Here is a 57,671-nt window from a genome sequence, read left to right on the forward strand (position 1 = left end):
ATTGAGTTACTTATTTTGGTTATTCAACAGGCGTGTCGTCTGACCAATCTTTATTAAAGAAAGACTTTTACCTAACATTTCATCAATTTTTGAAGATATGGAAGTTGCTTTCTTGTACTATTTACGGAATGCCTATTAAGAATCTGGTCCATTAAATTTTGACTCATATCAATCTCTGATGAGCCTTTACCCGTCCCCTAAGGAGAAAACGATCTTAGTCCGTATCGTCTACGTTACCTAAATCAAAATTTATGTAATGTTTCAATATTATAAAAGACTGTTGATATACCTGCCTACATATTGAGAAGATTATTCCAAATTATTACTCTTATAGGAATAAGCTTCTCAGTGTTTGTTATGTTAATTCGTTATTTTCTATACTCTTAACTTTTATCATTTCTTGTTTAATCCAATTCATAACCATTTCTGCCTCCTCTCGAGCAATCACCCCCCTCTCGCTTTTATATTTATAAGTTTCATAAGCCCATACTAATATAATTTTCACAAATTCAACTGTCTCTAATTTACAGATCGGTTCAATTTCATCTTCTTCCTCGTCATAAAATGGATCTTCAATTATTGTATAGTCTCTATAGGATATAACGCTTGATGCATTTCCTCCATGTCTATATTCGGATATATTTCCCCTTAATAAATCAACATAATTATCAATATCATTTCTCAAATCTTTAAATCTCCAAGGTATATCAGATCCTAAGGGATCACTTATCATATTGGCGAATTCCAGTGATTTTTCTTCGTCAAAATCCAATACAACTATATTGAATTCATCCATATATTTCAATTTATATTTATATTTTATCATTATTCAAACAACCTCCAATTCAATATACTGGATAAGCTGAAATTATCTTATCATTTCTTAGAATAAACTCTATTTCCATTCCCGTGCTTGTTTTCCCTATATATTTATTGTTTTTTATAATTAAAATTTTTTCATAATGACTAAATCGATTTAGTAATGCCCATGCAAGCAGAAGGAAAATAAAATAGGAGAAAGAAGACGGAGATAACTATGGAACTGTTTATGAGTATTATCAAGGAGCCATCCATCATTATTGCGATCGTGACGCTTCTCGGCCTCATTTTCCAGAGGAAGAAAGTACCCGAAATCATTACGGGAACGACCCTTTCTTTTATGGGCTTCACCATGATCAAAGTCGGCGGAGGGATATTAGGAGGAGTTCTCACCAACTTCAGCCAAATTTTTTCTTTTGCTTTCGACCTCAAAGGTGTCGTACCAAGCAATGAAGCCATCATGTCACTGACTATTGATCAGATCGGTGCGGATGCTGCGCTCATTTTGCTTTTTTCCATGATCCTCAACATTGTGCTTGCACGTCTAACCAGGTTCAAATACATTTACCTTTCCCTTCACTTAATTCTGTTCATGAGCTTTGCCGCAACAGCTGTTATGAAAGGTCTCGGTTTCAGTTCGTTGATCACGATTATCGTCGGTTTTTTGGCAATCGGGAGCTATATGGCCATTTTCCCCTACCTGCTTCGGAACGCCAGCAAAAATATTATCAAGTCAGATGAATATACGATTGCCCATGCTTCCATGACCTCATACATTATCGGGACCTATCTCGGGAAAATATTCGGCAACCGTGAATATGATACTGAAAATGTAAAAATAAACGACCGTATCAACTTTTTGCGGGATTCCAATGTGGCGACTACCTTGACGATGCTTGTACTTTTGCTGGTGTCCGGACTGATAGCTGGTCCCGCCTATGTCAGCAAATTGTCTGGAGGAAAGGAATATATCGTCTTCATCCTTGAACAGGCAGCTATTTTTGCAGCTGGTTTGTATATTGCAAAAGCAGGTGTTAAGCTATTCACCACAGAAATTGTACCCGCTTTCAAAGGGTTTTCCCAAGTGTTCGCTCCTGGAGCAATCCCTGGAGTGGATGTGCTGGTTCTTTTCGACAAGTCACCTAATTCCGCTTTGGTAGGCTTCTTGGTCAGCTTCTTCACGGGGGTGGCCTGCGTCTTCCTCTTCCCACTTATTGGATTGCCTGTTATTGTCCCAGGGATTATGGCCTGCTTCCTGGCTGGAGGTGCAGCAGCCATATTCGGCAATTCCAGCGGTGGCTTCAGAGGTGCCGTCATTTCCAGCTGTCTCAATGGATTCCTGCTCTGTCTGCTGCCTGCTCTTACCTTGCCGCTCTTTTCCTTTCTGGGAGTAGAAGGGGTGACATTCGCCGATCCTGACTTCACTTCCCTTTCTATTTTATTATGGGCTATATTTCGTTGGTTTTAACTAAATCGGTTTATTAGCGTTTATTAAAACAAAATTTATGAGGAGGAATGCTTCATGTTTTTTAAAGATGAACATATTCAATTAGATGCGGTGGATGCCAATACGACTCGGAAAGTGCTGGCACACAGCGATCAGATTATGTATACCAAAGTGATTTTTGCTAAAGCCCAAGAAGGGGAAATCCCGCTTCACAAGCATGTCCATGAACAGGTCACTTATGTATTGAAGGGCAGTTTTCAGTTCATGATTGATGACGGGAAAACAAAAGATGTACAAATCGTCAAAGAGGGCGACAGCATCCATTTTCCATCCGATGTTCTCCATGGCTGCATCCCACTGGAGGATGATGGCATGCTGCTGGATGCTTTTACACCAGCCCGTGAAGATTTCCTGTGAAGAATTCAACTGCTATCGTAGCTCAATTTTGTGATGACATTGATTTGTTTCAATATTAAGTTAAAATTGTCGTTATACGATATCAAGGAGGCGGTTCAATTGGTAACCATGAACAAACGGACAGTTTTTAGAAGGATAGCGCCTACTCGTCCTTAAACTGCGTGTTTCCTTCTTAACGAGGTAACTACAACCAACATGCAAAAGTATAAAATCACTAAAATGAATGACTTTTCAAGTCATCAAATGGCTCAAATTCGACTGTTAGAACAACAATGTAAGGAATTCGACGGGGCCAGCTTGAGAGTAGGCTTGGAAAGCCTTAAGGAAAACGGTGGAGATCAGGCTCTTCTGTGCCAAATCAACAACCAATTCATTGGCTTTCTCAGTTGGTATACCTCGGATGGAATTGAAGCCAATATGAACGGTATGGTTCATCCAGACTATCGCCGCCGAGGTGTATTCAGCCACTTAATGGAAAGTGCTGCAGCAGAGCTGCAATTGCTGGGGATCCAAACTTGCCGTTTTAGGGTTCCATCCAATTCTAAGCCTGGTATTGATTGCATAAGACATTGGGGTGGAAGCTTTAGTACATCTGAGTTCTCCATGAATTTAACTCGGCTTCAAGCTGCTACGTTACACTACTCTGGCTTAATATTGCGGTTAGAGGAAGCTGGGGATTTTGAATTTATGGTTACATGTTCATCCCAAGCCTTCGGTGATTCAGAATCCTGGACAAGGAATTATTTTGCACATACAAATGAACCTGAACGCGTTACTTATATCGCTGTAGATGGCTTGGCGCCGATTGGAATGGTCAGGGTTAATCATGTTCATACAGGCCTGGCCGTCATTCATGATTTCTGTGTACTCCCAGCCTACCAAGGCAAAGGATATGGCCGTGAAATTCTGGCTTGTGTAGTTAATCTCTTGCTTAACAAGCAATGTACTCAGATACGGCTGGGGGTAGTCACTCAAAACAGACGTGCTTAAAATCTCTATCAGTCGATAGGGTTTGAGGTTTCTGCCGAGTCTCATTATTACGTGACCACTCTTAATCAGATGTAGTAAGCGTCGAGGCGCTACCGAAGCTCTGGGATAGCGATATTTGAATAATCAAAAATAAAAAGGTAACCGGATGATTCGGCTGCCTTTTCCCGCTAAAGACCAGAATAGTATAGTGAAAAGTGGATAATAAATGGACAAAAGTAGAGACTAAAAGGGACAACCCACGGGAATACCACAACATAAGAAGGAGACATTATGACGGAGAAAAAAGAAATAAAAGATACAGGGTGGAACTTCGACAACAGTTATTCTCGTCTGCCGGAATCATTATTTACAAGACTCAACCCAACTCCTGTTCGTTCACCGAAGCTGATCATGCTTAATCATCCGTTGGCAGCATCACTGGGGTTGAACGGTGCGGCGCTACAACGGAATGATGGTGTAGAAGTGCTGGCTGGCAACCAGGCTCCCGAAGGTGCTGCGCCTCTTGCTCAAGCTTATGCAGGACATCAATTTGGACATTTTAACATGTTAGGAGACGGTCGTGCTCTGCTGCTTGGCGAACAGATTACTCCCTTGGGGGAGCGGGTTGATATCCAGCTCAAGGGCTCAGGCAGAACGCCATACTCTCGCCGTGGCGATGGCCGGGCGGCACTTGGGCCGATGCTTCGTGAATACATCATGAGTGAAGCGATGCATGGGCTAGGTATTGCTACCACCCGCAGCTTGGCCGTAACTACAACAGGGGAGTCGATCATCCGGGAAACGGAGCAGCCCGGTGCTATTCTGACTCGTGTAGCTGCCAGTCATCTTCGTGTCGGCACCTTTCAATACGTGGCAGCATGGGACACTACCCAGAATCTCCGGATCTTGGCTGATTACACATTGGAAAGACATTATCCGGAAGTTGCTGCTGCGAACAACCGCTACCTGTCCCTGCTCCAGGGAGTGATCAAGCGCCAGGCCGAGCTAATTGCCAAATGGCAGCTCGTTGGTTTTATTCACGGGGTAATGAACACCGACAATATGACCCTTAGCGGAGAAACCATTGATTATGGTCCTTGCGCCTTCATGGATGCCTATGACCCTGAGACGGTATTCAGTTCCATTGACATTCAGGGCCGTTACGCTTATGTCAATCAGCCGCGTATTGCTGCATGGAATCTCGCAAGATTTGCTGAGACCCTGTTGCCGTTGCTGCATGAAAACACGGAGCAGGCTATCAAACTGGCCGAGGATGCGATTGCAGATTTTTCAGAGTTGTTTCACCGTCATTGGCTTGCCGGAATGAGAGCGAAGTTGGGAATCTTAAACGAAGAGCCGCAGGATGAATCGCTCATTCAAGACCTGCTTGGTATAATGCAAAAGCATCGTGCGGATTACACTAATACGTTCCGTGCTTTAACTTTGGACGAGCTGGAGGATACGGTCCTGTTCGGCACTGCGGATTTTACCCAGTGGCATGAGCAATGGCAGGCGAGGCTGGGCAGACAGCAGGAATCGCAAGCCACCTGGCGTCAACTAATGCGCAGCAGCAATCCTGCCATAATTCCGCGCAATCACCGGGTAGAAGAAGCACTGGAGGCTGCGGTGGAACGAGAAGACTACCAGGTGATGGAGCAGCTTCTGGAAGTTCTTTCGAACCCTTACGCTTATTCTGACGAACAGGCTATTTACTCTACATTGCCTGAGAAATCCAACTGCTCATACCGAACCTTTTGCGGTACCTGATATGATGTCAGCCATTTGAAGATAACCTATTCATGCGCTGGTGGAGAAGATAGCTATTCTCTCACCAGCGCATTTTTGCATTATCCTGAAAAGTGGTGAATTGCAGCTATTAATCAAGTTCCTGACCGTCATTTTCGATTTGAATATGCCCGCAATACAGACACTGATGAGTACAGTTCTGCGTAAGCGCGGGCTGGCCTTCGATTTTCATGTCACTTTTCCCGCTCAGCCAAGGCATCGTGAGGACAGGAATGCACGGGGCTTTTTTCACCCCATAAATATCGACCATCTGACTGGCTTGAACAGCAGGATTGAGTGGACTGGAGCAATTTCCAAAAGTTTTGATGTTAACCCCTGGCACGTAATCTCCAATATTCATCTGTGCTTTATTTTTGATATACACCCCGTGGCTAAAAGGGCGCTTTAATCGGGTAGGCTGTGTACCGTAGCTACAGCTTAAAACTGCACCTGCGACGACGTAGCTTTTTTTCGCGCCTGTTCCAGGCTGCACATTCGCTTCTCCCATCTGAATTATTCCTCCTTTGCTGCCATCTCTAATTTTTGCACCCGAATACCTGTAAATGGACGGCGCAGCAGACTTTCTGCCACAGCGAGATCAATATAGATATAAGCTTCCATTAAACCGGCAATCCGAAATATAGAGGGCTTGATTTTTTCGTGTCTAAGCACCAAATGCTTTAGGGTATGGTCGGGATACCACTCGGTTCTTGAGGAAAGACAATCTACCACAGGGGGGCGCAGTACCCAATACACATCTGCCTGGCTTGCTGAAAATCAGTAAGTATAGCTGCCTTCCATTCCAGTCCCGGCATATGTTTCTCCAACAGTGCTTTCATCGAATCTGACACCAGGGGCAAAGGAAACTCCAGAAAATCCGGATATACGGTTCGTGAATCTGTATGTACAGCTAAAAACAGGGGAGTGTCCTCCGCCTGAGTTCTGCGATCCGAAAGGATATCCTCTACCTGCAACGGAGACAGGGAAGCAGGCTCTACCCGATGCTTGACACGTTCATCCACCATAAGTCGAAAATATCTCATTGCATCCAGCCTCCTTTACCCACCGTATCTGTCACCTCTGTAGCCGTGGGATGAGCAGGGGAGGCAGGGAGCATTTCTTCAGCAGCAAGGCCAATAGCTTCGTGAAGCTGTTGTTCCGTAAAGCTTACCCTGCTGACCTTTGCTCCAGTAAAATCAGCTTTTGCTAAACAAGCACCTGTAAACGAAGCGCCAGTCATATCGGCTCCCACAAAGCAGGCGTCTGTCAGATCTGCTCCGATAAATGAAGCTCCTTGCAGTGAGCTATCCTTGAAAACTGCCCCCTGAAGCTGAGCATGTTGAAAGCTGGCTCCCTGTAAGCTCGCTCTTGTAAAATTTACTCCATCCCATCCTAATGGCTCCCAATCCAGCCAAGCATCTGAACCATCATATCCATGATTCCCTGAAACGGCGTCCAGTACAGCCTCTTGCAGGGAGCAATCGCTAAAATCGGCTCCATAAAGCAGGCTGTATGAAAAGTCGGTTCCTTCCAGCTGAGCCTCTTGCCACACGGTTCCTGCGAGAATGCAGCTATGCAGTCGACTATGCTTCATCCTGATCTGGCGAAAGGCTGTATAGCGAAAATCCAAGGAGCTGTAATCTCCACCAGATAGATCAACTTGGGTCAAAGATTGGTAGCTATAGGACGATTCCTCTTTTTCCTCCAGCCAAGACTTTATGACGTTCGCATCCATTGATCCTCGATCTTCCCGGTACACGGACACACTGTGATCCATATACTCTCCAACACGAATCTCGAATGCTTCTTCACGATCCAGCGTCTGAAACTCTGGTAAAGCAACGGCTTGCTTCATAGCCTGTCGTATGAGACTAACGATCATCGTATGAAGATATCCCGCTGCTTCCAGCATGAACTGTTCTAATTCAAGCTCGGCAAGAGGTAGCTGCCGCTTCAAGGCTTCGGTCAAAAGTTGTTCACGTAAATGAGTCCAATAGGAAAAGACCCAACCTGCATCATACTCCAACGAAATGGGTACAGCATCAAGCATCCATAAGGCATCCGTAGCCTCGACCAGATAAACAGGCTTTTGCTCAAGCCATGTGGTACGCAGCATGGAATAGGTGATGTAACCGAGGCTGCCTTTAAGACCTTCTAGCTGCTTTTGTCGAACCAACTGACAAAAGGTACAAAAATGTTCCACTATATGCTGTAGTCGTTGCCCTTGTGTAGCTCTACATTTCAATGCCCATTCTTGGCGAATGAAAGACCATGCCTGAAGAAGAATCGCTTGTTGCTGGTCTAACGTATCTGTTTGCTTTTCCATTTTTAATCATCCTTAATTCGACTTCACTTCGCTGCCCTTCATGTCCGCCGAACCGCTTAATTCAATATGACTGCCGTTGCAATCCATACGGAGCTGACTACCTGCGGACAGGCTCATCGTTTTACCCGCAGACAGGCTGAGATTGCCTCCTGCTGCAATATTCACTTGCTTGCTGCTCGTGATATGAATGCCTTCTTTATCATCCAGCTTGATATAAATAGCGCCGTCCTTGCCTGTAACGACCAGTTCATCCGGCCCCAGCCGAATTTCCTTGCCGTGTGGGGTTCGCCATATTTTCATTTGTGGATTGGAAAAATGGTTATGTGTACTCTTGCGATCTGCCCGTCTCACCGCACTGCCTGCCACGCCGTCCTCTTCCCGACTGCCTGGGAAATAAAGGGAAACCGAGTCGCCTTTTTCAGGCATAACGTACCAGCCAGTGTGACCACCGCCACTGTACACGGTTGAATAGTTGAACCAATGCGCTTTGCTCGCATCCTGCTGTTCATCACAATCCAGATGGATACGTACCTGATCCTGACGGACGTCCAGTACAACACCGCTTAACGAGGCACCTGCCAGCATATCCTGGTAGTAACTTTTTTGCCGAAATCCCTGATAGGAACCCAGCACATATTGATGCCGCAGCAGTCCTTGACTCATTGCGGTATAGGCCTCCATCACATACAAGTTATGCCCCTGAAAATTTAACTGAGCGCCTAAGTCTAGCACCTCATCCGTTTCTACCTCATAAAAAATAAAATCATTCTCACTCAGCTTGGCCTGCTCATTCTCCTGAAAATAACGAAAAGGCAGCAGCTGCTTGCGCACCGTATAACGGGTATGATCCAGCACCGCCTGCGCGGGGCTCTCTTCAATACCAAAATAAAACTTGGGACTGTCAAAACGGGCTACAGGCATCAGACTCGTATGATAGCGTGAGGCTATGCGTCTCAAGAATGCCCAGTCTGTCTCCTGATACTGAATGGCAATCCGTCCGATGGCTTCTCCGCCAGTAGCTCCGTCAATGACATCCAACCCTTCATAATCCTTACCTATGTGCTCCAGCATTTGAGGAATCGTCATTTTCGTATATTGAAAAGAACGGGTGCGCTGCTTAATGTCCATCCGGTAGGTATGGGAAATAGCTTCCACCTCCAGATAGTACACACCCCGCACGACTTTTACCTCGACCGAGAGGGCAATCCCGCTGAATAGCGGCTTGCTGGCGCCGGGTTCATCTCGTTGGCTCACCTCAATCACCGTGTTTTTTTCTGTAGCTTCCACATAGCTGTCCTGCAAGTCCTCAGGTATCACACCCGTAAAATAAAGTCGGGTATGCTCGTTCAATTTTTTCGTTAAGGTAAGCTGCTCCAGATCAATTTGGTCATAAGGGTGAATTTGAATTTGATCGTATCCCAGGCTCACTATGATATCATTCCTTTCTCATTTGCAGGATAGGGGGAGGGCGTAAGGATACAAAGGGATTGGCCCCAATATTCCGCTACAGGTAACCACGCTTCGAGTTCTGCTTCCAGACAGCTAAAGGAGCCTATTACAACTCGTCCCTTTTGGATGAAAAGCAGCAATTCGTTGTATAGGTTACCGTCTATCCCCGCTGCTACAAAACGAATCCGTCCGATTGAAAGCCCGGAATGATTGACGATCATGTCCGTCCCTAACCAGTTGCGAATGGGTTGTACAGATCGTAAAACATCTGCCATTTGCTCCACGAATTCGGAAAGCTCATCCGCTTCTAAAAACGAATCCGTAGGATTAAAACTGATATTAATCGTTCCTTCTGCTGAGGTATAAATATCCTTTGGACGATGCTCCGAAGGGTATTTAATTACAGCCTGCTCCATTGGCATAGGACTAAAGGATTTGGGAATATAGAAGCCGATTTCTCCATCTAGTATCGTGCTTGGCTCCAACGCGAGGTGTTCATTTTGAATATGAAAGAGCTTATTTTCTTCAGATATGAAACCATTCTGCTCTGATTCCTGAGCTTGAGCTGGAATGGATTTTAAATCATCGTTATTAGCTGTCGTCTGATCCATCATTTTAGCTTTGAGGCTAAGAATATGCTCGTCTAGATAGTTCACAGAAAGTCCCCTTTTAGGAAAAATGTACAGCCGTACTTAAAACCCAGCATATGTATTTATCGGTTAAAAGAGAGATTTAGTTTACAAAATGGCCCATTACATCATCCCTTTTTGCTGTAATAATTCTTTAGTAGCACTCCATAGTTGGCGTTGCATGTTGATATCCCCACCAGGATATGCCGGTATTATTGACTTTCCAGTACCAACATTAAAATATCCACCTGTCACTCCTTGATATTGTGATTCTGTAGCTAAACGGACAATAATGTCCGCTCCTTTTCGCGGATCTCCGATATGCAAAGCCTTCAATATTTTTGCAAGTATCGAAGAAAATCCTAACTCACGGCCAAGGCCGGTAACGTTAAACCCTGGATTAAGTGCGTTAACAGTGACTCCAGCTCCATCCAACTGACGACCAAGCTCTTCCGTAAACATAATATTAAGTAGTTTAGTTTTTCCGTAAATCCTAGATGAGCCTGTTGCAGTAAAGGCGGATGTATCTGTTAAATCGTCTGGCAATTTTAGTTCACCATGGTTACGGGATGCTTCAGAAGCAACATTGACGATCCTTGCATTTTTTGAATCCATTAATGGCTGGAGTAAGGTGTGTGTTAACAGCCACGGCGCAAGATAGTTTACGGCTATCATTTCTGCAAATCCCTCGCAGGTTATTCGCTGTTCAAATCCATGTAATCCTGCATTGTTTACTAATATATCAATATTTGGATAATTGGCTTTAATTTCATTTCCAATACGTTTGACATCTTTCATAAGAGACAGGTCTCCGAAAAAGAAGTTTACTTTTGCATTTGGTGCAAGGTCTTTTAGAATATTTTTAGTTATTTCTGCTCGTTGTTCATTTCTGGATGTTAATACCAGATGTGCTCCGCTTTTGGCTAATTCAATTGCTGCCAATTGTCCAAGACCGCTCGTAGCACCAGTAATTACAATAATCGGATATGTCGACATATAAATCCTCCTTAAAATTCTTATAATATTTACATTCATATTTCACATGTCTATGCTCTATAGTCATCCCTGCTCTTGACATCTAGCAAAACTATAAATATGATTGACATATATCAAGTATATGTTTTTTATTTGATATATGTCAATCATATTTAAACCAATCAATAATGAGGTGAAAGCCCAATGGAAAATAAAATTCATGATCAAAATTCTGCAAGAGTGCAATTAGAACTGAATCTTGGTGAGCAGCTCAATGTACTTATAAGTGCATCACATGCACTTAATGTAAGAACTGCAGCACTTTTCGATCCAGCCTTACAACCTGCAGCTTTTCTGATTGTACGTTGTCTCCTTTCATATGGTCCGGCAAGCGCTACATTTTTGGCGGAATCCACCGCCATGGATCGAAGCTCTGTTACTCGGCTTGTCACTCAGCTTAAGCGCATGAATTATGTGAAAAGTGAAACTCATCCTGAGGATCGCCGGGGAGTGTTGATTTCCCTGACAGCGTCTGGGCGTGAAAAAGCTCTGGACGCTTTAAAAGAAAAAGAAAATGAATTTTATAAACGCATTTCAACATGGGAGGATTGCAAGCTTGAAGCGTTTATTGGGATGCTTAAGTGTTTTAACGGGCAAGATTGCCAGGATTAATGAGATTCGACATAAAGCATCGTATGAAGAATATAGGAGGCATTCAAATTTTTGCCCATTGGGATGATTTTAACGTCTCGTCATCGTGATATTTATCATTGAAAATTACGTGCGCTTCGTTACATTTTCCTGATTTAATGCATTAAATTAAATTGACCAATGTTCAGAAAAAAAGAATCTCCTTCCTTTCCATTTCATCCCTAAATATGTCTACTAATTAGCAGTTGTATTTAGTCGTTTTTTGTCATACAATTCACCTAATGCTACGGACTCGGTCTTAGAAACAGTAAGGTTTGGACGGTAAGTAGGACGTGGTCTCTTTGTTAATTTACGAATCGTTGAACTATTTTGTAGTCGTTCGAGCAGGACTGCGTCAGTCCAAAAAATTAATAATGTTTTGCGGACAGTTTTCCGGGTCATTAACGTCTGATGATAAACATTTACGAAGGGGAGCGTTCTATTGGAATCGAAACAATTAACGAGAGGGCTAAAGCCACGGCACGTTGAGCTGATTGCGCTTGGAGGAACAATTGGCGTTGGCCTGTTTATGGGATCGGCAAGTACGATAAAATGGGCGGGTCCCTCTGTGCTGCTGGCGTATCTCTTAGCTGGGATTATTATGTTTTTTATCATGCGGATCATGGGGGAAATGCTGATTCTCGAGCCGGTGACGGGTTCATTTGCTACTTTTGCTCATAAATATATCAGCCCTTTGGCCGGTTTTTTGACCGCTTGGAGCTATTGGTTCTTATGGGTTACGGTTGGAATGGCAGAGGTAACGGCGATTGGAGTGTACGTGGGGTATTGGTTTCCGGGCATTCCGCAATGGCTACCAGCCTTGGCAGGTGTAGTTATTATCGCGTTAGCCAATTTGGCGGCTGTAAAGTTTTATGGGGAATTTGAGTTTTGGTTTGCCATGATTAAGATCGTTGCCATTATCTTTATGCTGATTGTTGGCACGGGCCTGATCTTCTTCGGCTTTGGTAATGGTGGACAACCGATTGGTCTCTCCAATCTATTCTCCCATGGCGGTTTTTTTGCAGGCGGATTAAAAGGCTTTCTATTCGCACTATGCATTGTAACGGCGGCTTATCAAGGTATAGAGATGGTGGGCATTACGGCGGGTGAAGCCGAAAATCCGAAAATGACACTGCGAAAAGCCATTAAAAACATTATCTGGCGTATTCTGATTTTTTACGTGGGTGCGATTTTTGTCATTGTTACGATTTACCCTTGGAACCAGATTGGCGAGATCGGCAGTCCTTTTGTCCTGACCTTTGCCAAAGTAGGGATTATAGCGGCTGCTGGCATCATTAACTTTGTTGTTCTTACAGCAGCGATGTCAGGTTGCAACAGTGGTATTTATAGTGCGGGAAGAATGCTATATACATTGGCTAAAAACGGACAAGCCCCTAAGTTTTTCGGGAAAGTTTCCCAAAGCGGAGTACCTAGAAATAGCATTATTACGACGATTTCCTTGCTGCTGATCGGAGTGCTTTTTAATTACTTATTACCTGATTCCAAACTGTTTCTGTACATCTACAGCGCCAGTGTTCTTCCAGGCATGGTACCGTGGTTTGCATTGGCGATCAGCCAATTTAAATTCAGGAAGAAGTGGAAAAACGAAATGAAGGATCACACCTTCAAGTCTCGTTTTTTCCCAATCAGCAATTACATCACCATTATCTTCTTATTGCTAGTGATCGTCGGGATGTGGTTCAATCCAGACACACGCTTGTCATTGATTGTAGGGGCATCATTTATGGCGCTCGTCATTGTTGGATATTTTGTCTTTGGTATCGGAAAGCGGCAGAGAATTGAAGAATTAGAGGGAAACGAATAGGTTGCTAAACTAGATGGTGAAATATGTAAAACTTGCCGAGCGCAATTCAGGATATCCTGATTTCGCTCGGTTTTTCTTTTACAAGGGAGGCTATGGAAAGGTTGTTACTTAGGTATAGAATTGTGTGGTTATCCTGTTCGCACTAAAAGTGTAAATATAAATACAAGTGAAAAGGGAAACTGAGAAGTTGATTATTGCCATACCCTTACGATTAGCCTTAAACTCTGAAATTCCAGAAAACAGAAACATAAACCCTAGAAAAAATTGTGATATTTTATATGAGTCCCTATAGGTGTCTGGATATGCGAGTGATAAAGAGGACGAGATCATAACAACTGCAGCAAATATTAAAGTGAAGATTCGGTAGATATCCATTTTCTTGAACATAGATATGTTCACCCTTCCTTTATAATGCCTAGTGTATTATATATTCTAAAGGTCAGTTCGTGGGACTTCAAATGAACATAAACACAAGTAAGCGAATGTAGGTAAAGATCTTTCTTTTTGCTTTTGCATTTAGAGGGTGTAAGAGATAAGGAATAGTACCAAAGCTTGCTGATTCAGACTGCCATACTAACAGCATGAGGTGACCCCAAGCAGCAAAGTGAAGGTGAAGGTGAAGCTACGCAAGAGATGAGACAAATAATCTTATGGGTTTGTTGAACATTATGGTATCTACACAAATGTACTCATAAGTTATATTTCCAAGTATTCATGTTTGAATTTTATTTTCTTCTAATATTTAACTGTTAATGGAAATGCTGAAAAGCTATAATGCTAATAATGATTTGAGTGCACTTGAGAAAAGAGGTTGAGGATATGATGTTGAAAAAGTGGCCATTAGTACTGATGATAGGTATTCTCATGGTGGCATCTGTGGGCTGGAACGTTGGAGTATCTTATGCAGCTACTGAGGTCAAGACCTATAGATTGACTGCAGTACCTGGAAGAGTCGAATATATGGATCAGGAAAGGTTTTTTGCCGCTTTAAGCCAAATCCCAAATGTATATGGAGATTTCACCGGCTATAAAACGGGAAAAACAACTGGAGTTGTAACCAAAAGTATAACGGATGATGTATACAAATTTACAGTTACTGATTTTATTCGCGATCAGGAGCCTGAGGTTGTAGAGTATATAAACCCCAGAGGCGGAATTCCTCATAGATGGAATGGAACTAGTGATATTCAAATTTTTATGAGAGGGTCAGAAGCCACTTCTTTGTCTGAGCTGTTTTATGAGGGGACACCAAGTGAAGGACGCTTTCATTTTAATGCTGACGATATTTATTTAGTTACATTCTGGTCCAGTACCGTGAGACCTATCAGTGGCATGTCTGCTGAAGCGTTAATTGAGGAAGGACCTCACACGTTTACAAATCGGGAGCTTGTAGGTCAAGTAACCAGCGAAGATCCTGCAGCTTATCCGCAAGATGGAATTTCAGAGGGTTATTATTATGTTTATAAGGGTAGTAGCAATACAGATTAATAGATGATCGAATCAAAATAAATATACTTCATACAAAAGAAGAGATAACATTTTGTGCGCCCTATGCCTGAGCGCAATACATCATGTTATCTCTTATTTTAATGTATTCGTAGTTGAAGTAGCAGTCCTACTTTTTTTGTTGGCTTTATTCAATCCTAGGGCTGTTATACCGATATTCAAGAATATATACAGTTTGGTGTTAATAGAAATGAAAATCCGTCTGAAAGCAAAAGAAATAATTTTCAAAAACGAAACAGAAGTGCAAGGCAAAAGTGACTGAGTGCTGTCGAGGAGGTGTAAGGATATAAAGTAATGAAATGTGAAAAAAAGTTAATACGAATTAGGCATTACATGGCTGGTTTACTGGCTGCCTGGTTGTTCTGTATACATACTGTGCCTGTTTTTGCAGACAGGGCTTTTAACGATATTGAACATTCCTACGCAGCTGATGCAATTGAGGCTATGGCTGCTCAAGGTTATGTTACTGGTTATCAGGATGGTAGCTTTCGACCTATGCATTTTATTTCGCGGCAGGAATGGGCTAGCATATTCGCTAAATCCTTAAAACGAACATCGAATGGCAAAGTCGCTACTTCTTTTCGTGATGTGTCTCCCTGGGCTCTTCCTTATGTGCAGACCTTGCAGGCAGAGAACATTACCAAAGGAATTAGTGACCAGTTATTTGGTGCAAAGCACAATATGACTCGTCAGGATATGACAGTTTGGTATGCCAGGTATTTCGGTATTTCTGAAGATACCCGCTCTTCCGGTAAATCCAGTTTTGTGGATCAGTCTGAGATAGCAGACTATGCACAAGCGAGCGTATGGCTGATGGAACGGTTGGAGCTGATCGAGGGGGACACGAATCATTATTTCCATCCCAAGGAGTCTGTGAGTCGGCAGGATGCTACATTGGTTGCTTATCGAATATGGCTGGGCGGTGATGGTCTGAGAGAACGGGCTAAGCGTTTGTTGGAGTCATTAGGAAATGGAGCTGTAACGACGAATCAGCCAACCAGTCCACCGAAATTGAAGAAGACCGTGGTCGACCTGGCGCCGGAAATTAGTCACCAGCGTGCGAACCCGGAGATCGAAGAGCCCGAAAGCCATAGTCCAAGACCCGATCCACCAGTATCTCCGGGAACACCAACAGAACCGAAGCCGGAACCGCCGGTTATACAACCAGAGCCTGGTCCCAACTCGCCAGTGACACCGCCGGTTATACAACCAGAGCCTGGTCCCAACCCGCCAGTGACACCGCCGGTTATACAACCAGAGCCTGCTCCTAACCCGCCAGTGACACCGCCAATTATACGACCAGGGCCTAGTCCCAGACCGCCAGTGAAACCACCAGTGACACCGCCGGTGCTTCCACCAGATCATTCGGCGGATTTTGTAGCGGATGAGGTAGTCATCAAGGCGCCGGAGTTGGTAAATCAACCGGATACGTATCCTTCTTATCAGCTGTCCTTTGATCTCTACAAGGAAGGGCACTTGGTGAGTATTCCCAATGCCAGCGTCACAAGTGTCACCTACACTTTTAGTGATGCATTAGGTGTTTTCGATGAATATGGGAAAATCGCACATTCCGAAAATATTCCTGCTGCTGATGGTTATATTCCGGTAGAGATTGAAGTCACAATTGCTAAACCCTATCATGTACTTAAAGCACAGACCAAGCTGATCGTGAAAGGGAAGACTCCTCCAGTAGAGGACCCAAGTGTAATCAGGTCCGTATACTTGGCGACGTATACCATTTCACAGGCCACTACTTTAGACCCTGCAACCTGGAGCATGCCCTATGTATTTCAGAATGCAAAGGGAGAGGTCATAGCTCCAGGCCTGTTGCCGTCAGATTTGAAACTTCGAATAGAGGATCCCAAGGGGATATTTGACGAGGATGGACATATTGCGAATCTGCATCTGATTCCTGCAGTGAACTCTGTCATTCCATTCAAGATTGAGGTTGAGTCACCATCTCAGGGAGTTCACTTCATATCCGATGCCGAGTTAACTGTAGTACCGGGAGAACGCAAAAAGCAATATTTTGCTATCTCAATGATGCTACAGGGAAAAGATGCGGGCAGTACGACCACAGTGGAGCAAATTGAGCAGGCACGCCAAATGCTGATGGATCACTTTGGCCCTAACATAAAAGTGACCTGGGCTATGGAAAATAGATTTATCTTTGTGGAAACGAATCGCCCGCAGCTTAAAAAGGTTTTGGAATATGTGGATCAGTATGGTGATGAAGTGGGGATTTTGGACGGGTATCCGAATAACCTGTATGGGCTTCCTGAATGGGAAGCACGGATGAACGAGTGGTTGTATATGTATCGTTATAATGCACTCAATGAGCTGCACCAATCCGGTTCGTTGGGATCACCTTCGGTGTTTGAAAGCATGGATACAGACCAATATCGGAAATATCTTCCTAAATCATTGACCGGCTTTACGGTAAATCCTGAGCAGGCCCAATGGCTTAAAGATCATTTTAAAATCACTTCAGCTATGGGTTGGTCGGCTACACAGTATAATGTTAACAACATGTATGGTGAGGGTTCACCTTTGATGCCTTACTGGTCCAATAAGGATAATCCGATTGTTCCCGCGCAGGGGAATACAGATAATAGCGGTATCGTGTTTATGAACTCGATTACGATTGATCCGATTGGATCACGCTATACAAAAAATTCCTCACGCTGGACTCTCCATCCAGGTGACCCATATGTGACTGATACGGATGCGGCACCACAACTGTATATAGCACAGCAATATTTAGATAACCCGTATCAACGTTTAAATACGGTAAACTACATGTCCATTATTTTGGACATCAACTGGCTTGCCAAAAACCATAACATGTCTCAAATATGGGATAGCTTTGTGAATCACTTCCCTGTTGACCGTGAGGTAGAGATTGTGGGAGTGGACGGGCTGAAACAGATTTATGAATCGTTAGCTGGATCGAATAACGATCATGCAGAATTTACGCTCATGTTTAGAGGCTCCGGCTTCAAGACGGCTATGGACTCCAATAATTCACCAGCCAATCTGCGCTACCTATGGACCGAAAACGCCTCACAGCGGATCATTTTATCCAAAGAGGATGGGGATGCGGCATGGTCCATTATTGATTTTACCGACTATACCCGCACTCCGGTTCCAAAGATGCCCTACAACCTGGATAAGAACACGGATGTAAGTTATGTTACCGGAAGGAACTTCAAGCTGAATCCTACGGCTCCGTTAACAGCAGAGGAAATTCAGCGCGTAAAGGATCGTTTGAAGCAGATTTACTTCGCGGAGGAAGTGAGCTATCAGTAAGCGTTTGGAATGATCGCTTTTAGGATTTGAGGTATATGTAAAAGAACCGAGAGCATATGGCTTTCGGTTCTTTTTTGACTTCTTGCTTATGAAATACTCAATAATATTTCCATGGTCGACCATATGAGGCTGACCTGGTTATACCCATTCAATAACTTGATCTACAGGTCGCCGGGTTTTTCCGCGTGGCTCATTCAGGCGGTATCCAAAAGCTACCATGCAGGAAATACCGAAATGCTCGGCATCCATGATGCCTTCTTCAGAGAGGATACGTTCGATTTCCTGTTTATTAAAGCCTTCGATTGGACAGGAGTCAATCCCGATTTGTGCTGCGGCTGTCATCATATTCCCCAATGCGATGTAGGTTTGTCGGCAGGCCCACTCGAACATTGCTCTTTCATTTTCTTCCAGTTCAAAATCTGATCTCAGGAAGGCGTCATATACCTTCTCTTTGCCTTGCATAACTTCAGCAGGTAATTGCTGTACGTTTTCCATCATATCCTTGATGTAATCGGATGAGGCTACCATATCTTTAGGCAATCTGGAGAGAATGAGTACAAAATGGCTTGCTGTTGGCAACTGTTTTTGGGCTCCCCAAGAGTAAGGCAGCAGCTTCTCGCGCATAGCTTGACTTTGGACAACAACGAACTTCCAGGGTTCAAAGCCAAATGAACTCGGGGATAAACGCCCTGTTTCAAGAATAAAATCGAAGTCGGAATCGCTAATTTTTTTATGACGATCAAATTCCTTGGTTGCATGTCTGAACTCATATGCGGATAAGATTTGATGTTTGGTGGTTGTTAAGGTTTCCATTGTTTTTACACTCCTTATGGATATGGATATGGATTGGAATTGACGCTTACCGAGTGACATGCTTAATATTAGTATATACATGATTGTTTTTGAAGTACGCACATTAATGTGCTGTAGTATAAAAAATGATACCAAGGGGAGAAACACCTATGCGCAATCGGAAGGGCGGCTTTGGGGCATGTCCCGCTGGAAATGATCAGGCTTGTCCTGTAGAGTACACGCTGGACGTGATTGGGGGCAAATGGAAAGGAGTTATTTTATATCATCTGATGTATGGAACAAAGCGGTTTAGTGATTTTCGGCGTATTTGCCCGGGAATTACACAGCGTATGCTGACACTTCAATTACGTGAACTGGAAGAGGACAGTGTAGTTCATCGGGAGGTTTACCAACAGGTTCCGCCCAAAGTCGAATACTCCCTAACTGAATTTGGAAGAACGCTTATCCCGATTATTAACCTGATGAAGGATTGGGGAGAAGAATATAAAGCCAAGCAACGTCCAACAGACAATCTCCTTCAACATCCGAGCCCCAATTTGTAGCACGCTGAGACAGACCTCACCACAAAAGACTTGCCATACATCTGGCAGGTCTTTTCCCTTTTATTAATGTCAAAGCTGCTCTATTTCAGTTGGGCAATGTTATCAATTGTAGTTGACAGCAGGAAGGCCAGCCTGATATATTTCTTGCGATATTGATAATCATTATCATTATTGAGATAAGGGGATTTCCATAATACATAGGGGGCTAATATGTTGAAGAAAAAATCGTTTTTTATGCTGACTGCTTTGATGCTTGTATTGTCTGTATTCATTAGCGCTTGCACTGGAGGCAGTAATATTGACGAAAAGGCAACCTTCGGCCTGTATGAGCTGACAGACAAGAATGCACTTTGGATATTTGGAGATAATGCAGGCCGGGGTGGACAAGCTGTCTATAATGCGCTCAAGCTGAACATGCCGAAGAAAACGGCGAGCTCCAAGGAACAAACCATACAGCTTTCGATGGAGGTACTTCCGCAATATGATGCAGATTATATATTCCTGACGACCTATGATCCGGAGAAAAAGGGGGCTGCACTTAAGCAGCTGAAATCGTCTGCCGTGTGGGGGAATCTGCCTGCGGTGAAGAATAATAGGGTGTTCTTTAACGATTTTGATACCTATTATCGCTATGATCCGATCGCTATTACCGGACAGATTGATATGATCGTGGATATGCTGGTTGAAAGAGAGAAGGAGAATAAAGCTAAAAATAAGTAAACGATCTACCTGCATTCGTAAACACTTCACTACATGGCAGTAGCCGTGGATGGGGTGTTTTTTTGCTTGCAATCGGTTACATCATAAGATATACTCATTTTCAAAGCTTCCGAAACGTTTTGGAAGGCCGGCTAAGGAGCAGAATTATGACGACAATTAAAGATATCGCGCGTGTTGCCGGGGTCTCTGTCACCACCGTCTCCAGAGCTCTTAATGGGTACGATGATGTCAATGAAGCGACTCGCCGCAAAATTATGCAGGTGGCCAAGGATTTAAATTACAGCCCCAATATTCTGGCGAGAGGACTTGTCATGAATAAGTCCAAAACGATTGGACTGCTGGTATCCGGATTGAATCGGCAAAGTGCCAAGGACCATTTTACGTTTGAGGTTTTATCAGGAATTAACGAATGTGTGTCGGAAAAAGACTACGATCTGGTCCTGTTCAGTACCAACTCGACGAAGCAAAGAGAAAAAACGTACTCTCAACTGTGTCGGGAACGAAGAGTGGACGGGGTCATTTTATCGGGGATTAAGACGAATGATCCATATCTTCAGGAGGTGGTGGACAGCGATATTCCCTGCATACTGATCGATATTCCCATCCTGACCGATACAGTAGGCTATGTAACGACGGACAATGTGCTTGGCGCGAAAAAAGCAGTGGATCATCTGATTCGGCTTGGTCACCGTCATATTGGTATGATCAATGGTCATAATCTGGCTTTTGTCAGTGAGAGACGCCTGGAGGGATATAAGGAATCCCTGAACTCTGCAGGGTTAGCGTTCAATCCAGACTGGGTCGTCAATGGAGATTATAATGAAGACACCGCCAGAGAGGAAGCTGTTAAGCTGTTGACGCTTTATCCTGAAATTACGGCGATATTTTGCGCGAGTGATCTAATGGCATTGGGAGTTTTAAAAGCAGCGAAGCAGCTTGACCGAAACCTGCCTGAACAGTTGTCAGTTGCTGGATATGATGACATTCAGCTTGCGTCTTATGCAAGCCCGCCCTTGACAACCGTATCGCAGGATAAATTTCAGCTTGGCTATCAGGCAGCCACTATGCTGATTCAAATGCTGGAAGGCAGTGGACAGCCACATGCCCTGATCCTGGAGACACAGCTGATTGAAAGAGAATCGGCAATGAAACGCTAAAAACACAAAACCACAATATGTGGTTTTTCAATTACACTTTTTCCGAAACGTTTCGGATACAGGGAGGTTCTTATGGAATACAGAGTAATTAAAGAAAATGATCTGTTTTTATTAACCGATACGAAAGGGAATATTCCGGAGGATCACCCCTATGGATTGGGTTTGTACACGAAGGATACCCGTTTTCTTAGCAGGTTGGATCTGAAAATTAACGGGCAGGAACCCGTTTTGCTCTCCTCGGATGCAGCAGAAAATTACATGGCCACCATTTTGCTGACCAATGTGCAAACGGAAATCGACGGCAAGCTGGAGTTGTGGCGTGAATCGGTTGAAGTGAAAAGGACTCGTTATATTTATGACGGTGTGCTGTATGAGCGCATCCAGCTGACAAATTATTACCCGAAGCAGATTGCGTTTGAGCTGAGTGTACACATGGATGCCGATTTCGCAGATATGTTCGTTGTTCGTGGTTTTCAGACCGGTGAGCTGGGAAAAGGAACCGGAACGGAGGCTGCTGATCGGTCTCTAAGCTTTAGTTACCTGGGAGCCGATCAAGTCCGCCGAGCTACTTCTGTCACATGGGATCGGCAGGAACAATCCGTTCATGAAAACGGAGATGTTTTTTTCCGGGTCTCATTGAACCATGGGGAATCGGAAAATATCACGTTTACAGTGCAGCCTCAAATTGGTGAAGCATGCGTAACGGAGCCGATAAAGCCGGAGGATGCGCTAGAGCAGCTCAAGCACATCTATAAGGTATGGGACCAGCAAACGGCTAAAGTGCAGACAGATCATGAGCTGCTGCAACGGCTTGTAGATCGGGGCTTGAAGGATATGAAAGTGCTGCTGACGGATTTGGGCTATGGATCGTTTCCGGTCGCAGGACTTCCCTGGTTTGGAGTCCCTTTTGGCAGAGACAGTCTTATCGCATCCCTGCAAATGCTTCCCTTTAATGCGCAGATTGCCAAAGATACAATCCGAACGATGGCAGCATGGCAAGGGAAGGCCGTTGATCCTTGGCGTGACGAACAGCCAGGGAAAATTATGCACGAAATCAGATACGGTGAGCTGGCGAATACGAAGCAGATTCCGTTTACTCCTTACTATGGCACTGTTGATGCAACCCCGCTATTCCTGATGCTGATTGTAGAGTACGTCAGATGGACAGGGGATTTGGCTTTGGTACAGGAGCTGGAACCCAATATTATCGGGGCGCTGGAGTGGATCGACCGCTACGGAGACCGGGACGATGATTTATTTGTGGAGTATCATCAGGAATCAAGCAAAGGCATAGCCAATCAGGGCTGGAAGGATTCCGGTGATTCCATTGTTCACCGCAACGGAGAGTATGCCAACACACCGATTGCTTTAAGCGAGGTGCAGGGCTACGTCTTTCAGGCCAAAACGGGCATTGCTGACTTGTATGAGGCTCTTGGTCGCAATGAGGAATCCACAAGGCTCAGAGACGAGGCTCGGCGCCTGAAAAGCAAATTTGATGAGGCTTTTTGGATGGATGAGCATCAATATTATGCCATCGCTTTGGATGGAAGCAAGCATCAGGTGGGCACCATCACTTCCAACCCCGGACACTTGCTGTTATCGGGAATGCTGGACGAATCCAGAGCGGAAGCGGTAGCTGACATGCTGATATCACATAAAATGTTCTCCGGTTTCGGGATTCGGACGATGGGAGCAGGAGAAGCCGGGTACAATCCGATGAGCTACCATGATGGAAGCATTTGGCCGCACGATAACAGTATGATTATCCTTGGACTCAGCAAAACCGGTCGTCAGCAGCACGCGAATCAGGTGATGAAAGGGCTGGTTGATTCTGCCGGGCATTTTGAATATGAACGATTACCTGAGTTGTTCTGCGGTTATGACAGCTCAATCGGGAAGGCCGTCCCTTATCCGGTGGCTTGTTCTCCACAGGCATGGGCGGCGGGAACGCCTCTGGTATTTATCCAGTCCCTGCTTGGATTATTTCCGGACGGAGTTGGAAAGGAAATCCATCTCTCGCCTGTCTTGCTTGACGGGATGAATGAGCTGACGGTTTCCAATATAGCCATCGGCAGCGGAATACTGTCCATCCGTGTAGAAAGAAGTGGAGAGAGTGATATTTCCTGGTCCGTGTTGGAGAATACGACGGGATATAGAGTTATTGCTGACTAAGCCAACAGAACGGAAGGGGAAAACGAGGATGAAAGCGATCAGATGGTTCATAATTGTGGCGGTGTTGACCGCCTTGATTGCCAGTCTGCTGACTGGCTGTGGCAGCGGGCAGAACCAGGATACAGGCGATAAGGTCGAGATCACTTTTGCAGGCTGGGGCTCTACTCCGGAAGAGACCAGGCTGCTAGATCAAGTGCTGGCTGATTTTGAGCAAAGCCATCCGAATATCAAGGTAAAACGCGAAGTGATCGCTGATCAGTATATGGATGTGATCAAGACACGTCTAATTGGCGGCAAGGGCCCAGATGTATTTTATTTGGACGCTATTGAAGCACCGGGTCTGATTGAAACGGGAGCTTTAGAACCGCTTAATGCCTATGTTTCCCCTGATTTTGATGTGGAGGATTTTGAAAAACCACTGATACATGCATTCCAAAAAGATGAAAAGATATATGGTTTTCCAAAGGGGTATTCCACGCTTGCACTTTTTTACAACAAAAAAATGCTTAAAGAAGCGGGTGTGGAGGTTCCAAAAACATGGGATGAGCTGCGGGCAGCCTCTCGGAAATTAACGAAGGGCAATAAAGTGTATGGTTTCGGGCAAAACCCGGAACTGGCACGAACCTTTTTTATTGCTCAGTCGGCAGGTGGACAGGTGGTTAAGCAAGGCAGAGCCAACTTCACTGCACCCCAAGTGTTGAATGCCCTTCAGCCTTATGTGGATCAGCATTTGATCGACAAAACGGCAGCGCAGCCCAGCGATGTTGGTGCCAGTTGGACCGGTGTAGATGTTCGGTCAAGGAAAAGCGGCTATGGTGCTGGAAGGGAACTGGTCGATTCCATTTTTGAAAAATACATTCCCCAATATTGATTTCGGAACGGCGGAGGTGCCGACGATTCATAATAAAAAAGGAACGATGGCTTTTACGGTGGGGTATGTGATGAATGCCGCTTCACCCCAAAAACAAGCTTCTTGGGAGCTGATATCCTATTTGACTGGCAAGCAGGGGATGAAAACCTGGACGAGTAAAGGCTTCGAGCTTCCGACTCGCCAATCCGTCGCCAAGGAATTGGGGTACGATAAAGATCCGATACTCGGCCCACTTGTTGCAGGCGCCCCTTATGCGACTGTTTGGTCGGCAGGCCCTACACTTCCAACCATATTTAATAACTTCAACAATCAATTTGTAAGCGCTTATATCGGTGAGAGACCGTTAAAGGAGGCGTTTCAGGAGGCACAAGATCAAGCCAATGGGGAAATTCAATTCCAGCTCTATGATTAAAACAGTGACGGAGGGTTCAACATGAAGCGGAGTCTTTCCAGACGGAAATTTAAAGAAGCGGCTCAAGGGTATTTGTTTTTGCTGCCGACCTTGTTCGTACTGCTTTTTTCATTATTGGTCCGATTTTCTATGCCATCTATCTTGCATTTCATAAAGTTCAACTGCTTGGCGTTGCCAGTTCAGAGTTCGCTGGTCTGCGAAATTTCACCCGTATCACGGTTGATAATCGCGCCCATATAGCCATCTGGAATACATTAAAATATGTTGTTGTGGTTGTTCCGATTCAAACGATTCTGGCGATGGTTCTGGCCGCTGTTCTCAATGCGGGCTTGAAAGGACAAAAAATATTCCGGGTCATTTATTTTCTTCCCACGCTTACGTCATCTGCTGTGCTTACCCTTATTTTTATGTGGATGTTCAATCAAAACGGGCTAATTAATGAGCTGTTGAGTGCAGTCGGTTTGCCAATATATAACTGGCTGGGTGATCCGAGAGTGGCCCTGCATTCTATTATGGGAATGAATATTTGGTCGACGGCTCCCTTTTTTATGGTTATTTACTTGGCCGCGCTGCAGGATATTCCAAACTCCTTATATGAGGCTGCCGAGCTGGATGGGGCGAACGCCTTCCAGAAATTTTGGAGCGTTACGATGCCCAGCTTGAGACCTGTGACCTCTTTTGTCGTCATTATGGGATTAATCGGAACATTTCAACTGTTCGACCAATCCTATATTTTCTCGGCGGGATCAGGAGGTCCGAACAACTCGACGCTTACGGTCGTATTGCTGGTGTATCAATATGCCTTTAAAAACCTGGGCACGATGGGGTACGCCGCTGCGCTGGCGATGACATTGGCGGTGATTATTTTAATCGCAACGCTAATCCAGCGCAGGTTTTCCAAGGAAGAGTCTTTGAACTAGGGAGGGAGCATCATGGACCGTCGAATAGGCATCGGGGAAATTCTATTGTATTTGATTCTTATCGGTTACGCGGCTGTTACGATAGTTCCATTTTTATGGGCGTTGTCATCGTCATTCAAGCCGCTGGAAGAAATCGTGAACGGAAAAATCAGCTTTATTCCCAAGGTATTTACCTTCGACAACTACAATATGATATTTACTCAGCAACCTTTATTTGGTCGATGGCTGTTGAACAGCCTGGGGATTGGAATTGTCACTACGGCGCTCAATCTGCTGTTTAATTCTATGGCAGGCTATGCACTTGCCCGGTTGGATTTTCCGGGGAAAAAGCTGCTGTTCGTCATTATCCTGGGTGTACTGATGATCCCGGCCCAGGTTACGATGATTCCGAATTTCCTGATTTTGAAAGGCTTTGGCTGGCTGGATACGTATCAGGGGATGATCATTCCCTCTATGCTCAGCGCGACATATATTTTTATGATGCGCCAGTTTTTTATCAGCTTTCCGAAAGAACTGGAAGAGGCAGCTGAGATTGATGGCTTAGGACGGTTTGGTGCTTTTTTTCGCATCGTTCTTCCGTTGGCCCGTCCGGCACTGGCAGCACAGATTATTTTTGTGTTCATGGCGTCGTGGAATGATTTTATGAAACCGTTGATTGTGATGTCCAGCCCGGAAATGTTTACGTTGCCGCTTGGATTAAATACGTTCAAGGGGCAATATATCAGCTATTGGAATTACATTATGGCGGCTTCCATGATATGTACGCTACCGATCCTCGTTATTTATGCATTCTTTAATCGTTACTTTATCAAGGGAATCACGTTTACGGGCGGTAAATAACGAAAAGAGGGATATCGTACCCATACAGGGCAGATATCCCTTTTTTGATGATCCAAGAGGCTATCGAGATCTACGTAAAAGAACGAGTAGGATCAATAAAGGGGGCGGTCCTACAGGTTAATGTTCTTATTTTGTCGTGGTGACGGTCGTGATGGTTATAGTACCTTCCTTTTGTATCCAATCTACCTTGGCCCCTAACGTCTCGCTGATTAATCGCAGAGGAAGATAGGCAATACCGTTCACCGTGAAAGGAGGGATGGTAAGCTCGACAGGTCTACCGTTCACTGTTGTTTGGCTGGTTTTGAGATTCAATTGTAGAGAGACAGGATTAGCTCCAGTCTTGGACTGAATAATGTTCGCTACTTTATTGTTGGAGTCAAAGGTGACTTCGGCCCCCAGCTTGTCAAAAACAGAACGGAGAGGAATAAACGCCTGCCCGTTTCTAGTAATCACACCGTTACTCAGGGGAACAGGTATACCGTTAAGACGGACGAGAATCGGCTTTTGTACAGGAACTGGCGTACTATAAAGAAACTCATAATCCCCTATACCAAGCTGTGCATGCTTGTTGACCCCCCAGCCCCACAGGGTGCCGTCCGTTTTTTGCATGATTACATGTCTTGGGCCTGCTTTGATGCTTTGAATATGTTGAGCCAGTAATGTAAAGTGGGCATTCGGCAATAATTTTTCTCCGTCCAAGGACGCTGCATAAACATTTCCCTCTGTGGTCAGTGCAAGAATGGAACGCTCAACGATGAAGGCGTCTTTAACATTCTTTACACCCGTCAACAGTACAGGAGTATTTTCGTTATGATAGGTTGTAGCATCCGAGGAGCCTGTGACTGTAGCACCCCAGAACCACAGCCGGCCTTGCCGATCCATCGCAAGATAGGTACGACCATTGGATTTAATCGCCTGGATTCCTGTTAGGGATTGAATCTGCGCAGCAGATATAGTATCGGATAAGGTGGCATTTGTATCAAATTCCTTGGGCCATGTCCATACGGTACCGTCTTTTTTTAAGGCTATATTTTTCGCGATTGCCGTAATATCCTTTAAGGAGGAAACAGGTTTAAAACCCTGCAAGCCTTTTGTGTTTTTCCACACACTGCCGTCCTTTTTCAAGAAGATCCAGCCTTCCTCATATTCCGGTCTTTCTTCATAATAGCTGTCTATATCTGCAACCCCGTCGACGCCGGATAGAGGTTGAAAAGGACCCAAGATGTCGTCATTGTTGAGTCGATCAGCGAAATATATGCTGCCTTCGGTGCTCAGGGCAAGCACATGATTTAAACCACTTACAGCTGCGAGGTTCTGTAGTCCTTCCAGAGGAATGAATTTCACGGATTCAGAAATGTTGTCTCTGGGTACATACCAAGCGGAATGATCTTGTAAGGTAAATACCAGGTCGCCTTCGTTGATGATATTAGAAAATGTTTTTACAACGTCCGGCTTATCTTCTACGCGAGTAGGAACAGATTGATTATAGCCCCACAACCATAAGCTTCCATCGGATTGAATCAGACTCCCGGAATCATAAGAACGAATACGGGAAGTAGACTCCTTTTCGGCCGCCCATGCATTAGAGCTGAATAATAATAACGCGATCATACTGAGTAATAGAGTCCGTCTTTTCATTCGCCTTTCCTCATTTCTTCATAAATGATATAAGATAAAAATAATTTCTTGGGAAATATACCCGTATCAATAGACGTTGAATATTTAGAAAGGTTTTCCACAAATTGATAAATTCCAATAAAATAGCCTCCAAACCCACGATTATAAACGGGTTTGGAGGCTATTTTTTGAGCATGGGAGCAGGGATAACTTGGGACGGTTCTTCCAATGGATTAGCCCGTTATTCGGCTGCGCACGATCATTAGGGTTTGTTCTTTGATTTGTGCAATTTCACGCATGAGTGCAGCTGTTTTGGCTTCATAGGATTGTTTGACATCCAAGTCCTTTAGTGAGGCAAGGTTAATGTCAACGGTAAGCAGGGCGGATTGAGCAGCAGCTTCAAACAGGATTGCACCTATGCCAAGATCAGAAATGACATTTTTATTGGACGCCTCCACAATACGGTAGGCATGAGACAATCCATCCCGGCTTACTTCCAGCAAGCGCATGGGTACCTCAATGGCAGCGATCACTGCGGTCTGTAGAGAATGGGTACGATAACGCTTCTCTTCGTCTGTTTCTTTGGGTAGCTTTAGCGCCGTCATGTACTGTTCAAAGGAGCGGATGTCTGCAGCCATCAGTTCCTCACAGCGTGAAGTCAGGTTTTCCATGCTACGAATCACTTCAGTGATTGGCTCGTGGATGTGTGCGAATTTTTCTCCTTGTGAAAGGTTGGCGGTCATGGAGGTCATAGCGGCCCCCAGTGCCGCAGCCAATGCGGATATACTTCCTCCGCCGGGTGTAGGAGCTGCGCTTCCAGCCTCTTTCAGAAAATGTCCGATGGAATCCTTCCACGACAGTTCACTCATGAATAAACCACCTCTCGGGAGTATTGTTGCAGATCAATCGCTTTGAGCAGATTTTTATACAAGATTGCCGTCGTTAATGTACCGACACCGCCGGGCACGGGAGAAATCGCATGCACCTTTTCCCCAACGTCTAAAGCGGCATCCCCCACTATTTTCCCCTCCAGCGTCTCATTAATTCCCGCATCTACCAAAATAAGACCGGGATGCACCATATCCTGAGTAATGACATCAGGGCATCCGACTGCGACGAAGGCAATGTCTGCATGACTCAAATGCTCTGCAATATCGCGTGTGCCCGCATGACAGGCCGTGACGGTAGCATTTTCTCTTTGCAGCATGTGAAAAAGGGGGAGTCCCACAGTCTGGCCGATGCCGACAAGCGTGACATTTTTGCCTGCCAAGGTGTGACCGTAATGCTTGAGCAGTTCAATACAGGCTTGAGGTGTAGCAGGATACAGTCCAGCCTCGCCTGTGACAGTAGCCAGCTTATTGCCCGGGGTAATTCCATCAATATCCTTGTACGGGGCGATGGACTGTTTAATGACGGATGCGGATAGATGCCGGGGAAGGGGCAATTCCAGCATAATGCCGTGTACATGAGAAGCTTCATTCAGGCTGTCGATCAGGTGAAGGAGCTCGGCTTCTCTAACATGGCGGTCAAAGGTATGAAGATGAAAGGAGATGCCCAGCTTCTCCGCTATTTTTTGCTTGGTTCGGGCGTAGTAGGCAGAGGCGGGATCACCTTCTACCAATAGGGTTGCCAGATGGGGACGATGTCCTTGCTGTTTTAACTGTTCCACCTGGGAACGAATCGTCGCATACACTTGCTCGGCTGCTTCTTTGGATTTCATAATAATAGCCATAGCTCAAGCCTCCTCTGAATTTATCGCGCTAATGATGGAATCAACAGGGTGTCAGGGTCTTGTAAACGCAAAAAAGTATTTGCACAAGGTCGTCAAGACAGACGAATCCTCTGCAAATACTTCTCCCAGGCGAACGGCACGCTTTTGTTTGTATGCTCCCTCGTGGTTTATTCCACTGACTTCGCCAGTCACATACAGCGTTATTTACTTTATATATTAACAAATATTCTCCCGGAAATAAACCCGTGAACCATTGGCAAATAGCTGTACTGATTTAATGATATGACAAATGTCATACTCTCGAACTGACGTTTATGACTACAGCGGTGAGAGGCTGTTCCTTATACTGAGGTTAGATCTACATGCACGTCTGACGAGATCAAGGTACAGGCGTCATTTTAAAGGAGGATCAACATTAAGTATGGCACAACTTCCATTAGCACAATTGAAAAAAAATATGGCTCCTTACGAAAAAATAAACACCAAATCCAGCGTTCTGCAGCTTATTAACACTTTGGGCCCGCTGATCTTGCTATGGTATGCGGCTTATCTCAGTCTGTCGGTATCCTATTGGCTGACGCTTCCGATTGCCGTTATTGCCTCGGGGTTTGTGGTAAGGACATTCATTATTTTTCATGATTGTGGTCATCAGTCCTTCTTCAAAAGTCGCAAGCTGAATGACATTGTAGGAACGATTACAGGTATCATTACGCTCTGTCCGTATCATCAATGGAAAAATAGTCATGCCGTCCACCATGCAACCAGCAGTAATCTCGACAAAAGAGGTACAGGTGATATGTGGGTACTTACGGTAGAAGAGTACGCACAGGCTTCTATATGGACACGGCTGGCTTATCGCATATACCGGAATCCTTGGGTTATGTTCGGATTAGGTCCGATCTATACTTTTTTGCTTACCTATCGGTTTAACGTCAAAACAGCGAAGCGCAAGGAAAAAATAAACACTTATGTTACAAATATATCTATCGTTGCCTTATATGCATTGTTGTGTTGGGCTATCGGCTGGCAGTCGTTTCTTCTGATACAGGTGCCTATCTTTTTTGTTTCAGGCATGCTGGGAATCTGGCTGTTTTATGTGCAGCATCAGTTTGAGGATTCATATTTTGAGCATGATGAAGAGTGGAGCTATATCAATGCAGCTGTAGAGGGCAGCTCTTACTACAAGCTTCCTAAAGTATTGCAATGGATTACGGGGAATATCGGTTTTCATCATGTCCATCACTTGAGTCCAAAAGTGCCGAATTATAATCTGGAGAAGGCACATGAAGCGACACCATTGCTGCAAAAAGCAACCACCATCACTATGAGCAGCAGTCTGCAATCTTTGAAGTTCCGGCTTTGGGATGAAAGCACAAAAACCTTTTTGACCTTTAAACAAGTGAAGCCGCTGCTGGGCAAACGTGTTACCGTTACCAAACCCATTCCTGCACCTGTTGTGAGCACAGAAAGAAAATGAATTGTACGCATTTCGATATGATAAGATAAGGGATAAAAGCAAGGTGAAGGAGAGAAGGGTGAGCAGGATGCAAAAATGGTATCAGATTTTCCAAAAAAATACGGGACTTAGCCCTTATGTGTGGGTTGTCTTTTATATCCTGCCCTTTTATTACTTCAGCTCCTCCTCGACAAGTCATATTATCCTGGGCACGGCGATTATTTTAGTGTTTTTTGCTTGTTATGTACTGGCTTTTGTCTCGAAAGGCTGGCTCATATACTTCTGGACCAGTGTACAGATTGTTATATCAATTACCATGACGCTGCTGTTCAGCTATATGTATTTTTCCATATTTATTGCTTATCTGATCGGTAATATTAAAAGTAAAGCCGCATTCACAACACTGTATATTCTCCTGATGGTTATTACCATTGGACTGATCAATTATGGTTTTGTTTCTGAAAATCCTGTTTTTATTAAACAGATTCCTTTTATTTTGCTCAATCTGATTGGTGTGATTCTCCTTCCGATCACGAATTTTAATCGTAACAAAAGTGATCGGCTTCAGGTACAATTAGAGGATGCCAATAAGAAAATATCGGAACTGATTAAGCTGGAGGAGCGCCAGAGAATTGCACGTGATCTGCACGATACCTTGGGTCAGAAGCTGTCACTCATCGGGCTGAAAAGCGATTTGGCGGGCAAACTGATGGATCAGCACCCGGAGCGGGCTCGTGTTGAAATTAACGATGTTCGGCTTACGGCGAGAAGCGCGTTAAAAGAAGTACGGGAAATGGTGACTCAAATGCGCGGCATGCGATTAGAGGATGAGTTACTGCGCATTCGGCAGATTTTAAAGGCTGCCCATATTGAATTGACCCTGGAGGGCGACCCGAAGCTGAAGCATACGTCGTTAATGAACGAAAATGTGCTTAGTATGTGCATGAAGGAGGCGGTAACCAATGTGGTTAAGCACAGTGGAGCTACCGCTTGTTCTATCACCATTGAGCCGTCTCGGAAGGAATTGACCCTTCGGATTCAGGATAACGGGACAGGCGTTATAGGGGAAAATGCAGTTTTTCGAGGTCATGGCCTGCGAGGAATAAAGGAAAGACTCGAATTTGTGAACGGATGTATGGAGCTGCATTCAGATCAGGGAACAACTCTGGTCATTAAAGTGCCGAATATCACTGAAAGGCCGAACGAGGAGGTGGGGCCATGATACGAATTGTCATTGCAGAAGACCAGCGTATGCTGCTGGGCGCTCTTGCTTCGCTGCTGGACTTGGAAGAGGATATGAAAGTAGTTGGAAAAGCGAGTAATGGAGAAGAGGCTGTAGAGCTGGTCAAGCTGCATCAGCCGGATATATGCATCATGGACATCGAAATGCCGATAAAGAGTGGACTGGACGCGGCTGATGAACTCAAGGGCTTGAACTGCAAAGTGATGATTTTGACCACATTTGCTCGCCCCGGGTATTTTGAACGGGCCATCAAGGCAGGTACCCACGGCTATTTGCTCAAGGATAGTCCCAGTGAAGAGCTGGCTTCCTCCATTCGCAGCATTTTAGCAGGTCGTCGCATTTATGCCCCGGAACTGGTCGATGATGCTTATGCCGAGGTCAACCCGCTGACTGAGCGTGAGAAGACTGTATTGGCGCTCATTGCTGACGGGAAGAACACAAAGGAGATTGCTGGTGAACTGTATTTAACGACAGGGACGGTACGTAATTACATCTCAGTCATTCTCGATAAGCTGGGTGTCAGCAATCGAATTGAGGCGATTAGACGTTTTAATGAAAAAGGCTGGTTTAAATGAGTGACCAGCAGAAATATCTAAGCAGAAACAGAGACGGCTATGAAGCAAGATATGGCAGCTCTGTTTTTTTGTTTTATCCATAGATTTGATATGCGGTTAGCACACTTCCTTGTGATACAATAGGATAGTTGTCCACAGGATGGACTGGAGTACAAGGAGGAATGGAACGCATGAAACATGCCCCTTTTATAGCTGTTGAAGGGCCTATCGGAGCAGGTAAAACGACGTTGGCTTCGATGCTTTCAACCGAGCTGCATATACCGATTATTAAAGAAATTGTCGAGGAAAATCCGTTTCTCGATAAATTTTATCAGAATATAGATGAATGGAGCTTTCAACTGGAAATGTTCTTTCTCTGCAACCGGTACAAGCAACTGGAGGACACCGGTCTGCAATATCTGGAGAAAGCTCAGCCTGTTATTTCTGACTATCATATCTACAAGAATCTGATTTTTGCTGAACGTACGCTTAAAGGTATAAAGCGAGACAAATACCGTCAAATCTATCATCTGCTGACAGATGACATGCCTAAGCCGGACATCATTATCTATATTAGAGCCGACTTGGATACTTTGCTGGGCAGGATTCGTAAGCGGGCCCGCTCCTTTGAACAGGAGATGGACCCTGCCTATCTGGAGCAATTAATTACGGATTATGATAAAGGCATTCAGTTTCTTGCTGAGCAGTCCCCTTCGCCCCGTATATTGACCATAGATGGGAATGAGATTGATTTTGTAGAAAACCAGGCACAGTTCGAACAAATTGTTTCCGATATAAAGGAGCTTATTCAATGAGTAATTACAATATCCCCGCGAATGCCCTGATTACGGTAGCGGGCACGGTAGGTGTGGGGAAATCCACGCTAACGGCTGCTTTGGCTGAACGCCTGGGCTTTAAAACCTCTTTGGAGCAGGTTGATCATAATCCGTATCTGGAAAAGTTTTATCATGATTTTGAAAGATGGAGCTTCCATCTGCAAATTTATTTTCTCGCTGAGCGCTTCAAAGAGCAAAAAAATATTTTCTTATCCGGTGGAGGCTTTGTGCAGGATCGTTCCATTTATGAGGACACAGGCATTTTTGCGAAAATGCATGCCGACCAGGGAACAATGAGCCCTACGGATTATGAAACTTACACTAGCTTGTTTGAGGCGATGGTAATGACACCGTTTTTCCCGCACCCTGATGTGCTGATCTACCTGGAAGGCAGCCTGCCATCCATACTGAGTCGGATTGAGGAACGCGGTCGCGAGATGGAGATCCGGACCGAGAGAGCCTATTGGGAGCAAATGCATCGCCGATATTCCAATTGGATTAACGAGTTTGATGCCTGCCCTGTCCTGCGTCTGAACATTGATGAATATGATGTACATGACCCGGCTTCCATGGATGCCATTTTGACAGAAGTAGGCAAGGTCATTTCCAAAAAATAAAGGTATAAAACCAGCAAAAAACATACAAAGACTGTGGTACAATCAGAAATAAATGGATCTGATAACTACAGTCTTTTTTGTCGAATAAAAGTTGTTGAAGAACAAGATAACCCTACGATATAGTGGACAAGCCTAGGCTAGAATGCGAGAATGGATACATATATTCAAATGAGAATGACTCACGGGAAGGATGGGATATAGTGATGCGTTTTGGTATTGTTGGAACCAACTGGATAACCGAGAGGTTTATTCAAGCCGGGGTAGAGACGGACGAATTTTCCCTGACCGCGGTGTATTCACGATCGGAGGATAAGGGCAAAGCTTTTGCTGCCAAATATAACAGCCAACCAGAGGTTTTTACAGACCTGGCCCAAATGGCTGCAAGCGATCAGGTGGATGCCGTCTATATTGCCAGTCCCAATTCCTTGCATGCGGAGCAGGCGATTTTGTGTATGAATCACGGAAAGCATGTGCTCTGTGAGAAGCCGTTTGCTTCGAATTCAACGGAGGTTCGGAGCATGATCGAAGCCGCACGCAACAACAATGTTCTGTTGATGGAGGCTGTTAAATCCACGCTTATGCCCAACTTTAAAATCATAAAGGAGCATATGTATAAAATAGGCCGGGTTCGGCGTTATTTTGCAAGCTATTGTCAATACTCCTCACGCTTTGATGCTTTTAAGCAAGGCAAGGTGTTGAATGCCTTCAATCCGGCTTTTTCCAATGGTTCCTTGATGGATTTGGGTGTGTATTGCTTATATCCCATGGTGGTATTATTCGGCAAACCGGAGGAGGTTCGTGCAGTTGGTGTACTCTTGTCCTCTGGTGTCGATGGTGAGGGTAGTATTGCGATGCGGTATCCTGATATGGATGCGGTCGTTATGTATTCCAAAATTTCCGATTCCTATCTGCCTGCTGAAATTCAAGGTGAGAACGGAACGATGGTGATCGACAAAATCAGTCAGCCCTATGAGGTGAAAATCCATTATCGGGACGGTACCATTGAGGATTTGACGAAAGCTCAGACACATGAGCCGATGTATTATGAAATTCAGGAGTTTATTGATCTGATCAAAATGGGAGAGCGCAACAGTTCCATTAACTCCTTGGAATGTTCACTTGCAGTCGCTGAGGTGATGGAGGATGCAAGACAACAGATCGGACTTCATTATGAAGCGGATTTGAAAAATACGTCTACACATTAGTCTATTGAATTTTTGCATTTAAAAAGGATATCCTGCGGCCTCGTTGGCTGTGAGGATATCCTTTTCACTTTTTTACAGGGATGTCCGCCGATGTGCCTGTAAAACTTACGACCTGCTCAGAGATTGGTAAAACGTTCGCAAATTGTTCCTTAAAATCGCACTTGATCCAGAGTAAGCCAACAAACCGGGTCCAATCATCTGCATGCTTATTCAGAATGCGCTATACTATGAATTATTGTATATGTTCGATTTGAAACTGTAATCTGGGAGTGAGATAGATATGGAAAAAATAGTAAAGGTGAAAGATGTACTGATCGGGGAAGGAGCACCTAAAATCTGTGTTCCAATGGTGGGAGAAACGCTGGAGCAACTGAAGGAAGAGGCTGCTTATTTACGCACACTAGATCTCGATATCGTAGAGTGGAGAGTCGATTTTTTTGAGCATGTGGAGGACTTGGAGCAAGTAAAGGCTGCCTTGAAGGAAATTCGGACCATGTTAGGGAATATTCCACTCGTCTTTACATTTCGCAGTGCTCGGGAAGGCGGGGAAAAAGAGATCAGTGCGGCGAGTTATGTAGAGTTGAACCGCACGGTGGTCGAGACGGGACAAGTAGATATCATTGATGTCGAGCTTTTTAACGAGGAAGCCGATGTGAAGACACTGGTGGAAGCTGCGCATCAGCATAAAGTGTATGTGATTATATCCAACCATGATTTCCAGAAGACGCCACCGAAGGAGGAAATCGTATCCCGGTTGCGAAAGGCGCAGGAATTGGGTGGCGATCTGCCTAAAATAGCGGTTATGCCTACCAATACAGCCGATGTGCTGACCTTGCTGGATGCAACGCGTACGATGGCGGAGGAGCATGCGGATCGGCCTATCATTACAATGTCGATGGCGGGGAAAGGTGTCGTGAGCCGTCTGACCGGAGAACTGTTTGGTTCGGCTCTGACCTTTGGGGCGGCCAAGAAAGCTTCTGCGCCGGGGCAGATTCCTGTCACCGAATTGAGAGAGATTTTGACGGTACTACATCACCACTCTTAAATGATGCATGGCATTACAGTCTATAAGCTGTCATCCACAGTAAACAAAAAAGGAAGGCCCTCACGCAATGCATGGTTGGGTCTTCCTTTTTTTTGTAGTTCTTAATTCTAATTCAATCCCCGAGTAGGCTGATACAGCTCCCAACCCAGATTCAGAGTTTGGATAATATAGTCTGCGACTTCTTCCGCATCCAGCTGATCTGTATCAATCTTGGAGTGATTTACCGCATAAATATTCTGTCTGGAACGGAAAAGATCTTCAATTTCGGCCAACGTCTTGTTTTGCAAATTTGGGCGGGTGTCAATCAGCATCTTAAGCCGATCTTTCCAGGAATTCCAATTCAAATCCAGGAAGAAAACAATAGATGAAGCCAAGCAAGCCTGCTTCACCTCTTCCTGTAAAAATGCACCCCCACCCACGGAAATGATTTTCAGACGGGTATTGCGGCATAACTTCAGAATATGCTCTTTTTCAATTTCGCGGAACCGTTGTTCCCCGTATGTTTTGAAAATCTCTGTCGTTGGCATGTTGTACTCTTGTTCAATTTCCTGGTCAATATCCACGAAATCCCGGTACAGCTTGCGCGCAAGATGGGAACCTATCGTTGTTTTGCCTACGCCCATAAAGCCAATGAGCACAATATTTTGTTCTCTTAATGGAATCTCTCTATTGTTTTGCACCATAACCACTCTTTTCTCACCAGTAATGTTGAGATGTAACGCTTCAAAGCACTAAATACATTATACGTTCATCAAACGCCGCATTCAATAGCATAGATCATATCAGAAGCGAGGCACAAGCTCATAATGTAATGCTCACGGGACTATTTCCAACGTAACGTGGGAGGATGTAGGTGAAGATGCCTTGACGCTTAAAGAACCAGGCACGGTAAACATTACGGGCGGCGGAGCGTACCACGCCTATGACAAAGTGTTCCAAATCAATGCGGAAGGCACGATTAACATTAAAAACTTTAGAGCCGATGATATTGGAAAGCTGGTTCGTCAACTGGGAGGCTCTAAATTCAGAGTAAATATGACCGTGGATAACTCGGATATTTCCAACGTAAAGGATTCGATCCTGAGATCAGACGGTCCTAATAGCAAAGCTAAAATTACGAATACTCGCTATCACAATGTGCCACAATTGTTCAAAGGCTTTGCTTCCGGTAATACGAGCGAGTCCGGGAATACTAAATATTAATTGGAGTGTAGTATAGGATAGGAGTACGGATATGAAAAGGGGCTGTCCAACAGGTCGAGTGGATCTGATTGGATAGCCCTTTTGGGTACGTCAATTTACACGAAGGAGATCTGGACTTCGTTTGGAACGAGGACTGTGATATGATCGTGCTATTACATTTTATACAAAAAAAGTTGGGTAGCCATGAATTGTTTTCATCCATATGTGAATGTTGACGGTACTTTGAATGATACGCTGGCACGGAATCGTGAAATTTTATATACAGGTACGAATGGTCGACATGTAGAACGTTTTTACGTATCGCCTTCTGAAAGTTATGTGTTCAAGCCGCTAACCAATGATGAGCAGGAAGGGCGGGAGAAATGGGTATATGAGCATGTGCTTGCTTCGTTGCCACCCATCTATCCCCAACTGCTGGCCTGGTCTAATGCAGGCACGGATGGCAGAGGGGAATGGATGATCCTCGAGGACCTTGGTTCGCTGCACCATTTACATGAAGAAAAAACGATGTTGCGAGCTGTTGGACTTGTCGCGTGGTGGCATGCTTTGCCGACAGATCGTTTTACTGGCATTCCGCTGCGCGGTCCGAAACCACTCATTAAGGAGATGGCTTCTGAACTGTACGAGCGTAAGCCTGAGGTGCTGAAGCTTTGCAGTTCATTGGGATTCTCCAAGCAACAGGTGCAGGGTATTTATGTACGGCTGGAGCACCAGTCTTTTTCGCAGCAGCTTGTACTGTCGCATGGTGATCTTCATCCGGGGAACTATGCGCTAAGCGGGGAACGGCTTATAGTGCTGGACTGGGAGCATGCTCATCTGAACATACCGCTGTGGGATGTGTACCATCTGATCGACATGTCCCATCCGTTGTTCCCACGTCGTATGACGTCCGATTTGCGTATCCGTATGCTGGACACGTATCTGGAGCAGCTGGAGCTGTTGGGGATAAGAGTGGATCGAGCGATATTTTTACTGGAATATGGCATGTTTGCTGTGGTATTTTCGCTGTGGATGCTGCTGCTAATTCAAAGTGATTTACAGAGGCTTGGAACGAGCCAGCATAGAAACGGCGACAAATGGTCAAAAGAGCAATTAGAGGCTCAACGGGGAGAAACGTTAGCCTGCTTGAACGAATGTGCAGCGATGATGGAATGGGGACAAAGAAAGTGGGGAGCTAGATGAAAAAAGTCGGTTTGGTCATGAGAAAAATACAATTTGCTGAAGCGCAGGGTCCTCGCATTTTTGCAGAACGTCTGAAGCAGATTGGGCTGGAATTGGGAGTGGATATTGTATTTGTATCCCCGGAGCGCCATGTGAGCAGCCATGACTGGCTGCCGGGGTATGAGCACGAAAAGGGTGATCTGGTCAATTATGATATCGTTCTGGACCAGCTCCATGAGCAGCAGATTGAGCACGTGATTTATACGGTATCCGGTTTTACATATCTGAACATGTTTTTTAAAAAGAGTGTGCTTTTTCCACACAGTTTTCCTGATCCGGCGCTTACAGGCTATGAGATGATGAAGCCTTTTTATCAGATCGTCGATAAGGCTATTGTGCAGACCCCTTTTCTCAAGCAAGAGATGGCATCCAGGTTTGGCGTAACCGATGTGACGGTCATCCCGATTGGCTTTAATGAGCGGCTGGTGGAAAAGCACTTCGACCCTGCGCAGGTTGTGGAGAACCGGGTGATGTGGATTGGTAGAGATGAGGAGAATCGACGTCCTGATCTGGTACTGGAGTATGCGCGGCATAATCCCGACAAGGATGTCTACATGGTGTTTGGCGGTGAGCGCTACAAGGAAAGCATGAAGAAATATGACATCCCTGACAATGTGAAGCTTCAATTTGCGTTGACGCAGGATGAGGTGTTTGCGCTGATGAACACGGCGAAGGTATATTGGAGCTGCTCCAAATTCGACACGTTCGCGATGCCGCTGACCGAAGCGCTGGCCATGGGAAAAATCGTCGTCAAGCCGGAGCATCCTTGCTATGGACATATCAGCTCCACACATTCATTTTCAGGAAATGAGAAAAACTGGTTCGAGCTGGTCAATATGGCTGCCGCCTCACCTCGCCGGGTTTCGATGGAGAATCAGGCATACGCCATGGAACAGTTTTCAAGTAAGGTGATGAAGCAGGGATATCGGGATTTCTTTGACCGTTGGTTAAGCTGAACGGCGAGGCAAAATACTGTGGTTTCAACACGCGTCTGAGCGTCCGGAATTAAAACACAAATAACCCGCAAGGTGGTCACTTTTTTTCAAAATGTCCATTTTGCGGGTTACAATTCACTGACTTATGATTTGGACTTTACTGGCATCGGGGTTCCTTTTTTAAATCGAACCGGTCTTCTCGGAATTCTGCGAATGCCGGATTCCCCGGATTTGGAAGGTAACGCCGTACGAGTTGTCTTTGATGTCGGTTGACTTTTTCTTGTACTGGTGACGAACTCGAGAGTGAAATTAACTACAGATTCATCAATGGGGAGTCTACGCAGCCCCACTCGTCTGGATGATCCGCTGCTATAGCTCCAACACCAGTGAAAATCACGGCTAGTACTTCTCGGAAGGCGTGTATAGTACGTACCTGGCCACGTATTTCCGGAGTTATCTTCAGCATAATAATAGAATGTGGTTCCCCCTACGGACCCGCTCCATACTTCCCTCGTATCACCAGGCGCTATCCGATACCAGCCGATTTTAGAATAACTGATGGGGTGACAGTCGGAACTAGGATAAGCATAGGCAGCATAGATAGTGTTACTTGTGTTGTTAGTAAAATAAAGGCTCATCATACGCACTTCTTTCCTCATAAATTGGTATTGCACTGTCATACTATGAGGAATTTAGAAGAAGGGACTGGACAATATCCTCTAATCTGTGAAAAATAAACCATTCGTTTACGTCCAACTTGCTATTTTTAGAGATACGCCGCCATTTATTGCTGCGGTCCAATTGGTAGCTGTACACTGTCCAACAAACTGAACGATTCTATGATTGTGTCTCTGTTGCTGCTTTAGTATGAGCCGTCTTGCGATCCATCATGTAGCTGACCAGCATCAGTAGCAGGCCGCCGACGGTGATCAGAGATGCCACCCATGGGATAGCAGCCACCCCCATTTGATTAATAACGACTCCACCGATAAAAGCACCACCTGCGTTACCCAGATTCAATGCGGAATGGCTGGAGGTGGAGGAGAGCAAAGGAGCTTCATAGGCCAGGTTCATGATGCGAACCTGAATCCCCGGCATGATGCCGAACGCGGCAATCCCCCATATAAAGACAGTGATGACCGCCAGTACCTTGCTTTGAAGCGTAAACGTCAGAATAGCCAGAATAATGGCCAGTACAGCATAGTTTGCAATCAAGGACGGCAGCAACTTCCAATCTGCGAGCTTGCCGCCAACGATGTTGCCGATGGTTACACCGAGTCCGAACAGGACGAGAATCCACGTAATGCTGTGCTCGGCAAAGCCACTAATGTCGGTAAGCAGAGGCGTGATGTACGTAAAGACAGAGAACAGGCTCCCACAGCCGATAGCCCCTGTGAGCAGCATTAGCAGCACCTTTGGATTAAACAGACTTCGGACTTCCTGTTTGAGACTGGAAGGCTTGTCCTGCTGAATAACCGGGATATAACGAATGATGCCCAAAAGAGAAATGAGGCCGATCACGACAATGGCTCCAAACGAGGCTCGCCAGCCGAGCTGCTGCCCAATAAAGGTACCAAACGGCACACCGATAATGTTCGCTACGGTCAATCCGGTCAGTACCATAGAAATGGCACCAGCCCGCTTGTCAGGACGAACCAGTCTGGCGGCGATCAAGGAACCGGCGCCCAAAAAGGTTCCGTGTGATAACGCGGTAGCCATGCGGGCCACAATGAGAAGCTCGTAGTTGGGGGCAACGACGGAGAACAGATTGCCTAAAATAAATATGGCCATTAGCAGGCAAAGCAGTTTTTTTTGCGGCACCTTGTGAGTTAATACGGTAAGCACAGGTGCGCCAATGGCTACGCCCAGCGCGTAACTGGTAATAAGCTGTCCGGCTTGTGGAATCGTAACATGAAGATCATGGGCTACATTGGGCAGAAGTCCCATAATGACAAATTCGGTCATCCCGATGGCGAAGGCGCCAAGTGTCAGCCATAGCAAGGAAGGGGGAAAGCGATTAGCTGTCATATGTTCTTGACTACTCATAAGTTTCTTGTATCCTCCTGAAAAAATAGTAATGCGAGTATATCATTACAGTCGATATCTGGCGACCCATTTTGCAAGAATTTTACACACTAAATAGATAAGATTTATATAGTTTACAAAGGCGGCGGGTAGGAAGCAGCTAATTATGTTATTTTGTTAGTAGGGAACACTCAAGGAGGGAACAACGATGACACTTAAAGTGGTACATCATATTACTGATTTAATTGGAGATACACCTTGTGTAAGGTTGCAACGGCTCACAGGGCCGCAGGATGCAGAGGTGTATGTAAAGCTGGAATATTTTAATCCAAGCGGCAGTGTCAAGGATCGGGCGGCAGGCAACCTGATTGCCGAGGCTGAAAAGGCGGGGCATCTACAGCCGGGAGGCACCATTATTGAGCCAACCAGCGGCAATACGGGTATCGGACTTGCGATGAATGCAGCTGCGCGAGGCTACCGTGCGATTCTGGTGATGCCGTCGAATATGACGAGGGAACGAATCAATATTTTAAAAGCATACGGGGCTGAGGTTGTGCTGACCCCGGCAGAGGAACGAATGCCCGGCGCGATCCGCAAGGCGCTCGAATTGGGGGCTGAAATTGAGGGAAGCTTTATCCCGCATCAATTTGAAAATGAGGCTAACCCGGATATTCATCGTACAACGACGGCACTTGAAATTTTGGAGCAGACGGAAGGAAGGCTGGATGTGTTCGTCGCCTCTTCGGGAACGGGCGGTACGATTACGGGAACGGGTGAGGTGCTGCGCCAGCATTTGCCGGATCTGCGGGTTGTCGTGGTAGAGCCGAAGGGTTCGCCAGTGCTGTCCGGGGGAAAACCCGGTCCACATAAGCTGGTTGGCACCAGTCCGGGATTTATTCCTGACGTACTGAATACGAAGGTTTATGATGAAATCGTACAGGTTTCCGATGAGGATGCGATTGCAATGACCCGGGCGATTGCTGCCGAGGAAGGGATTCTCGTGGGGCCCTCCAGTGGAGCTACGATTTGGACGGCCATACAGGAAGCCCGGCGCTTGGGAGCGGGCAAACGGGTGCTTTGTATTGCGCCAGACACTGGAGAGCGTTATTTGAGCATGGGGATATTCGGATAAAAAGGCTTCATGACGCAAATATTTTTTGGGGGTTGAAGGAGGAGCATTATGAAGATTATGCCTTTACAGAAACGTGGAATTTCTGATAGTCGTCTGGTGCTTGGTTGTATGCCTTTTGGTGGAGAATGGAGTCATGCCCCGTATACGCAGGAGCATATCATCGAAGCTGAAAGAGCCATAGAAGCGGCACGTTCCATCGGAATTACAATGTTCGATCATGCGGACATTTACCGTATGGGGAAAGCGGAAGAAATTTTCGGCCGGATTTTAAAGAGACAACCCGGTTTGCGTGAACAAATCGTAATTCAGTCCAAATGCGGGATTTTCCTGCCGGATGGTGCACTCCCGGGTCGCTTTGACTTCTCATATGCTCATATTATGGAGTCCGTGGATGGCATCTTGAAGCGTTTGGGAACTGAGTACTTGGACATTCTGCTGCTGCACCGCCCCGATCCGCTGGTAGAACCGGAGGAAGTAGCAGAGGCGTTCGGCAAGCTCAAGGCGTCCGGCAAAGTCCGGCATTTTGGCGTTTCCAATATGAATGTAAGCCAGATTCGTTTTTTGGAGCGCAGCCTGACGGAGCCATTGGTCGTTAATCAGTTGGAGATGAGCCTGGCACATCTGCATTTTGTAGATCAGACCGTGCATGTGAATCAGCAGGCGGGGACGAATGTACATTTTGGCGAAGGCTTGCTGGAATATTGCCAAACAGAGGATATTCAGCTTCAAGCGTGGGGACCGCTGGCACAGGGACGTTTTAGCGGAGGACCTTTGGACGGAGAGCCTGAGCATGTTCGCAAGACGGCAGAGCTGGTGCATAAGCTGGCTACTGAAAAGGAAACGACATGTGAAGCTATCGTCCTGGGCTGGCTTATGAAGCATCCGGCACGGATTCAGCCCGTTATTGGCAGCGCCAATCCTGAACGAATCAGGGCGTGTCAGGATGCGGAACGTCAGAGCGAGCTAATGACCCGTGAGGAATGGTATGAATTGTACGTCAGCGCACGCGGACAAGCCTTGCCGTAACTCGTAAAAAGGCCCTTCCTTTGTCTAATAAACGGACGAGGAAGGGTCTTTTTACGTGTGGATACATCCTGTATTTTCTCAATAGAGCTATTCCTCTTCGTACCGTGCGAGGGCCTTGGTGATTGTTTCTTTCATACGGGAAATCAGTCGGTCGCCCTGAACGACCTTGACACGTTTGCCGAGGAAACGGATTTTGGATAGCACGTATTCACATTCATCAGCCTGAAAAGTGAGCGTAATACGATAGGTATCTATTTCCTGAACATATTCAACCTCTTTTTCAAAACAGGAAAAAGCATATAAAATACGGGACATTTCCGCGTTGTATATAGGAATAATTTCAATGATGCCCTGTTCCTTGCGTGACTCCAGAATACCGAGTATACGCTGGGTGAATTTCTCCGCCTCTTCAGGGGAAAGCTCCTCTGTGGTGACGGTTACGATATTGGACAGCTTGGTGGACATCAGCGCCCGGTGTCGTCGGTTATACCATAGCAGGCTCCATTCCTTCTTGACCATGGAAAACTCCAGCTTATATGGGAAACCGGGCATTCGCTCATGCATACACCCGTTACGCAGTCGGTAGCTCATACTGATGCCTGAACCGGACCGCAGGAGGGGACGCAATACACGCAGGAGCGGATGGTAGACGGAGGTAGCCGAGCTGCCTGCCTTTTCCTTCAAGCTCCCATCGGCCTCCAGCAGTTCATCGTCTGCCAGCATTAACCGAAGCTTATCCAGCATCGAAGGGGTGAAAGCCTCTACCGCCGCCGCGTCTGCCAGCATGGATTGTAGCCAGACCCTTTCCTGCGAGGTGGTGGCAAAAGCACCCGATTCATCCAGTCGTGAGACGATCTGATAGTTAAATATTTTCTCAAACAGGCTCATAATAGGCTTGCAGCTCCTTCCATTCCTGCCTGAATTCCTTGCGCAGCCGCTCTGGCTCCAATACTTCACAGCTTGATCCGAAGCTGCGAATCCATGGTTTAATCTCGGTAATACCGTTTACTATAATTTCATAGATAAAGGATTCGCTTTCTTCCTCCGTAATCGTACCCCATTGTCCCTGTAACAGCACACGTTCCCGAATAAAATTGCGCTTCGCACCCTCAGGATTAAAAAAGCGCACCCGGACCTTCACAGCGCGTCCAGTATCCACAAGCCAGCTATACCGCATTTTTTCTTCCAACATCGCCAGCAGGTCGGCAAAATACTGCTCAGGCACGGGCTTCCCCTCCACCAGTTGCGTCATGCCTTCCAAGCGGAACTTCATGATTCCTTTGCCGCCCACGTGCCCCAGCACGTACCAGCGCCCATATTGGTGATCATAGATGACCTGCAGGGGCAGGATCGTATGCCTCCGACCTTCCGTCTCCTTTTCAAACAGCGGATTGGTATTCTGTGACCCGTACATGCTGCGTTTGGTCGTCGAAAAATATAAAAAGCTCACATAGCGCCGTTGCCGAATGGCATGCAAGAGCGGGTGAATATGGGCCTCGTCCAGAATGCGTGAGTAGTAGTGATACTTGTATAAAAAAGGTTCCGCCATATCTCGATCTCCGTCTTGACGGCGCATCGCTTTTTTCAAATGATCTCGCAACAGGTATCCCTGCACAGAGGGAAGCTGAGTGTTGGCCATAATGTCTACAAAGTCATATAAGTCCAGTAATTCCTCATCCGTCAGCCCTGTGAGCAGATCATTGCGGACAGCATAGCGGTAAGGTCTGCCACCTGGCTCCTTGCGAACTACGCCGACTTCGACCAGGTATTTCAGGTCCGAGCGGATGGTTTTTTCATCCGGCAGCGTACTGTCGGGAGCCAGTCCGTCACAGCAGGCATCCAGCAGCTCCATGGTGGTCAGGGGCTGTGATTGTAGTGCTGTCAGCAGTAAAGCCAAACGGACGCTTTCCGATTCCTTGAGCGATTTGGCTCGAAACAGAAATAACAGTAATGGATCAGCGGATTCATAATAATTAAAGCGCAGCATCTCATTAAAGTCATGTCCCTGCTCTGCCGGTAGCTGCTGCTGCACGGATTGGACGATTTCCTTGAGCCGCCGGATCGTCTTATCGAAGGTATGTATCGAAATGCCCAGTCTGTCTGCAAATTGCTGCCGATTGTAAGCACCGCTTGTTAATGTCAGCAGGCGCAGAAATTGAATTTCTTTATCAAAGCTCTCTTTCGCCATGGTGAATTCCCCATTTCTGTTGCCGTTCTGCGAAAACAAGTATCCCTTTATTTTAACAGGGAAGGGAAGCAGGAAAAAGGAAATTTATTCATCCTTGTAATACTTTCACCATGTTCACGACTTTCAAAATCAAGGATCATAGGGATACAAGGTAACCATGATGAGCAAGAAGCAACACATAACAGAAAGGTGATGCAGCATGTTTGGAAGAATCAAAAACAAGGCGTAATATCCATGGATTATGAGCATGCTGCCCCTGCTGATTTGCCGGGCTTGGGACCAGAGTATAAAGCGCATCAATGCCTGGGTATGCTGTTGCAAATATTGTTTTCTTACGAAGGAGTAGGCGAACAGCTCGTTGCAACGGGACTTTGGAGTCCAGTGATCTCCTCCAATCGGTATGCAGCGCTTCATGTACTCAAGGTATGGGATACGTTAAAATATATGGGGGGATAAGCATGAGCGATATGAAACGGAAGCACGATTTAATCAAGCCGGACATGCGCGCAACGATTTTGCGTGAGCTGCGAGCCTTGGAGCAGAAGGAGCAGGTGCGTATTGTATATGCCTGTGAGTCAGGCAGTCGGGCATGGGGATTTCCTTCACAGGACAGTGACTATGATGTGCGTTTTATCTATGTAAGGCCGATGGAATGGTATTTGTCCATTTTTGACAAACGGGATGTGATTGAGCGTCCGATCAGTGATTTGCTGGATATGAACGGCTGGGATTTGAAAAAGGCGCTTAGTTTGTTTCGCAAGTCCAATCCGCCCTTGCTGGAATGGCTGCAATCCCCGATTCCCTACCTGGAGCAATATTCGGTGGCTGATCAGATTCGTGCTATATCGCCGCTAACCTTCTCTTCCAAGTCCTGTATGTATCACTATCTGAATATGGCACGGGGGAACTACCGGGATTATTTGCAGGGAGAACAGGTGAGGATCAAAAAGTATTTTTATGTACTGCGCCCGCTGCTGGCTTGCGGCTGGATTGAACGGTATAACAGCATGCCTCCGCTGGAATTTGAAACGCTGCTGGAGGCATTAATTCCCTCAGATACAGAGCTTTATCAGGTCATTGGGCATTTGCTGGAGCGTAAAAAGGCGGGCGAGGAACTTGATATTGAGCCACAGCTTTTGGTGTTGAATGATTTTATACAGCAGCAAATTGCTTATTTTGAACAGACAGCACCTTTGCTCCGGCATATGGAGGGGGAGCGTGATCAGCAGCTGGATGATTTGTTCCGCGCTGCGGTAAAGGAAGTATGGGAAGCATAAGCGGGGGAGGAAGGGGAGTAGGCAGCACAGGATAGGAATGGTCGCTTTCGACCCTCCACAGCGGCAGAAACGTGACTCCATAATACCTGTCCTGCATATTCAAACGCTTCTGCTGCTATCTCGTCTTTATTAACAAAACTCCGGTATATTCCTCCCTTGGTTAACCCCGTTTCAGCCGGTATTGACATGGGGTTGCAGATCGTTGCTTGGGAATGTGGGGATGATTATGCGAAGCTGGTTCAGCTCGCAACAGAATATGATCCGCAACCTCCCTTCAACTGCGGTTCCCTGCTAAAGGCTCCTTCTGATATTATTGAGAAAACAAAGCTGCTTTTTGCCACATCCATTTGAGGAGGTATGTAAGCTGAGCAAAAAAAGGTTTCAAGGTTCCCCAATAAGATACATATACCCGGCCATACTGATTTTTATCATGATATATATTATTTACACGCTGATTGGCAATTTGGTTATGGATTCGCAATCCACAGCTTTTCTCAGTCATAAAACAGACCTGAGGGATTCCTTTAGGCTGCCAGTTTGGTTAAGTGTCATGTATGTGCATGTGGTCTTTGCTTGCTTGGCGATGCTGACCGGAGCCATAAATTTCTCTGGAAGAATATTAACAAATAACCGTAAGCTCCACCGATTCAATGGATATGTCTATGTCATTTCTGTATTCATCGTGACACTTTCGTCAGGTTATATGGCACCTCACTCTACGGGAGGAAAAATCGTAAGTATAGCCTTTAATATGGTGAATTTATTTTGGCCTGCGATGACGATTATCGCATTAATTCAAGTTGGAAGAAAACAGTTCAACAAGCACCGAAAATGGATGATACGAAGCTATTTATTCTGCTTCACCAATTTGTTCATTCATTTGATTACTTTTGTGTGCAATAACGGTTTAGGTATGATTTATGTAACCAGTTATACAATCGGAGTTTATGGAGCGATTGTGCTGAATTTTATTATAGCTGAATACATCATTCGGTTTATTTTTAGGAAGACAGTAAACATTCAGTAAGCATTTGTCGATCGACAGATCCAAAAAAGGGTTCAGGTTATTCCTTCAAAATAAGATTGTCAAAGTGATAGATGTGGTGTACATTAAAGTGAATTAAAAAGCATTGTCGGGAGCTTGAGAAAGTCAGGCTGAGAGGGTGGCCCCTGCCGCCGACCGTGAAATCTGATCTGGGTAATGCCAGCGTAGAGAAACTTAGAGCACTATACAAATAACAGGAATAATCGCGTGTATTGTGCGGCTTGTCGTTGAATTCAATTCATATCATATAACAACTAAGTAGCTGCGGATCTGTAAAATGCTGCAGACGAGCAGGGAGCATTTTGTTCTGCCCCTGACTTTGGCTTGGTTGCAGTGCAGCAGCTCAGGCTACAGTTATATGAGACATATCGACAAGTGTTGTTTTGTATGGTGATCACCTTATGACTGCGCATAAAGCTTGCCTGGAGATTCAGCTCCGGACAGGCTTTTTTTTATGGCCAAGAGGCCTATTTTAAGGGGAAAGAGGAGTATATCATCAATGAATACTAATGTAAGAGCGTCAAAAGGGTTAAAGCTGACAGATATTTTGGTCACGATTGTAATCTCTGTTGTGTTCGGGCTGGTCTATAAAATATGGGGGCCTGCCTATGATTTGATGAAGCCATTCGGTCTGCACGCCGAGCAGCTGATGTATGGCATGTGGTTTATGGCAGGCACGTTCGCTTATCTCATCATTCGCAAGCCGGGGGTTGCGATTTTGGCAGAAGTAGCCGCGGCAACAGTCAGTGCTTTTCTGGGAAGCGAATGGGGAATGTCCACCTTGTACTATGGTCTGCTGCAAGGCTTGGGTGCGGAGCTGTTCTTCGCGGTTTTTCTGTATAGGAACGCCAATCTGTGGGTCACTTCACTGGCTGCTGTCGGAGCGTCCGTCGCCTCTCTGATTTTGGATTTCAGCTACGGGTATGTTGATCAGCTTTCGACCTGGAACTACATTTTGTATATTGGATTCCGTATGGTAGGCAGTATCGTAATTGCCGGGGTGTTCGCATTTTATCTGGCTAAGGCGCTGGAAGTAACCGGGGTCACACGAACCTTGAGACCTGCAACGCAGCAGGATTACAAGGGGCTGGATTAATGTGTCGGGCAGCCGAGGATGTGGTGGCGTCGGTCACCCGTCTTCGATTGAAATTTCCCGGTGAACAGGAACTGCTTTTTCATAATATGTCTTTATCCGTTCGTAAAGGGGAAAAGCTGTTGCTGCTTGGACCAAGCGGATGCGGCAAATCAACGCTGCTCCAGGTGCTGAGCGGCCTGATTCCGCGTACGATTGAAGTACCTATGAAATGCGATGCTGCCGTAATTCCGGCTCGTTCCGGTATCGTATTTCAAGATCCAGATACGCAGTTTTGCATGTCATATGCAGACGAGGAACTGGCTTTTGTGCTGGAAAATAATCAGGTTCCGCGGGAGCAAATGCCGTCCCGTATTCGCAGACTGCTAACGCAGGTCGGACTTTCGACGGATGATGTGCACATGCCCATTGGCAGTATGTCACAGGGGATGAAGCAGCGTCTGGCCATAGCGTCTGTGCTGGCGATGGAGCCGGAGGTGCTTTTTCTGGATGAACCTACGGCCTTGCTGGACGAAGAAGGTACCGCACAGGTGTGGGATACGATTCGCCACATTTCGGAAAACCAGACGCTGGTGATCGTAGAGCATAAAGTGAATGAAATTGTCCATGATGTGGATCGGATTGTAGTGCTTTCCGCTCAAGGGGAGATCATTGCGGACGGGGATGCGGAGGAAGTATTTCATGTACATCGGCAGGCATTGTCTGAGTACGGCGTATGGTATCCGGGGGTATGGGATGAAGCGTCCTCGCCACGTTGGAGAGAGCAACTAACACAGCAAAAGGGGGCGGGAAGTGTCGACAGACCGTCGATCTTGGCGGCTGAATCTGCTCTACTGGAGCTGGAAGATTTCTGTGGCCTGCGCGGATCAAGTCCAGTCATTGATGTAGAGCAGGCACAGGTGAATCCGGGCGACTGGATTGGCGTGGTCGGTGAAAACGGAGCGGGTAAAAGCTCGGTGCTGCTCTCCATGATGCGCTTGCTTCACACCCGGGGACGTTATCGTGTGGACGGCGTAGAGGCTGGCGGTACGGAGGAGCTGGCAGAGCGTATTGCGTTCGTGTTTCAAAATCCCGAGCTGCAATTCGTAGCGCACACTGTACGGAAGGAACTGGAGTATTCGTTACCCCAAAGCTTGTTTACAGCCGAACAGCGCGGTGAGCGAGTGGATCGACTGCTCGTACAGTTCGGACTGGAACGACTGGACGAACGCCATCCGTATCAGCTTTCGCTCGGACAAAAGAGGCGGCTGAGCATTGCCACGGCTATGATCCGTGAGCCAGCCGTGCTGCTGCTGGATGAACCGACCTTTGGGCAGGATGCGCGTAATACCTTTGTTATCCTGGACATGCTGGAGGAACTTAGAGTGGCAGGCACAGCTATCGTGATGGTGACACATGACCCGGAAATCGTTCGTCGGTACTGCACAGGTACATGGCGGGTGCAGAAGGGAGAGCTACGACATGAACCTGTCTTTTCCCCATCATGAAACCTGGCTGCATCGTGTTAATCCGGGGCTAAAGCTCGTGATGTTTTTCTTGTTATTCATAGTCGTTATTGTCATTCATAATCCAAACGCCATGTTTAATGTAGCGTGTGCTATGTTGCTGCTGCTTGTCTGGTCTGGGCACCCGTGGAAGCGACTGCTGCTGTATGGCTCTCCTTTTATATTGGTGTTTATTTCGACCTCCACAGGTATGATGCTGTTCGGTAAAGGGGTGACGACCTGGTGGACGTGGGGCTTGATCCACATTACGCGGGAAAGCTTTTATCGGGGCATGCATCTGGGCTTTCGTGCATTGAGCATGGCAGCAGCAGGGCTGCTATTTGGTTTGACGACTCGCCCGGTGAATCTTTTTTATTCGCTGATGCAGCAATGGAGGCTTCCTCCGAAGTATGCGTACAGCTTTTTGGCAGCCATGCGAATGATGCCGATTATGCTGGAAGAGTTCCAGACATTGAGACATGCCCATCGTATTCGAGGTTCAGAGCAGCATGTGTCCAAATGGAATATGTATGCCATGCTTCGCAGATATGCGATCCCGCTGCTGGCTCAAAGCATCCGGCGAGCGCAGCGAATCGCTATCGCCATGGAGGCCAAGGGCTTTGTTAATGAAACCAGGCGCACGTATTATTATGTGATCCGCTATTCGGCTGTAGATATTGTGTTTATTTGTTATTTTGTGGTGATGCTTACGCTGGCTTGGGAGCTTGGTATCCGCTTTCCTTACGTAGGAGTGTGGGATGTGCGCTAATTTGCTGCCAAAAGGCTTTGCCCGGTTTCTGCTCTTTGTTATATTAATGCAATGGGATTTGACGGCTCGTACAGACCTGACTGGGCTGACGGACTTATTATATTTTCCCTGAGAAAAGGAACATCAGGAGGCCAGTTTCATGATTACGCTGCATCAGGTAAGCAAGCATTATACCACCTCCAGCGGCCAATTTGATGCGGTTCAATTCGATCATTGCTGGATGTTCCCAAGGGCGTGATTGAAGCCGCTACTTCTATGGGAGCGTCTACTCTCCAGCTAATTTTCAAATTTCTGTACGTGGAAGCCCGTTCCGGGCTTGTACTGGGTTTGACCACATCGACCATCAGCTTCATCTCCTACTCCACAGTGATGGGCATTGTGGGCGGCGGCGGAGTAGGCGATTTTGCCATCCGCTACGGCTACCAGCGGTTCGAAACAGGCTTGATGGCGTTCACCATCGTTGTCATGATCATTTTCGTACAAACGATCCAGTTCACCGGAAGCACCATATCCCGCCGAATCGACAAGCGGTAGCAGAGAAGTACGCTGAGGATGAAAGGTTTTAGCACACATTTGCCCGCAGAAGGCAATAAATTATTTCACTACACTTGCACCACCCACTATGGAAAGTAAAAATGACTTTACAGTACCTCAAAAGCGGAGCGAAGGATTTGAATCTGAAGAAGCGTTAGCGTTCGCCTTTGAAATGGGATTCTAACCTATAAATCACTTTATTAATCAGAGAGAATCCCGGTTCAACAGCGATCCTAAGATCAAATCATTCGCGAAGCGGCTCCCTCTGTAACTCACTTTTTATCTTCCCAATCACAATTTACTTGGAGGTTCCACATCGAATAGTCGCAAAAACAACATGAAAATAAATCTTAAATTACTTACACTATTTGCTGTTGTTATGCTATTGGTTGCTGGATGCGGTGGTCAAAAGCAGGCAGCGCAAGAGACACAATCTAAAGAAGCGACTTCCCAAAAAGAAGTGACCTTGAAAGTAGCGACACTGATCCCGCCGATGACCGATGTGCTGGATATCGTAAAACCGCTGCTTAAACAGGACGGAGTCAATCTGGAAATCGTCGTGCTGTCGGACAACATCCAGCCGAACAACGCTTTGGCAAGTCACGAAGTGGATGCGAACTTCTTCTAGCACGCCCCTTATATGCAACAATATAATGAAAGCAACAAGGCCGATCTGGTAGCGGTAAAGCCGATTTACAACGCCATTTACGGTGCCTACTCTAAAAAATACAAGAACATTAAAGACCTGCCTGAAGGTGCGACCATTGCAATTGCCAATGATCCCGCTAATACCGGACGCTCTTTGGTCATGATGGAGCAAAATGGCCTGATCAAGCTTAAAGAAGGTGTTGGCTATAATGCTACACAGGCTGATATTATTGAGAACAAGAAAAAGTTTGTGTTTAAAGAAGTGGATCTGTTGATGCTGGCGCGGTCACTGGATGATGTGGACATGGCTGCCATGTATCCTGCCTATGCCAAGCCGCTGGGTCTGACGCCGAAGAAGGACGCGCTGATTACGGAAAAGGATGATGCCCACTTTGCCATTAATCTGGTAGCGCGCAAGAGTAATGCGAATTCCGACGCGATTCAAAAGCTGGCAAAACGTATGACCGGACCGGAGGTTCGCAAATTTTTTGAGGATCATTACAAGGACAGCGTTGTTCCAGCTTTTTAAAAAATAAGTGCTTTGAAACATCGTTTTATGATAAATATGACCTGTAAAAGGTAATGAAGTCTGTGACGAGCAGATGAAATTCCTTGTGCAGGTCTTTTTCTTTTCTACCCTTTATATGGATATTTTTTGGCGAAAACAGGGTATAAAGTCTTAGTTTTTAAGGTTTTAGGGTACGACACTGCTATAAATTTTGGTCATTAAGGGCGATGGAGTAATGCTTGTGAGCATATTAAAATAAATATACGAACAAACATTCGTTTTAGGTTTGGTTAACATTTTTTTGTAGCGGTCAAAAAATTCAGCTGACAACGGATCAAAAGTGGAAGTAAGAAGGAAGGGGAACGTTATGAAGCTGGTTGTAACTGTAAAAAGTTTGGGAAAACGCAAGCCAGCACTCGCACGGCAAGAAATGGAGCTGAGTCCTGTACCGCAAAACTTACGAGAGCTGATTGCGGCAACGGTTGCCCTGAATGTCCGAAGACTGCGGGAAAAACAGGATAGCGTCGCGCTGATTCCTTTCCTCACAGGGGAGGAAATTCAGATGCAAGGAGAGACAGGCAAGGTCGGATTCGGTTCCATTTATAATGATGCAATACCTGATATTCAGAATGCTGTAGACACAGCGATGCAGGCTTTTGCAGATGGTTTATACAGAGTTTTTGTACGTGACGAGGAAGCTACTGAACCTGATGCTCCTTTGTTGCTGGAGGATGGAGACGAGATTGTATTTATACGTTTTACAATGCTGGCCGGAGGCCTATGGTAGAGGGGGAAATGAAATATGCATCAGGAGAAAAATGAGCAGGAATATTTCACCATACTGAAGGAGCGCGCGGCGCAACTGGATGGACAACAACAGGAGTTGGCGCAGTATGTTATAGAAATGGGACAGCTTCCTTACATACACGAGGACGAGGTGCCTTTTAACGAATGTCAGCGAATATTGAAAGCACAGGCTGTAGCAAGCGGAGAATCGCTGTTCAAGCCTCTGGCAGAGGTACTGTGTCGGTTGGTTGGACACACGACAGGTGATGTGTTCGCACATATAACGGAGCACGTGACGGAATATCCGTACAGTACAGGGTATGAGCGTAAACCGTTTCGCACCTCGGATATTACGGCTCATACTTCGCGGATTTATAAAAGAATGGTGCAGTTGATCCGCATGGACTGGATCGGTTTCTCCATTATGGATTATTTAACGAAAAAGGATTATGAACAAGGCAGGGATTACCGGATTCAGGAGGCGATTAGTGATTGGATAGCCTATGAGCTGGATAGCGGTAATTCACAGGTGCTTGAGGCGTTAAAAGGTATTATTTATGGCGATAATCAGGCGGCATTACTTACGCGCGGCATGATTAAAGGACTGCTCTTGAGCCATCAGGAGGAGCATTATCACATGATTGGTGAGCTCCTGACAGCGGCCAAGCTTCAAGAGGGACTGCGACAAAGCATTGTAGAGCAAATGGATGAAGGAACCCGGGAGGCTCTTATATACCTGTTGAAGTTGATTATAGACCAAGACTTCATTCGTTACAGCTCGGTGGTGCGGGCGCTCGCGGTATGGACAGGTATGGGGCTGGAATCTGCCAATCAGCGGGTAGTTCGCCAACTGATTGAGCAGGCGTATGAGGCATTGACCCATAGTGAGCGGCGCCAAGAGTGGTTGACCAGTCCAAATGCCAATGAAGTCTACATGAGTCTGTGGGCTACGGCAGTGCATGAGGAACGTGACTTGTATGGGCAAGTGCGGCAACTCATGGAGCAGGGAGCCCCTTATCAGAAAATCATAGCACTTTATGTGCTGTCTAATAGTGAGAACAAGGATGTACGTCTCGGAGTTGCCAGAGAATATTTGGACCAGACGGACCCGGAGCTTCAATATTGGATACTGAAGAACTATACAAGTCATTATTTTTATGAATGGGTAGAAGGCGGGACAGTCGCGGATCGGATCGTTAAAGTAGCGCATACTCCTTTGCTGGATAGCAAAGAGGAGCGGCACAAGGATTTTGAGCGACTGCATGCCCTGTTTGTACATATGAAAAAGGGAGAGTCCACCGGGCCCTCCAAGGTGCTGGATTTTGTAAACGTTTATCATCGCTCGGATGCTCCAATTCAAAAAATGCTGTATCTCGCCGGGTATGATATGGATGCAGACTGGATTGGGAAAATCATAGCCCTGAAGGATCAGATTAGCCCTAACCTGCGTGGCGAGCTGCTAAATCATTTTGTGCAAAAACCTGATGACAAGGTGCAACGTGATTTTATTTTTTCCTGCTTGTCTGACAAAAGCATGAGCATTCGTGAGTTCGCTGTTGCCAAGGCACGCAAGCTGACGCTGTCGGAAGCAGAAATGCAGCAGATGGAGGCTTTATTAAAGCTAAAGACAGGCTCTCTACGGCAAAGTGTCATCGGTGTGCTGCTCTCACAGCCGCAGGAGCCTTTGGCTGGCTCGCTGGAACGGCTGCTCAAAGCCAAGGCGGAGCTGCAACGATTGGGTGGATTGGAAATATTGACGAAAATATATGCAGACCCTGAGCATGCAGAACAATATGAAAGCCTGCGGGCTTTGGCGGATATCATTCAGCAACCGACAGCTAAAGAGGAGCAGTTGCTATCCAAGCTGGGGCAGGAGGACGCTTATACAGGAGCAAACGGCTTTGGTCTGTACGATCCGAATGCCGGGGAGGCTTGGCTGGAGGAGAAAGCTGATTTGGGCAATTTCCGATTGGCCGATATTTTTGTTTGTTCATTGGAGAAGCTCAAGCAATTCTTGAGTGGACTGGATGAGCTTGTCCACCGTCATCGTGATGTAGAATATACTGCGGAATACTATTCGGGCTACAAAGAGACGCTGCTCATTGGGACAAACCTTCGTCCTCTACGGCTGGTTCAGGTCGATGAAGAAGTAGATTCCAGGCTGTCTTTATATCCTCTTTATGAGGAATGGAACCGTTATTTGCAGGAGAGTGGCATTGGAGCGCGCGAACTACTGGAGCTTGTGTTTTATGACCGATTGGAGCCAATGGATCAAACGCTGGATCGCTACTACCGTTATTTCTCCAATATGGACTATTCAGAACGAAGCAAGCACAAGCTGCTGGAAGGGTGGCGTAAAGACTTGGCCGAGCAAATGTATCCTTTGGACCGGATTAACGAGGTTCAGAAGTGGATGGCGGAGCTGACCTATTCCAGTCAAGTAAGCACACTGATCAATGCTTATTTCCCGGATACATCCGGTGAGGAAACATTTGACGTAATTGACCTTGCCTTAAATGCATTGATGCAGGCCATGCCCCAGGACAGACCTGCTGAGGACATGGGAATGCTTCATCTATTAGCCAGCCCGTGGGTGGCACTGGAGAAGGGACGGATCCATGATGGTAAGTCCTTTAAGCGATTTTTCCATACCTTTGTGAACTATTCAAAACTGCCAGGATCAGAACATCGTTATTATTCGCCGCTGGATCTGGCGGATTATTTCAAGGCATATGGAGACGGATTGATTGGTGTAGGGGAAGTATATCGGGAACTGTTGGCTGGCAGTAGTAGCCGCGGTCATATGGGTTCCTTAACAAACGCACGTAATACTTGGATTACCGGCTCGCCAGAATTTATAGAAATACGGCGTACGGTTATTGATCGGCTGCTGGAGGTT

Annotated in this window: 47 protein-coding genes, 8 pseudogenes and 1 riboswitch (1 of these 56 running past the window's edge); of the genes and pseudogenes, 38 read left to right on the plus strand and 17 right to left on the minus strand. The window is 45.9% G+C overall.

The genetic code is table 11. The features are described from left to right. Window positions 1-355: 355 nt before the first annotated feature. Window positions 356-826: a hypothetical protein gene (locus L693_RS0124050; protein ID WP_025720650.1), complete on the minus strand. Its 471-nt coding sequence runs from the start codon at window positions 824-826 to the stop codon at window positions 356-358. Window positions 827-1,036: 210 nt separating this feature from the next. Here L693_RS0124050 and L693_RS0124055 point away from each other — a divergent pair, with 210 nt between their 5' ends. The 4 genes from L693_RS0124055 (at window position 1,037) to L693_RS0124070 (ending at window position 5,419) form a co-directional block, all read left to right on the plus strand. Then, window positions 1,037-2,287 carry a PTS ascorbate transporter subunit IIC gene (locus tag L693_RS0124055; protein WP_025720652.1) on the plus strand — a complete coding sequence of 417 codons (1,251 nt, stop codon included), beginning with the start codon at window positions 1,037-1,039 and terminating at the stop codon, window positions 2,285-2,287. Window positions 2,288-2,341: 54 nt separating this feature from the next. Beyond that, window positions 2,342-2,683 carry a cupin domain-containing protein gene (locus tag L693_RS0124060; RefSeq protein WP_025720654.1) on the plus strand — a complete coding sequence of 114 codons (342 nt, stop codon included), beginning with the start codon at window positions 2,342-2,344 and terminating at the stop codon, window positions 2,681-2,683. A 195-nt stretch (window positions 2,684-2,878) separates the two neighbouring features. Beyond that, window positions 2,879-3,673, plus strand: coding sequence for a GNAT family N-acetyltransferase (locus L693_RS0124065; RefSeq protein ID WP_025720656.1), 795 nt, complete (start codon window positions 2,879-2,881; stop codon window positions 3,671-3,673). 270 nt (window positions 3,674-3,943) lie between these two features. Then, window positions 3,944-5,419, plus strand: coding sequence for a protein adenylyltransferase SelO (locus tag L693_RS0124070; RefSeq protein ID WP_025720658.1), 1,476 nt, complete (start codon window positions 3,944-3,946; stop codon window positions 5,417-5,419). Window positions 5,420-5,528: 109 nt separating this feature from the next. Here the strand turns inward: L693_RS0124070 and L693_RS0124075 are convergent, their stop codons facing one another. From L693_RS0124075 to L693_RS0124100, 6 genes and pseudogenes are all read right to left on the minus strand, one after another. Next, on the minus strand, window positions 5,529-5,945 hold the full coding sequence (locus tag L693_RS0124075) for a DUF4280 domain-containing protein (protein ID WP_025720660.1): 417 nt from the start codon (window positions 5,943-5,945) through the stop codon (window positions 5,529-5,531). A 5-nt stretch (window positions 5,946-5,950) separates the two neighbouring features. Continuing rightward, window positions 5,951-6,480: pseudogene (locus L693_RS0124080) on the minus strand (hypothetical protein). After that, window positions 6,477-7,763, minus strand: a complete 1,287-nt coding sequence (locus L693_RS0124085) for a pentapeptide repeat-containing protein (protein WP_025720662.1) — start codon at window positions 7,761-7,763, stop codon at window positions 6,477-6,479. The pseudogene L693_RS0124080 and the gene L693_RS0124085 overlap by 4 nt, the downstream one beginning before the upstream one ends. Window positions 7,764-7,775: 12 nt before the next feature. Next, window positions 7,776-9,191 (minus strand): phage baseplate assembly protein V, encoded by a 1,416-nt coding sequence (locus tag L693_RS0124090; protein WP_025720665.1) that lies wholly within the window; start codon window positions 9,189-9,191, stop codon window positions 7,776-7,778. Further along, window positions 9,191-9,868, minus strand: coding sequence for a hypothetical protein (locus L693_RS0124095; protein WP_025720667.1), 678 nt, complete (start codon window positions 9,866-9,868; stop codon window positions 9,191-9,193). The genes L693_RS0124090 and L693_RS0124095 overlap by 1 nt, the downstream gene beginning before the upstream one ends. Window positions 9,869-9,964: 96 nt before the next feature. After that, the gene (locus L693_RS0124100) at window positions 9,965-10,837 is read right to left on the minus strand and encodes an SDR family NAD(P)-dependent oxidoreductase (protein WP_025720669.1); all 873 of its coding nucleotides are present in this window, start codon (window positions 10,835-10,837) and stop codon (window positions 9,965-9,967) included. Between the two features lie 183 nt (window positions 10,838-11,020). Here L693_RS0124100 and L693_RS0124105 point away from each other — a divergent pair, with 183 nt between their 5' ends. Next, a complete protein-coding gene (locus tag L693_RS0124105) occupies window positions 11,021-11,488 on the plus strand; it encodes a MarR family winged helix-turn-helix transcriptional regulator (protein WP_025720671.1) in 468 nt (155 codons plus the stop codon). A gap of 460 nt (window positions 11,489-11,948) precedes the next feature. Then, entirely contained in the window at window positions 11,949-13,331 is a 1,383-nt protein-coding gene (locus L693_RS0124110; protein ID WP_025720673.1) for an amino acid permease, read from the plus strand. A gap of 108 nt (window positions 13,332-13,439) precedes the next feature. Here L693_RS0124110 and L693_RS32520 read toward each other — a convergent pair whose 3' ends face one another. Beyond that, window positions 13,440-13,718 carry a YczI family protein gene (locus tag L693_RS32520; RefSeq protein WP_025720674.1) on the minus strand — a complete coding sequence of 93 codons (279 nt, stop codon included), beginning with the start codon at window positions 13,716-13,718 and terminating at the stop codon, window positions 13,440-13,442. A gap of 432 nt (window positions 13,719-14,150) precedes the next feature. Here L693_RS32520 and L693_RS0124125 point away from each other — a divergent pair, with 432 nt between their 5' ends. Both L693_RS0124125 and L693_RS0124135 read left to right on the plus strand, forming a co-directional pair. Further along, complete coding sequence (locus tag L693_RS0124125; protein WP_025720676.1) at window positions 14,151-14,819, plus strand: hypothetical protein; 669 nt, start codon at window positions 14,151-14,153, stop codon at window positions 14,817-14,819. Between the two features lie 312 nt (window positions 14,820-15,131). Then, entirely contained in the window at window positions 15,132-18,146 is a 3,015-nt protein-coding gene (locus tag L693_RS0124135; protein ID WP_025720679.1) for an S-layer homology domain-containing protein, read from the plus strand. A gap of 138 nt (window positions 18,147-18,284) precedes the next feature. On the opposite strand, the gene L693_RS0124140 is transcribed toward L693_RS0124135, so the two are convergent. Next, window positions 18,285-18,959: an NAD(P)H-dependent oxidoreductase gene (locus L693_RS0124140; protein ID WP_025720682.1), complete on the minus strand. Its 675-nt coding sequence runs from the start codon at window positions 18,957-18,959 to the stop codon at window positions 18,285-18,287. 149 nt (window positions 18,960-19,108) lie between these two features. Between L693_RS0124140 and L693_RS0124145 the strand changes: the two genes are divergently transcribed. The 7 genes and pseudogenes from L693_RS0124145 to L693_RS0124175 all read left to right on the plus strand — a co-directional run bounded on the left by L693_RS0124145 (window position 19,109) and on the right by L693_RS0124175 (window position 26,593). Beyond that, entirely contained in the window at window positions 19,109-19,501 is a 393-nt protein-coding gene (locus L693_RS0124145) for a winged helix-turn-helix transcriptional regulator (RefSeq protein ID WP_025720683.1), read from the plus strand. Between the two features lie 297 nt (window positions 19,502-19,798). Next, window positions 19,799-20,221: pseudogene (locus L693_RS0124150) on the plus strand (ABC transporter substrate-binding protein); the annotation flags it as partial. Window positions 20,222-20,367: 146 nt separating this feature from the next. Continuing rightward, a complete protein-coding gene (locus L693_RS0124155) occupies window positions 20,368-21,378 on the plus strand; it encodes a LacI family DNA-binding transcriptional regulator (protein ID WP_025720687.1) in 1,011 nt (336 codons plus the stop codon). 72 nt (window positions 21,379-21,450) lie between these two features. Then, complete coding sequence (locus L693_RS0124160) at window positions 21,451-23,550, plus strand: amylo-alpha-1,6-glucosidase (protein ID WP_025720689.1); 2,100 nt, start codon at window positions 21,451-21,453, stop codon at window positions 23,548-23,550. Between the two features lie 28 nt (window positions 23,551-23,578). Further along, window positions 23,579-24,833: pseudogene (locus L693_RS0124165) on the plus strand (ABC transporter substrate-binding protein). Between the two features lie 21 nt (window positions 24,834-24,854). Beyond that, window positions 24,855-25,753, plus strand: a pseudogene (locus L693_RS0124170) (carbohydrate ABC transporter permease). Window positions 25,754-25,765: 12 nt separating this feature from the next. Continuing rightward, window positions 25,766-26,593, plus strand: coding sequence for a carbohydrate ABC transporter permease (locus L693_RS0124175; protein ID WP_025720691.1), 828 nt, complete (start codon window positions 25,766-25,768; stop codon window positions 26,591-26,593). A 126-nt stretch (window positions 26,594-26,719) separates the two neighbouring features. Here L693_RS0124175 and L693_RS0124180 read toward each other — a convergent pair whose 3' ends face one another. The 3 genes from L693_RS0124180 to L693_RS0124190 all read right to left on the minus strand — a co-directional run bounded on the left by L693_RS0124180 (window position 26,720) and on the right by L693_RS0124190 (window position 29,942). Continuing rightward, window positions 26,720-28,231, minus strand: a complete 1,512-nt coding sequence (locus L693_RS0124180; protein ID WP_025720693.1) for a stalk domain-containing protein — start codon at window positions 28,229-28,231, stop codon at window positions 26,720-26,722. A gap of 212 nt (window positions 28,232-28,443) precedes the next feature. Beyond that, window positions 28,444-29,079 (minus strand): cyclodeaminase/cyclohydrolase family protein, encoded by a 636-nt coding sequence (locus L693_RS0124185; RefSeq protein WP_025720696.1) that lies wholly within the window; start codon window positions 29,077-29,079, stop codon window positions 28,444-28,446. Next, window positions 29,076-29,942, minus strand: a complete 867-nt coding sequence (locus L693_RS0124190) for a bifunctional 5,10-methylenetetrahydrofolate dehydrogenase/5,10-methenyltetrahydrofolate cyclohydrolase (RefSeq protein ID WP_025720698.1) — start codon at window positions 29,940-29,942, stop codon at window positions 29,076-29,078. Before L693_RS0124190 ends, L693_RS0124185 begins: the two co-directional genes overlap by 4 nt. A 116-nt stretch (window positions 29,943-30,058) precedes the next feature. Continuing rightward, window positions 30,059-30,144, minus strand: a riboswitch (ZMP/ZTP riboswitch). A 219-nt stretch (window positions 30,145-30,363) separates the two neighbouring features. Between L693_RS0124190 and L693_RS0124195 the strand changes: the two genes are divergently transcribed. The 7 genes from L693_RS0124195 to aroD all read left to right on the plus strand — a co-directional run bounded on the left by L693_RS0124195 (window position 30,364) and on the right by aroD (window position 36,898). Further along, window positions 30,364-31,419 (plus strand): fatty acid desaturase, encoded by a 1,056-nt coding sequence (locus tag L693_RS0124195; RefSeq protein ID WP_025720700.1) that lies wholly within the window; start codon window positions 30,364-30,366, stop codon window positions 31,417-31,419. A 67-nt stretch (window positions 31,420-31,486) separates the two neighbouring features. After that, a complete protein-coding gene (locus L693_RS0124200; RefSeq protein WP_025720702.1) occupies window positions 31,487-32,620 on the plus strand; it encodes a sensor histidine kinase in 1,134 nt (377 codons plus the stop codon). Next, window positions 32,617-33,216 carry a response regulator transcription factor gene (locus L693_RS0124205; RefSeq protein WP_025720703.1) on the plus strand — a complete coding sequence of 200 codons (600 nt, stop codon included), beginning with the start codon at window positions 32,617-32,619 and terminating at the stop codon, window positions 33,214-33,216. The genes L693_RS0124200 and L693_RS0124205 overlap by 4 nt, the downstream gene beginning before the upstream one ends. Before the next feature lie 170 nt (window positions 33,217-33,386). Then, window positions 33,387-34,010, plus strand: a complete 624-nt coding sequence (locus tag L693_RS0124210) for a deoxynucleoside kinase (protein WP_025720705.1) — start codon at window positions 33,387-33,389, stop codon at window positions 34,008-34,010. After that, window positions 34,007-34,648, plus strand: a complete 642-nt coding sequence (locus L693_RS0124215) for a deoxynucleoside kinase (RefSeq protein ID WP_025720707.1) — start codon at window positions 34,007-34,009, stop codon at window positions 34,646-34,648. The genes L693_RS0124210 and L693_RS0124215 overlap by 4 nt, the downstream gene beginning before the upstream one ends. A gap of 203 nt (window positions 34,649-34,851) precedes the next feature. Continuing rightward, window positions 34,852-35,853, plus strand: coding sequence for a Gfo/Idh/MocA family protein (locus L693_RS0124220; RefSeq protein ID WP_025720709.1), 1,002 nt, complete (start codon window positions 34,852-34,854; stop codon window positions 35,851-35,853). A 280-nt stretch (window positions 35,854-36,133) separates the two neighbouring features. Continuing rightward, entirely contained in the window at window positions 36,134-36,898 is a 765-nt protein-coding gene (aroD, locus tag L693_RS0124225) for a type I 3-dehydroquinate dehydratase (protein ID WP_025720711.1), read from the plus strand. Between the two features lie 107 nt (window positions 36,899-37,005). On the opposite strand, the gene L693_RS0124230 is transcribed toward aroD, so the two are convergent. Further along, window positions 37,006-37,578, minus strand: a complete 573-nt coding sequence (locus L693_RS0124230; protein WP_025720713.1) for a shikimate kinase — start codon at window positions 37,576-37,578, stop codon at window positions 37,006-37,008. Window positions 37,579-37,714: 136 nt separating this feature from the next. Between L693_RS0124230 and L693_RS0124235 the strand changes: the two are divergent. The 3 genes and pseudogenes from L693_RS0124235 to L693_RS0124245 form a co-directional block, all read left to right on the plus strand. Further along, a pseudogene (locus L693_RS0124235) lies at window positions 37,715-38,101 on the plus strand (pectate lyase); the annotation flags it as partial. 183 nt (window positions 38,102-38,284) lie between these two features. Then, a complete protein-coding gene (locus L693_RS0124240; RefSeq protein ID WP_049825268.1) occupies window positions 38,285-39,283 on the plus strand; it encodes an aminoglycoside phosphotransferase family protein in 999 nt (332 codons plus the stop codon). Continuing rightward, complete coding sequence (locus L693_RS0124245; RefSeq protein ID WP_025720717.1) at window positions 39,280-40,278, plus strand: glycosyltransferase; 999 nt, start codon at window positions 39,280-39,282, stop codon at window positions 40,276-40,278. Before L693_RS0124240 ends, L693_RS0124245 begins: the two co-directional genes overlap by 4 nt. Before the next feature lie 122 nt (window positions 40,279-40,400). Here L693_RS0124245 and L693_RS32525 read toward each other — a convergent pair whose 3' ends face one another. Both L693_RS32525 and L693_RS0124255 read right to left on the minus strand, forming a co-directional pair. Next, a complete protein-coding gene (locus L693_RS32525; protein ID WP_081752204.1) occupies window positions 40,401-40,937 on the minus strand; it encodes a DUF1036 domain-containing protein in 537 nt (178 codons plus the stop codon). 157 nt (window positions 40,938-41,094) lie between these two features. Continuing rightward, window positions 41,095-42,303, minus strand: a complete 1,209-nt coding sequence (locus L693_RS0124255) for an MFS transporter (RefSeq protein WP_025720718.1) — start codon at window positions 42,301-42,303, stop codon at window positions 41,095-41,097. A gap of 187 nt (window positions 42,304-42,490) precedes the next feature. Here L693_RS0124255 and cysK point away from each other — a divergent pair, with 187 nt between their 5' ends. Continuing rightward, complete coding sequence (cysK, locus tag L693_RS0124260; RefSeq protein ID WP_025720719.1) at window positions 42,491-43,414, plus strand: cysteine synthase A; 924 nt, start codon at window positions 42,491-42,493, stop codon at window positions 43,412-43,414. 48 nt (window positions 43,415-43,462) lie between these two features. Next, entirely contained in the window at window positions 43,463-44,440 is a 978-nt protein-coding gene (locus L693_RS0124265; RefSeq protein WP_025720720.1) for an aldo/keto reductase, read from the plus strand. 87 nt (window positions 44,441-44,527) lie between these two features. Here L693_RS0124265 and L693_RS0124270 read toward each other — a convergent pair whose 3' ends face one another. Both L693_RS0124270 and L693_RS0124275 read right to left on the minus strand, forming a co-directional pair. Further along, entirely contained in the window at window positions 44,528-45,328 is an 801-nt protein-coding gene (locus tag L693_RS0124270; RefSeq protein ID WP_025720722.1) for a WYL domain-containing protein, read from the minus strand. Beyond that, entirely contained in the window at window positions 45,315-46,628 is a 1,314-nt protein-coding gene (locus tag L693_RS0124275) for a helix-turn-helix transcriptional regulator (RefSeq protein WP_025720723.1), read from the minus strand. The genes L693_RS0124270 and L693_RS0124275 overlap by 14 nt, the downstream gene beginning before the upstream one ends. Window positions 46,629-46,862: 234 nt before the next feature. Between L693_RS0124275 and L693_RS30240 the strand changes: the two genes are divergently transcribed. The 11 genes and pseudogenes from L693_RS30240 to L693_RS0124340 all read left to right on the plus strand — a co-directional run. Continuing rightward, entirely contained in the window at window positions 46,863-47,084 is a 222-nt protein-coding gene (locus L693_RS30240; protein WP_231503749.1) for a hypothetical protein, read from the plus strand. Window positions 47,085-47,086: 2 nt separating this feature from the next. Continuing rightward, window positions 47,087-47,905, plus strand: coding sequence for a nucleotidyltransferase domain-containing protein (locus L693_RS0124285; RefSeq protein ID WP_025720725.1), 819 nt, complete (start codon window positions 47,087-47,089; stop codon window positions 47,903-47,905). A gap of 186 nt (window positions 47,906-48,091) precedes the next feature. Further along, the gene (locus L693_RS30245; RefSeq protein ID WP_155983930.1) at window positions 48,092-48,256 is read left to right on the plus strand and encodes a hypothetical protein; all 165 of its coding nucleotides are present in this window, start codon (window positions 48,092-48,094) and stop codon (window positions 48,254-48,256) included. Between the two features lie 79 nt (window positions 48,257-48,335). After that, window positions 48,336-48,932, plus strand: a complete 597-nt coding sequence (locus L693_RS0124295; protein ID WP_231503750.1) for a DUF2306 domain-containing protein — start codon at window positions 48,336-48,338, stop codon at window positions 48,930-48,932. A gap of 517 nt (window positions 48,933-49,449) precedes the next feature. Next, window positions 49,450-50,046, plus strand: a complete 597-nt coding sequence (locus tag L693_RS0124300; RefSeq protein ID WP_025720728.1) for an ECF transporter S component — start codon at window positions 49,450-49,452, stop codon at window positions 50,044-50,046. Beyond that, window positions 50,046-51,530 (plus strand): ABC transporter ATP-binding protein, encoded by a 1,485-nt coding sequence (locus L693_RS0124305; protein ID WP_025720730.1) that lies wholly within the window; start codon window positions 50,046-50,048, stop codon window positions 51,528-51,530. The genes L693_RS0124300 and L693_RS0124305 overlap by 1 nt, the downstream gene beginning before the upstream one ends. Further along, window positions 51,505-52,296, plus strand: coding sequence for an energy-coupling factor transporter transmembrane component T family protein (locus tag L693_RS0124310; protein ID WP_025720731.1), 792 nt, complete (start codon window positions 51,505-51,507; stop codon window positions 52,294-52,296). Before L693_RS0124305 ends, L693_RS0124310 begins: the two co-directional genes overlap by 26 nt. A gap of 207 nt (window positions 52,297-52,503) precedes the next feature. Then, window positions 52,504-52,830, plus strand: a pseudogene (locus L693_RS0124325) (ABC transporter permease subunit); the annotation flags it as partial. A 337-nt stretch (window positions 52,831-53,167) separates the two neighbouring features. After that, window positions 53,168-54,007: pseudogene (locus L693_RS0124330) on the plus strand (MetQ/NlpA family ABC transporter substrate-binding protein). 346 nt (window positions 54,008-54,353) lie between these two features. Then, entirely contained in the window at window positions 54,354-54,773 is a 420-nt protein-coding gene (locus L693_RS0124335; protein WP_025720735.1) for a hypothetical protein, read from the plus strand. Between the two features lie 15 nt (window positions 54,774-54,788). Next, window positions 54,789-57,671, plus strand: a pseudogene (locus L693_RS0124340) (DUF4132 domain-containing protein); it runs 2,081 nt beyond the window's last position.

It is taken from the genome of Paenibacillus sp. 1-18 (assembly GCF_000520755.1).
GTDB lineage: Bacteria > Bacillota > Bacilli > Paenibacillales > Paenibacillaceae > Paenibacillus > Paenibacillus brasilensis.

Coding starts and splice junctions, on each gene's coding strand:
- L693_RS0124050 (WP_025720650.1), bottom strand. CDS start 826: ATGATAAAATATAAATATAAATTGAAATATATGGATGAATTCAATATA.
- L693_RS0124055 (WP_025720652.1), top strand. CDS start 1,037: ATGGAACTGTTTATGAGTATTATCAAGGAGCCATCCATCATTATTGCG.
- L693_RS0124060 (WP_025720654.1), top strand. CDS start 2,342: ATGTTTTTTAAAGATGAACATATTCAATTAGATGCGGTGGATGCCAAT.
- L693_RS0124065 (WP_025720656.1), top strand. CDS start 2,879: ATGCAAAAGTATAAAATCACTAAAATGAATGACTTTTCAAGTCATCAA.
- L693_RS0124070 (WP_025720658.1), top strand. CDS start 3,944: ATGACGGAGAAAAAAGAAATAAAAGATACAGGGTGGAACTTCGACAAC.
- L693_RS0124075 (WP_025720660.1), bottom strand. CDS start 5,945: ATGGGAGAAGCGAATGTGCAGCCTGGAACAGGCGCGAAAAAAAGCTAC.
- L693_RS0124085 (WP_025720662.1), bottom strand. CDS start 7,763: ATGGAAAAGCAAACAGATACGTTAGACCAGCAACAAGCGATTCTTCTT.
- L693_RS0124100 (WP_025720669.1), bottom strand. CDS start 10,837: ATGTCGACATATCCGATTATTGTAATTACTGGTGCTACGAGCGGTCTT.
- L693_RS0124105 (WP_025720671.1), top strand. CDS start 11,021: ATGGAAAATAAAATTCATGATCAAAATTCTGCAAGAGTGCAATTAGAA.
- L693_RS32520 (WP_025720674.1), bottom strand. CDS start 13,718: ATGTTCAAGAAAATGGATATCTACCGAATCTTCACTTTAATATTTGCT.
- L693_RS0124125 (WP_025720676.1), top strand. CDS start 14,151: ATGATGTTGAAAAAGTGGCCATTAGTACTGATGATAGGTATTCTCATG.
- L693_RS0124135 (WP_025720679.1), top strand. CDS start 15,132: ATGAAATGTGAAAAAAAGTTAATACGAATTAGGCATTACATGGCTGGT.
- L693_RS0124140 (WP_025720682.1), bottom strand. CDS start 18,959: ATGGAAACCTTAACAACCACCAAACATCAAATCTTATCCGCATATGAG.
- L693_RS0124145 (WP_025720683.1), top strand. CDS start 19,109: ATGCGCAATCGGAAGGGCGGCTTTGGGGCATGTCCCGCTGGAAATGAT.
- L693_RS0124155 (WP_025720687.1), top strand. CDS start 20,368: ATGACGACAATTAAAGATATCGCGCGTGTTGCCGGGGTCTCTGTCACC.
- L693_RS0124160 (WP_025720689.1), top strand. CDS start 21,451: ATGGAATACAGAGTAATTAAAGAAAATGATCTGTTTTTATTAACCGAT.
- L693_RS0124175 (WP_025720691.1), top strand. CDS start 25,766: ATGGACCGTCGAATAGGCATCGGGGAAATTCTATTGTATTTGATTCTT.
- L693_RS0124180 (WP_025720693.1), bottom strand. CDS start 28,231: ATGAAAAGACGGACTCTATTACTCAGTATGATCGCGTTATTATTATTC.
- L693_RS0124185 (WP_025720696.1), bottom strand. CDS start 29,079: ATGAGTGAACTGTCGTGGAAGGATTCCATCGGACATTTTCTGAAAGAG.
- L693_RS0124190 (WP_025720698.1), bottom strand. CDS start 29,942: ATGGCTATTATTATGAAATCCAAAGAAGCAGCCGAGCAAGTGTATGCG.
- L693_RS0124195 (WP_025720700.1), top strand. CDS start 30,364: ATGGCACAACTTCCATTAGCACAATTGAAAAAAAATATGGCTCCTTAC.
- L693_RS0124200 (WP_025720702.1), top strand. CDS start 31,487: ATGCAAAAATGGTATCAGATTTTCCAAAAAAATACGGGACTTAGCCCT.
- L693_RS0124205 (WP_025720703.1), top strand. CDS start 32,617: ATGATACGAATTGTCATTGCAGAAGACCAGCGTATGCTGCTGGGCGCT.
- L693_RS0124210 (WP_025720705.1), top strand. CDS start 33,387: ATGAAACATGCCCCTTTTATAGCTGTTGAAGGGCCTATCGGAGCAGGT.
- L693_RS0124215 (WP_025720707.1), top strand. CDS start 34,007: ATGAGTAATTACAATATCCCCGCGAATGCCCTGATTACGGTAGCGGGC.
- L693_RS0124220 (WP_025720709.1), top strand. CDS start 34,852: ATGCGTTTTGGTATTGTTGGAACCAACTGGATAACCGAGAGGTTTATT.
- aroD (WP_025720711.1), top strand. CDS start 36,134: ATGGAAAAAATAGTAAAGGTGAAAGATGTACTGATCGGGGAAGGAGCA.
- L693_RS0124240 (WP_049825268.1), top strand. CDS start 38,285: ATGAATTGTTTTCATCCATATGTGAATGTTGACGGTACTTTGAATGAT.
- L693_RS0124245 (WP_025720717.1), top strand. CDS start 39,280: ATGAAAAAAGTCGGTTTGGTCATGAGAAAAATACAATTTGCTGAAGCG.
- L693_RS32525 (WP_081752204.1), bottom strand. CDS start 40,937: ATGACAGTGCAATACCAATTTATGAGGAAAGAAGTGCGTATGATGAGC.
- L693_RS0124255 (WP_025720718.1), bottom strand. CDS start 42,303: ATGAGTAGTCAAGAACATATGACAGCTAATCGCTTTCCCCCTTCCTTG.
- cysK (WP_025720719.1), top strand. CDS start 42,491: ATGACACTTAAAGTGGTACATCATATTACTGATTTAATTGGAGATACA.
- L693_RS0124265 (WP_025720720.1), top strand. CDS start 43,463: ATGAAGATTATGCCTTTACAGAAACGTGGAATTTCTGATAGTCGTCTG.
- L693_RS0124270 (WP_025720722.1), bottom strand. CDS start 45,328: ATGAGCCTGTTTGAGAAAATATTTAACTATCAGATCGTCTCACGACTG.
- L693_RS0124275 (WP_025720723.1), bottom strand. CDS start 46,628: ATGGCGAAAGAGAGCTTTGATAAAGAAATTCAATTTCTGCGCCTGCTG.
- L693_RS30240 (WP_231503749.1), top strand. CDS start 46,863: ATGGATTATGAGCATGCTGCCCCTGCTGATTTGCCGGGCTTGGGACCA.
- L693_RS0124285 (WP_025720725.1), top strand. CDS start 47,087: ATGAGCGATATGAAACGGAAGCACGATTTAATCAAGCCGGACATGCGC.
- L693_RS30245 (WP_155983930.1), top strand. CDS start 48,092: ATGGGGTTGCAGATCGTTGCTTGGGAATGTGGGGATGATTATGCGAAG.
- L693_RS0124295 (WP_231503750.1), top strand. CDS start 48,336: ATGATATATATTATTTACACGCTGATTGGCAATTTGGTTATGGATTCG.
- L693_RS0124300 (WP_025720728.1), top strand. CDS start 49,450: ATGAATACTAATGTAAGAGCGTCAAAAGGGTTAAAGCTGACAGATATT.
- L693_RS0124305 (WP_025720730.1), top strand. CDS start 50,046: ATGTGTCGGGCAGCCGAGGATGTGGTGGCGTCGGTCACCCGTCTTCGA.
- L693_RS0124310 (WP_025720731.1), top strand. CDS start 51,505: ATGAACCTGTCTTTTCCCCATCATGAAACCTGGCTGCATCGTGTTAAT.
- L693_RS0124335 (WP_025720735.1), top strand. CDS start 54,354: ATGAAGCTGGTTGTAACTGTAAAAAGTTTGGGAAAACGCAAGCCAGCA.